The sequence below is a fragment of the Vreelandella zhuhanensis genome (assembly GCF_009793355.1).
Classification (GTDB): domain Bacteria; phylum Pseudomonadota; class Gammaproteobacteria; order Pseudomonadales; family Halomonadaceae; genus Vreelandella; species Vreelandella zhuhanensis.
This window is the reverse complement of sequence record NZ_WTKP01000010.1, coordinates 1-56216: the sequence shown is the minus strand read 5'-3', so window position 1 is coordinate 56216 and position 56216 is coordinate 1. Positions and strand designations below refer to the sequence as shown.

The 56216-nt window shown below is 54.0% G+C and carries 55 protein-coding genes and 1 other RNA gene (1 of these 56 running past the window's edge); 31 read left to right on the top strand and 25 right to left on the bottom strand.

Annotated features, from left to right (window positions below):
* A protein-coding gene (gene hemL / locus GPM19_RS13525; RefSeq protein ID WP_160419549.1) for a glutamate-1-semialdehyde 2,1-aminomutase crosses the window boundary here: on the top strand, positions 1–176 show its 3' end. The gene continues 1105 nt to the left of window position 1, outside the view; only the last 176 of its 1281 coding nucleotides appear in the window; its start codon lies beyond the left edge, outside the window; the stop codon is at positions 174–176.
* A 235-nt stretch (positions 177–411) separates the two neighbouring features.
* Positions 412–693, top strand: coding sequence for a hypothetical protein (locus GPM19_RS13520; protein WP_160419548.1), 282 nt, complete (start codon positions 412–414; stop codon positions 691–693).
* 96 nt (positions 694–789) lie between these two features.
* On the opposite strand, the gene GPM19_RS13515 is transcribed toward GPM19_RS13520, so the two are convergent.
* The 8 genes from GPM19_RS13515 to GPM19_RS13480 all read right to left on the bottom strand — a co-directional run bounded on the left by GPM19_RS13515 (position 790) and on the right by GPM19_RS13480 (position 6936).
* Positions 790–1569 carry a curlin subunit CsgB gene (locus GPM19_RS13515; RefSeq protein WP_160419547.1) on the bottom strand — a complete coding sequence of 260 codons (780 nt, stop codon included), beginning with the start codon at positions 1567–1569 and terminating at the stop codon, positions 790–792.
* Between the two features lie 79 nt (positions 1570–1648).
* On the bottom strand, positions 1649–2230 hold the full coding sequence (locus GPM19_RS13510) for a hypothetical protein (protein ID WP_160419546.1): 582 nt from the start codon (positions 2228–2230) through the stop codon (positions 1649–1651).
* Positions 2231–2622: 392 nt separating this feature from the next.
* Positions 2623–3417: a hypothetical protein gene (locus GPM19_RS13505; RefSeq protein ID WP_160419545.1), complete on the bottom strand. Its 795-nt coding sequence runs from the start codon at positions 3415–3417 to the stop codon at positions 2623–2625.
* Positions 3418–3477: 60 nt separating this feature from the next.
* Complete coding sequence (locus tag GPM19_RS15620) at positions 3478–4032, bottom strand: hypothetical protein (protein WP_160419544.1); 555 nt, start codon at positions 4030–4032, stop codon at positions 3478–3480.
* A 334-nt stretch (positions 4033–4366) separates the two neighbouring features.
* The gene (locus GPM19_RS13495) at positions 4367–5197 is read right to left on the bottom strand and encodes a CsgG/HfaB family protein (RefSeq protein WP_160419543.1); all 831 of its coding nucleotides are present in this window, start codon (positions 5195–5197) and stop codon (positions 4367–4369) included.
* Positions 5198–5255: 58 nt separating this feature from the next.
* Positions 5256–5684 (bottom strand): curli assembly protein CsgF, encoded by a 429-nt coding sequence (locus tag GPM19_RS13490; protein WP_227842440.1) that lies wholly within the window; start codon positions 5682–5684, stop codon positions 5256–5258.
* Positions 5684–6214 carry a CsgE family curli-type amyloid fiber assembly protein gene (locus tag GPM19_RS13485; RefSeq protein WP_160419542.1) on the bottom strand — a complete coding sequence of 177 codons (531 nt, stop codon included), beginning with the start codon at positions 6212–6214 and terminating at the stop codon, positions 5684–5686. Before GPM19_RS13485 ends, GPM19_RS13490 begins: the two co-directional genes overlap by 1 nt.
* 23 nt (positions 6215–6237) lie before the next feature.
* The gene (locus GPM19_RS13480; protein WP_160419541.1) at positions 6238–6936 is read right to left on the bottom strand and encodes a response regulator transcription factor; all 699 of its coding nucleotides are present in this window, start codon (positions 6934–6936) and stop codon (positions 6238–6240) included.
* A 289-nt stretch (positions 6937–7225) separates the two neighbouring features.
* On the opposite strand from GPM19_RS13480, the gene rdgB reads away from it, so the two are divergent.
* The 4 genes from rdgB (at position 7226) to GPM19_RS13460 (ending at position 10714) form a co-directional block, all read left to right on the top strand.
* Positions 7226–7834: an RdgB/HAM1 family non-canonical purine NTP pyrophosphatase gene (gene rdgB / locus GPM19_RS13475; RefSeq protein ID WP_160419540.1), complete on the top strand. Its 609-nt coding sequence runs from the start codon at positions 7226–7228 to the stop codon at positions 7832–7834.
* Positions 7827–8996, top strand: coding sequence for a radical SAM family heme chaperone HemW (gene hemW, locus GPM19_RS13470; RefSeq protein WP_160419539.1), 1170 nt, complete (start codon positions 7827–7829; stop codon positions 8994–8996). The genes rdgB and hemW overlap by 8 nt, the downstream gene beginning before the upstream one ends.
* 30 nt (positions 8997–9026) lie before the next feature.
* Positions 9027–9701, top strand: coding sequence for a YiaD family glycine zipper/OmpA-like lipoprotein (locus GPM19_RS13465; RefSeq protein WP_160419538.1), 675 nt, complete (start codon positions 9027–9029; stop codon positions 9699–9701).
* Between the two features lie 161 nt (positions 9702–9862).
* Entirely contained in the window at positions 9863–10714 is an 852-nt protein-coding gene (locus GPM19_RS13460; protein ID WP_160419537.1) for a 23S rRNA (adenine(2030)-N(6))-methyltransferase RlmJ, read from the top strand.
* Between the two features lie 18 nt (positions 10715–10732).
* On the opposite strand, the gene mnmE is transcribed toward GPM19_RS13460, so the two are convergent.
* From mnmE to rpmH, 4 genes are all read right to left on the bottom strand, one after another.
* Positions 10733–12103, bottom strand: a complete 1371-nt coding sequence (gene mnmE / locus GPM19_RS13455; RefSeq protein WP_160419536.1) for a tRNA uridine-5-carboxymethylaminomethyl(34) synthesis GTPase MnmE — start codon at positions 12101–12103, stop codon at positions 10733–10735.
* Between the two features lie 115 nt (positions 12104–12218).
* Positions 12219–13910 carry a membrane protein insertase YidC gene (gene yidC, locus GPM19_RS13450; RefSeq protein WP_160419535.1) on the bottom strand — a complete coding sequence of 564 codons (1692 nt, stop codon included), beginning with the start codon at positions 13908–13910 and terminating at the stop codon, positions 12219–12221.
* Between the two features lie 118 nt (positions 13911–14028).
* Complete coding sequence (gene rnpA, locus GPM19_RS13445) at positions 14029–14433, bottom strand: ribonuclease P protein component (RefSeq protein ID WP_160419534.1); 405 nt, start codon at positions 14431–14433, stop codon at positions 14029–14031.
* A 7-nt stretch (positions 14434–14440) separates the two neighbouring features.
* Positions 14441–14575 (bottom strand): 50S ribosomal protein L34, encoded by a 135-nt coding sequence (gene rpmH / locus GPM19_RS13440; RefSeq protein WP_088698236.1) that lies wholly within the window; start codon positions 14573–14575, stop codon positions 14441–14443.
* Between the two features lie 544 nt (positions 14576–15119).
* Between rpmH and dnaA the strand changes: the two genes are divergently transcribed.
* The 4 genes from dnaA to gyrB all read left to right on the top strand — a co-directional run bounded on the left by dnaA (position 15120) and on the right by gyrB (position 21477).
* Positions 15120–16592 carry a chromosomal replication initiator protein DnaA gene (gene dnaA, locus GPM19_RS13435; protein ID WP_160419533.1) on the top strand — a complete coding sequence of 491 codons (1473 nt, stop codon included), beginning with the start codon at positions 15120–15122 and terminating at the stop codon, positions 16590–16592.
* 71 nt (positions 16593–16663) lie between these two features.
* Positions 16664–17767: a DNA polymerase III subunit beta gene (dnaN, locus tag GPM19_RS13430; protein ID WP_160419532.1), complete on the top strand. Its 1104-nt coding sequence runs from the start codon at positions 16664–16666 to the stop codon at positions 17765–17767.
* Positions 17768–17914: 147 nt separating this feature from the next.
* Positions 17915–19018, top strand: a complete 1104-nt coding sequence (gene recF / locus GPM19_RS13425; protein ID WP_160419531.1) for a DNA replication/repair protein RecF — start codon at positions 17915–17917, stop codon at positions 19016–19018.
* A gap of 38 nt (positions 19019–19056) precedes the next feature.
* The gene (gene gyrB, locus GPM19_RS13420) at positions 19057–21477 is read left to right on the top strand and encodes a DNA topoisomerase (ATP-hydrolyzing) subunit B (RefSeq protein ID WP_160419530.1); all 2421 of its coding nucleotides are present in this window, start codon (positions 19057–19059) and stop codon (positions 21475–21477) included.
* Between the two features lie 74 nt (positions 21478–21551).
* Here the strand turns inward: gyrB and gmhB are convergent, their stop codons facing one another.
* The 3 genes from gmhB to glyQ form a co-directional block, all read right to left on the bottom strand.
* Complete coding sequence (gmhB, locus tag GPM19_RS13415) at positions 21552–22103, bottom strand: D-glycero-beta-D-manno-heptose 1,7-bisphosphate 7-phosphatase (protein WP_160419529.1); 552 nt, start codon at positions 22101–22103, stop codon at positions 21552–21554.
* A gap of 151 nt (positions 22104–22254) precedes the next feature.
* On the bottom strand, positions 22255–24321 hold the full coding sequence (glyS, locus tag GPM19_RS13410; RefSeq protein WP_160419528.1) for a glycine--tRNA ligase subunit beta: 2067 nt from the start codon (positions 24319–24321) through the stop codon (positions 22255–22257).
* Entirely contained in the window at positions 24322–25293 is a 972-nt protein-coding gene (gene glyQ, locus GPM19_RS13405) for a glycine--tRNA ligase subunit alpha (protein WP_160419527.1), read from the bottom strand.
* 109 nt (positions 25294–25402) lie between these two features.
* Here glyQ and rfaD point away from each other — a divergent pair, with 109 nt between their 5' ends.
* Both rfaD and waaF read left to right on the top strand, forming a co-directional pair.
* A complete protein-coding gene (gene rfaD / locus GPM19_RS13400; protein ID WP_160419526.1) occupies positions 25403–26362 on the top strand; it encodes an ADP-glyceromanno-heptose 6-epimerase in 960 nt (319 codons plus the stop codon).
* Positions 26352–27404: a lipopolysaccharide heptosyltransferase II gene (waaF, locus tag GPM19_RS13395; RefSeq protein WP_160419525.1), complete on the top strand. Its 1053-nt coding sequence runs from the start codon at positions 26352–26354 to the stop codon at positions 27402–27404. Before rfaD ends, waaF begins: the two co-directional genes overlap by 11 nt.
* Before the next feature lie 9 nt (positions 27405–27413).
* On the opposite strand, the gene GPM19_RS13390 is transcribed toward waaF, so the two are convergent.
* On the bottom strand, positions 27414–29057 hold the full coding sequence (locus tag GPM19_RS13390) for a sulfatase-like hydrolase/transferase (protein WP_160419524.1): 1644 nt from the start codon (positions 29055–29057) through the stop codon (positions 27414–27416).
* 144 nt (positions 29058–29201) lie between these two features.
* Between GPM19_RS13390 and GPM19_RS13385 the strand changes: the two genes are divergently transcribed.
* From GPM19_RS13385 to GPM19_RS13370, 4 genes are all read left to right on the top strand, one after another.
* On the top strand, positions 29202–29984 hold the full coding sequence (locus tag GPM19_RS13385) for a glycosyltransferase family 2 protein (RefSeq protein WP_160419523.1): 783 nt from the start codon (positions 29202–29204) through the stop codon (positions 29982–29984).
* A gap of 19 nt (positions 29985–30003) precedes the next feature.
* Positions 30004–31035, top strand: a complete 1032-nt coding sequence (locus tag GPM19_RS13380; protein ID WP_202114836.1) for a glycosyltransferase family 4 protein — start codon at positions 30004–30006, stop codon at positions 31033–31035.
* A gap of 75 nt (positions 31036–31110) precedes the next feature.
* Positions 31111–31692 (top strand): YrbL family protein, encoded by a 582-nt coding sequence (locus GPM19_RS13375; protein ID WP_160419522.1) that lies wholly within the window; start codon positions 31111–31113, stop codon positions 31690–31692.
* A 163-nt stretch (positions 31693–31855) separates the two neighbouring features.
* Positions 31856–32446, top strand: coding sequence for a YrbL family protein (locus GPM19_RS13370; RefSeq protein ID WP_160419521.1), 591 nt, complete (start codon positions 31856–31858; stop codon positions 32444–32446).
* A gap of 206 nt (positions 32447–32652) precedes the next feature.
* Here the strand turns inward: GPM19_RS13370 and GPM19_RS13365 are convergent, their stop codons facing one another.
* On the bottom strand, positions 32653–33369 hold the full coding sequence (locus tag GPM19_RS13365) for a 3-deoxy-D-manno-octulosonic acid kinase (protein WP_160419520.1): 717 nt from the start codon (positions 33367–33369) through the stop codon (positions 32653–32655).
* On the opposite strand from GPM19_RS13365, the gene GPM19_RS13360 reads away from it, so the two are divergent.
* The 3 genes from GPM19_RS13360 to waaA are packed head-to-tail and all read left to right on the top strand — an operon-like array spanning position 33368 to position 37219.
* Entirely contained in the window at positions 33368–34480 is a 1113-nt protein-coding gene (locus tag GPM19_RS13360) for a glycosyltransferase family 9 protein (protein ID WP_160419519.1), read from the top strand. The genes GPM19_RS13365 and GPM19_RS13360 overlap by 2 nt on opposite strands.
* Entirely contained in the window at positions 34470–35900 is a 1431-nt protein-coding gene (hldE, locus tag GPM19_RS13355) for a bifunctional D-glycero-beta-D-manno-heptose-7-phosphate kinase/D-glycero-beta-D-manno-heptose 1-phosphate adenylyltransferase HldE (protein ID WP_160419518.1), read from the top strand. The genes GPM19_RS13360 and hldE overlap by 11 nt, the downstream gene beginning before the upstream one ends.
* Positions 35900–37219 carry a lipid IV(A) 3-deoxy-D-manno-octulosonic acid transferase gene (gene waaA, locus GPM19_RS13350; RefSeq protein WP_160419517.1) on the top strand — a complete coding sequence of 440 codons (1320 nt, stop codon included), beginning with the start codon at positions 35900–35902 and terminating at the stop codon, positions 37217–37219. Before hldE ends, waaA begins: the two co-directional genes overlap by 1 nt.
* On the opposite strand, the gene rpiA is transcribed toward waaA, so the two are convergent.
* Positions 37216–37890 carry a ribose-5-phosphate isomerase RpiA gene (rpiA, locus tag GPM19_RS13345; protein ID WP_160419516.1) on the bottom strand — a complete coding sequence of 225 codons (675 nt, stop codon included), beginning with the start codon at positions 37888–37890 and terminating at the stop codon, positions 37216–37218. The two genes, waaA and rpiA, sit on opposite strands and share 4 nt — an antisense overlap.
* A 171-nt stretch (positions 37891–38061) precedes the next feature.
* Between rpiA and ilvA the strand changes: the two genes are divergently transcribed.
* The gene (gene ilvA, locus GPM19_RS13340; RefSeq protein ID WP_160419515.1) at positions 38062–39576 is read left to right on the top strand and encodes a threonine ammonia-lyase, biosynthetic; all 1515 of its coding nucleotides are present in this window, start codon (positions 38062–38064) and stop codon (positions 39574–39576) included.
* A 432-nt stretch (positions 39577–40008) separates the two neighbouring features.
* On the opposite strand, the gene GPM19_RS13335 is transcribed toward ilvA, so the two are convergent.
* The 3 genes from GPM19_RS13335 to GPM19_RS13325 all read right to left on the bottom strand — a co-directional run bounded on the left by GPM19_RS13335 (position 40009) and on the right by GPM19_RS13325 (position 41180).
* The gene (locus GPM19_RS13335) at positions 40009–40653 is read right to left on the bottom strand and encodes a 5-formyltetrahydrofolate cyclo-ligase (protein WP_160419514.1); all 645 of its coding nucleotides are present in this window, start codon (positions 40651–40653) and stop codon (positions 40009–40011) included.
* A 1-nt stretch (position 40654) separates the two neighbouring features.
* A non-coding RNA gene (gene ssrS, locus GPM19_RS13330) (6S RNA) lies at positions 40655–40838 on the bottom strand.
* Positions 40839–40880: 42 nt separating this feature from the next.
* Positions 40881–41180 (bottom strand): cell division protein ZapA, encoded by a 300-nt coding sequence (locus tag GPM19_RS13325; protein WP_160419513.1) that lies wholly within the window; start codon positions 41178–41180, stop codon positions 40881–40883.
* A gap of 147 nt (positions 41181–41327) precedes the next feature.
* Here GPM19_RS13325 and GPM19_RS13320 point away from each other — a divergent pair, with 147 nt between their 5' ends.
* The 4 genes from GPM19_RS13320 to GPM19_RS13305 are packed head-to-tail and all read left to right on the top strand — an operon-like array spanning position 41328 to position 45861.
* On the top strand, positions 41328–41903 hold the full coding sequence (locus GPM19_RS13320) for a UPF0149 family protein (protein ID WP_160419512.1): 576 nt from the start codon (positions 41328–41330) through the stop codon (positions 41901–41903).
* Between the two features lie 23 nt (positions 41904–41926).
* Positions 41927–43276 carry a Xaa-Pro aminopeptidase gene (gene pepP / locus GPM19_RS13315; protein ID WP_160419511.1) on the top strand — a complete coding sequence of 450 codons (1350 nt, stop codon included), beginning with the start codon at positions 41927–41929 and terminating at the stop codon, positions 43274–43276.
* A 57-nt stretch (positions 43277–43333) separates the two neighbouring features.
* Positions 43334–44554, top strand: coding sequence for a 2-octaprenyl-6-methoxyphenyl hydroxylase (ubiH, locus tag GPM19_RS13310; protein WP_160419510.1), 1221 nt, complete (start codon positions 43334–43336; stop codon positions 44552–44554).
* A 56-nt stretch (positions 44555–44610) separates the two neighbouring features.
* Positions 44611–45861: a UbiH/UbiF/VisC/COQ6 family ubiquinone biosynthesis hydroxylase gene (locus GPM19_RS13305; RefSeq protein ID WP_160419509.1), complete on the top strand. Its 1251-nt coding sequence runs from the start codon at positions 44611–44613 to the stop codon at positions 45859–45861.
* Positions 45862–45882: 21 nt separating this feature from the next.
* Here the strand turns inward: GPM19_RS13305 and GPM19_RS13300 are convergent, their stop codons facing one another.
* The 3 genes from GPM19_RS13300 to gpmI form a co-directional block, all read right to left on the bottom strand.
* Positions 45883–47178 carry a S41 family peptidase gene (locus tag GPM19_RS13300; RefSeq protein WP_160419508.1) on the bottom strand — a complete coding sequence of 432 codons (1296 nt, stop codon included), beginning with the start codon at positions 47176–47178 and terminating at the stop codon, positions 45883–45885.
* 130 nt (positions 47179–47308) lie between these two features.
* Positions 47309–48454 (bottom strand): murein hydrolase activator EnvC family protein, encoded by a 1146-nt coding sequence (locus GPM19_RS13295; protein WP_160419507.1) that lies wholly within the window; start codon positions 48452–48454, stop codon positions 47309–47311.
* A gap of 5 nt (positions 48455–48459) precedes the next feature.
* On the bottom strand, positions 48460–50025 hold the full coding sequence (gene gpmI, locus GPM19_RS13290; RefSeq protein ID WP_160419506.1) for a 2,3-bisphosphoglycerate-independent phosphoglycerate mutase: 1566 nt from the start codon (positions 50023–50025) through the stop codon (positions 48460–48462).
* A gap of 219 nt (positions 50026–50244) precedes the next feature.
* Between gpmI and GPM19_RS13285 the strand changes: the two genes are divergently transcribed.
* The 7 genes from GPM19_RS13285 to ruvX all read left to right on the top strand — a co-directional run bounded on the left by GPM19_RS13285 (position 50245) and on the right by ruvX (position 54953).
* Complete coding sequence (locus GPM19_RS13285) at positions 50245–50667, top strand: rhodanese-like domain-containing protein (RefSeq protein WP_160419505.1); 423 nt, start codon at positions 50245–50247, stop codon at positions 50665–50667.
* Positions 50668–50730: 63 nt separating this feature from the next.
* On the top strand, positions 50731–51234 hold the full coding sequence (secB, locus tag GPM19_RS13280) for a protein-export chaperone SecB (RefSeq protein ID WP_160419504.1): 504 nt from the start codon (positions 50731–50733) through the stop codon (positions 51232–51234).
* Positions 51235–51238: 4 nt separating this feature from the next.
* The gene (locus GPM19_RS13275) at positions 51239–51997 is read left to right on the top strand and encodes a 16S rRNA (uracil(1498)-N(3))-methyltransferase (RefSeq protein WP_227842438.1); all 759 of its coding nucleotides are present in this window, start codon (positions 51239–51241) and stop codon (positions 51995–51997) included.
* An 88-nt stretch (positions 51998–52085) separates the two neighbouring features.
* On the top strand, positions 52086–52781 hold the full coding sequence (locus GPM19_RS13270) for a CvfB family protein (protein ID WP_160419503.1): 696 nt from the start codon (positions 52086–52088) through the stop codon (positions 52779–52781).
* An 81-nt stretch (positions 52782–52862) separates the two neighbouring features.
* Positions 52863–53819, top strand: coding sequence for a glutathione synthase (gene gshB / locus GPM19_RS13265; RefSeq protein WP_160419502.1), 957 nt, complete (start codon positions 52863–52865; stop codon positions 53817–53819).
* Positions 53820–53940: 121 nt separating this feature from the next.
* A complete protein-coding gene (locus GPM19_RS13260) occupies positions 53941–54498 on the top strand; it encodes a YqgE/AlgH family protein (protein WP_160419501.1) in 558 nt (185 codons plus the stop codon).
* Entirely contained in the window at positions 54498–54953 is a 456-nt protein-coding gene (ruvX, locus tag GPM19_RS13255) for a Holliday junction resolvase RuvX (RefSeq protein ID WP_160419500.1), read from the top strand. The genes GPM19_RS13260 and ruvX overlap by 1 nt, the downstream gene beginning before the upstream one ends.
* Before the next feature lie 15 nt (positions 54954–54968).
* Here ruvX and GPM19_RS13250 read toward each other — a convergent pair whose 3' ends face one another.
* Positions 54969–55994 (bottom strand): aspartate carbamoyltransferase, encoded by a 1026-nt coding sequence (locus GPM19_RS13250; RefSeq protein ID WP_160419499.1) that lies wholly within the window; start codon positions 55992–55994, stop codon positions 54969–54971.
* Positions 55995–56216: the final 222 nt, after the last annotated feature.

Here is a 56216-nt window from a genome sequence, read left to right as displayed (position 1 = left end):
CTCAAGCGACGGCCTGCGACCCGGAAGCTTTCCGGCGTTTCTTCGGCGCCATGCTCGATCAAGGTGTTTACCTCGCGCCTTCGGCGTTCGAGGCCGGCTTCATGTCCAGCGCTCATACTGCCGAGGATATTCAGTTGACGCTGGACGCCGCTGAAAAGGCATTTTCATTAATGTAACTTAATGTAGTATCTGCGTTAAACGCTATACTCACAAAGGTCACACCGCTCGGGTGTGGCCTTTGTCGTATAGGTAGCAGGTGTGTCCATAACGGGCTATGCCGTACCTGAGTTGGCAACGACGAACCCGAGGAAATTCATCATGATGAATGTATACCGCAGCGCCCTGCTGGTTATCGGCTTGGGCAGCGGACTATTATCCATAAATGCCCACGCAGAACAGAAGGAGAACCCCGTGAGTGACGCAAATCGGATCCATATCAGCATCACCGGCTCGCCTGAAACGCGCTATTCGGCGCGCTGGCAGGTGACCCAGGACGGTGAGATTCAAGAATACCAGGAAGACAATGGCACGGTGCCCGCCGAATACACCTATGAAGGGGAAGCCCTGGAAGGCACGGTCTCGATGCTTAGCGAAGGGCGTCTGGAAGTCGATATCGCCAAAGGCGGTAATCGCTCGCGCTCGGCCACCCAAGGCAAAGGGGGCACGTTACAGATTAATGTTTCAGGTAATTGATTTTTATAGCGCGTAAAAAAGCGCCCTGCTGATAACAGGGCGCTTCGGTAATTTTATTCTAATGCTTGATATTGCTAAGTCAATAATCCGCCTGGATTAATGGCCTTGGCTTACGTTGTTAACGTTGTGGCTTCCAACGGTCTTGATTTGAGAGAAGTGCTGACCTGAAAAAGCTCCGCTCTGAGTGACAATCTGGGTGTTATGGTTTCCATCTGTATAGATGAAAGAATCGTGACCAGAACCTGTCTGATTAACGAAGTGCTGGTTACCATTGCCATAAGCGATAATATCGCTGTCCAACTCTTCGCCCGTCTGATTTACGTTCGCATAATTGGAATTACCGTCGAATTTGACATAACTGTCATTCAGGTCACCATCTTGAGTTACATAGGCCTTGTTGTGATTACCCCGCTGTTCGACCCAGGAATCATTTCTGTAGCCAATCTGGTCTACAGAAGCGGTATTTTTATTACCAATTTGCTTAATGATAGAGTCGTTTGCCTTGTCCAATTGATCGACAGTGGCAGTATTTTTGTTACCTTTCTGGTAGATATCTGAATAGTTATCTCCCGCTGCAATGGTGGGGGTACCCGTGACATCATCCTGAGTCACATTGGTAGTATTTTTATTACCGTCTTGCTTGATGCGGGAAATCTGAGTTCCCCACTGGGTTACAGTATTTGTATTATGGCTGCCCGTCTGGTTGATATAAGAATCGCTACCCGCGCCGCTACCGTCATAAAGCGATCCCTCCATGTCTTCAATCTTGTCACGTGAGCCATCGAACGTGGAGCCAGGCGCGGTTTGTGCCATTGCTGCTGAAGCGGATACGGCGAAAGCAACGGCGGCTGCGATAGTAGTCAATTGCATTTTCATGGTGATTCCCCTTGATTATTGAGGTCTTGCTGGAAATTGTGGTTTTCTGATATTCGCCTTTTTCTTGGAAAAGGACGTATCAGTTGGTTACGATTGTGGCTGTTGCACCCGCACCAGAAGGACTGAGTTGCTCTACGGTAAGGGTTCGGTAGCCACTGCCCGATTGTGAAACGTTTACTTTGCCTCCAAGCCCCGACTGCTGGACTTGAGATTCGAATTGGTTGCCATTCTGGGTAATGTTGGCCTCCAGGCGGTTACCTTGCTGGTTAACCAAGCCAATGTTGTTGGACCCTTCTTGCGTGATCGTGGCTTCATTGGCGTTACCGCGCTGATAAATGGAAGCCATGTTGGCTCGACCCACGCTATTTCGGTTCTGATTGATCACGTTGGTATTGCCATCACCTATTTGCTTGATTAGCGCAACATTGGCACGGCTATCGGAAAACCGGATTTCACTGGGCAGCGACACTTCGCTTTCAGTGATGAATGTCTGGGCTGTCTTGTCATCGACCCCCGAAGACATAAGCGTCTGTTTCTCCGCCGACGCAGAAAGAGAAAAAGCCATGACCACCCAGCCCAAGGTGCAAAGAGAAATGGCTTGGGTAACCTTGGAAGCGTTGGTGCGCTGTGAAGCGCCTGGGCAATGCTGTTTGTTGTACATGGTTACTCTCTCGTTTCTTTGTAAGTTACGTGTAATGTTTTGTTGAAATCAGTATGGATCGGATCGATAGCGTTTCCATGAGTATTTGAACTGAAATGTAATTTTAAAAGGCTCATTGTTTTAAAAATTGGAATGATGAGATTCTTAATACGCAGTACAGAGGTTATTAGTCATATCGAAAAGGCTAATTTAAACGGCAGGACAGTAAGTACAGCAGCGGCCAGCTGTTCTGGTTAGGGTCGCTTATTGAGTTATCAGGTTGAATGTAAGGGGTTCGAGATTGACGGGGGTAGAGTTGAGGAGGTTGCGTTAACTGTGGAAAATCTAGGTGCAGAAAGGATATAAAAAAAACCGCCCCGGAGGGCGGTTCTTAAAGAGTCTGTTGCTACGTACTACCATTGATTGGAAATCGCGGTATTATTCCCAGGCATTCCTGACTGGTTATGAACAGCATGCCCAGGCGTATTGCCGACTTGACGGATTACTGAGAGATTTGTTTGTCCAGTCTGCGTGACTTCAGCGTAGTGGCCAACGCTGAGGCTATTACTATCTTGATAGATATAGGAGGAGCTAAGGTCTGCCATGTTTTGGCTAACGACTGCAATGTTATTATCACCATACTGTCCAACGAAGCTCCAAGTTTCGTCAGTATTGTTAGTTTGATTGATAGTTGCTTCGTTATTTTCTCCACGCTGATGGATAATAGAGTCGCTTAGTTGAGTGTTGTTGATTTGGTTTACTGTAGCTGTATTGTTGTCACCTAGTTGATCTATGTAGGAGTCATTACGATACCCAATTTGCTTTACGGTTGCTGTATTACCGTCATTGTATGAATGCTGCTTGATTATAGATTCATTTTGCCCATTAAGGTTTCCACTTCGTTGCTCAACGGTCGCTTGATCGTCAGCACCGGACTGCTCGATCAATGAGTACTGAGGGCCGTCATATTGGTTAACGAGAGCATTGGCTCCTGCGCCACTTTGATCAATTTTAGAGTACTGTACAGTTGAATCACTGTGCTGACTATAACCATCCATGCCTGATCTGATACCTTCCTGTGCACCAAAAGTTGCCGCAGAGGGAGAGTAAGATGTAGTGTCATTAGTCCAGTCGCGTGGATCGGCACTGGCTGAGAAAGAGACAGCGAGAGCGACTGCTGCAGCGATAGCGGTTAGTTGCATTTTCATGGTATTTCCCCTTGGTTTCGATCGTCTTGCTTAGTGGTCACCGAGCCGGCGGAATGCCGCTCAGTGGGTCTCGACGGTGACCGGCAGTGCATTGCCCGAATACGCCTGGTGTTCGATGCTGATGCTGCGCTGGCCACTCCCCGATTGTGAAACATTGATGTCGCTTGCAATGCCGAACTGCTGGATGTCGGCACTTAATGAAAAACTATTGCCTTGCTGGCTGATCGCGGCGTTATGCCTGTTTCCCTCTTGCCAGATGGAAGCTGTGTTATCGCCGCCTTGCTGGGAAATCGTGCCATTATTCTGATTGCCGTCTTGATGAATCAAGGCGAAGTTTCCCGCTTGAAAACTGGCTGACTGAGACTGGGTGACACTGGCGTTATTTTCGCTTCCCATTTGTTTAATGATGCTGACATTGGCTTTATATCCATCACTGTTAACTTGGTTTTTTGTTTGTTCGATATGCTGGATGATTCTTGATTTTTGTATCAAGTCTTGGTCGTTATCATTGGCGCTGACAGACGTTGCGAACGCTAAAAAAGCGGCCGAGACAACAATAAAAGACACCCGTTTTCTAACCATGAATAACGATCGAGGAACGTGGATAGCGTTCACTGAAAGCTCCTTCAATAAATATTCTGTTTCTATTTTTTACGTTTATTGAGTCTGGCTTCTGGAACTTTTTCCGCTATAAGATGTTTTACGGTTTTTGATATTGGAAAAGCTGCTGCTTTTTATAAAGAGAAAGCGTAAAGGTGTTAGGCGTCGTGAATCAGTAATTCACCTAAACAAAAAAATCCGAAGAAAACTTAAAAATGTCACAAAGAGAAAAATCCATTTATGGTTCAAATAATTAATGGAATAGTAAAGTTTTGTTGCACAAAAAAAGGTCATGCATAAGCATGACCTTGGAATTTGAGGCCGCCCTTCCTGGGCGGTTTTGCCTGGTTTATAGCTGCGGAATGGGCGCGTTCAGGTAGTCCGCCAAGATGGTTTGATTGAAATCGGTACCGTTGGGCAGGTTCCACAAACGGCTTTCCACCCCCTGGGCAATCAAATGAATCACCGACGATTCGATAGCGGCCATTACCGCCATTTGTACCGGCTCGTTGGTGGTAAGACCGGCTTCCGCTTCGAGCAGCCGGCTGAAATCGATGAAGCGGTAGACACCGGCCCGCAACTCCTTGGAATAAATGGTCTTGGTGGTGGTCACGTTGGCCAGCACCTCACCGGTAGAAATTTCCACCGCCCTGAGATTGACGGTGACTTGATCCACCTGGTATTCCCCGGAGGCGCCGATACCGAAATACTCAACGCCTGCTCCGCCGGTACGCACATTGGATTCATAGGCGATAATACCGCCTTCCAGCATGACCGAGGCCGCCCGTAGGGAAGGCAAGGTATCGGGTTGGCCGAAGCGCTCGAATTCCGCCCGGATAATACGCCGTTCGGTAAGCAGGTTCTGTAACCCCACCCGTTCGAGGGGGATGAACCACCCCGAATCCGCAAGGGCGCCGGTCAGCATGGCGGACGCGCCCTGGGTCACGGCGGTGGAAAAGGTACTGGCCGGCGCCGGGCGATATTGCCCCGTCTGGTCGCGGAAATCATACACCGAGACAAAGATGCGCCCGGCAGGCGGTGGTAGCGAAACCAAATCTTGATAGGCCGCGCCTCTGGGCGTGAGTGTCGCGGGTGCCCCTTCCAGGTCTTCCGAGGTGGCGACGACGCCGGCACAGCCACTCAGCCAAAGTGCCAGCATTCCAACGATAATGATTCTCATGGGTGTCCCCTTGTCTTGTTGCGTTTGAATTTTTTTGGCGTGAGCGGATTGATACAGTTCACGGATTGAATAAACCGCCGACGCTAATGGTGGTAACATCGCCAGTGAGCTTGTCCACCACCTGAACGGAAAGCTGACCCCCGTCATCCTTGACCACGACTCCAAAGTCTTCACTATCGAAGCTGCCTTCACCGATATCGCCACTTCCCACATCGCTGATGAGCTGGGAAATCAGTCGGCTTTCCAGGCTTTGGATCAAACGTGCGGTGGGTGATAACGGCGTGGAGCGACGCGCATCAGGATCGGTGTTGGTATCCTGGGCCTGGGCCTTGCCCAGCAGATAACTTCCCACAAAAGGATCCCCGCCGAAGGAGGGGTTGATGGGTTGGTAAACCAGTTCTCCGGAAAAGGCCGGAAGCGATAGTGCGCTGAATAAGGCGGCCGTGGTCAGCATTTTCATGGCATGGGGTATACAAGTGGTTTTCATCAGTTCAACTCCTCACTTCCAAGGTCTGGATTAGATGACATGGCCGAAGCGAGCTGACGTTGCAGCAAGGCTTCTTCGACCGTTTGCACTGCTTCTCCTGCCATCCGGTCGGCTTCGTTGATTCGAGGAGAAAGTTGCGTGCGAAAATACATGCGTGACCCTTCCATCACCCATACCTGGCTACCCCAGCGTGCATCCGGACGCTCTTCAATGGTGAGCGTGGCCTGGCTGATAAACAGGCTATCCATGGCCCTTTGGCTGAAAGCCCGGTAAAAGGTCTTGCCGGCCATGGTGATGGTGCGGTCCACCAGCACCCCGGTTAACTCGCTGCTGCGGTTGGGTTGGCGCTGTAGCGCGGGGCCATCGAGACTTTCAATCTGATTGATGGCTTCTTGTTGTTGTGCTTCGGTTGACGCCTCGCTTGGCACCTCGGGTGAGGCGGCCCACAGAGAAGCGCTACATATAGCACCTAACAACAAAGCGTTACCGGCTATGCGGGTGTGGTGCCACAATGGTTTTATGAATTTCATCGGAAAATCCTCACGCCCTGGCGTTAACGATGGCTTTGACTTTTTCCATTTCGGCCATTGTCGATATTGGGCAAGATCGGCCCGATATTTTGATGAATCCAATTCAAGGCCTGGATACGGTTGTGCACATTGATCTTGCGGAAGATGTTGTAAAGGTGGGACTTGACGGTGTGCTCACTGACAAACAGCGTGTCAGCAATCTGCTGATTGGAGGCGCCGGAGCTGAGCAAGGAAATAATTTCCATCTCCCGATTGGTCAGGCCGCATGCTGGGCGAAACACATTGCTCTGATACTTGCGATAAAACAGAATCAGCTGCGCCATGAGATCGCGTGACATCCAAAGCTCACCCTCCATCAAGCTTTTGATGCCTTTACAGATCACCTCAAGGCTTTCGTTACGATAAAAAATCCCTTTGAGCTGAGCGCAAGCCAAGGCTTCCAGGGCATGATCCATGTCCCTGATATTGAAGGCAGCGATGGGTACCTGTTTCAGGGCTTCCGGAAGCTTTGCTTGCCATTCCGGTAAGGTATCCAGGCTGATGTGATCCATGTCGATCAATAACAACGCCTTTTCGGGTGGTTTGACCGAAAGCACGGAAGATGGCGGATAGACCGTTGCGTTACAGCCGGTGTGCTGAATCAAGTAATCAACAAATAATTGAGTTTGCGGACTTTTTTCAGTTATTACGTAAAGCTGATCGGATGATGTCGCCAAAGCCATTGGGTGACCCTCATGGAAAAAAATCATTAGTAAGCAGCCAATGAAGTGTTGACCAAGAAGTAACCTTCGTAAAGTTTTGTTATTAACTTTATTGATTGATTTTAGCTATATTTTTATGCTTTAAAAGAATATATGTTTAACTCTTTGTATTTATTAATTTAATTTTATTATTTTTTTATAAATTACTATTTTGCTAATTAAAATTTTCACAGGGTAAGCAGAAAATTAAATGAATTTTATGTAACTACTAAAGTATAACTAAGGAAAATCCTTGGAGGAGAATGTTGCTATGCAGACTGTGGCTACTATGGTGTTGGCCAGCGGAAATGCTGGTAAATTGAAAGAATTCAACGCATTGCTTTCCCCGCTGGGGTTTGATGTGCGTCCTCAGTCAACCTTTGGTGTCGGCGAAGTGGAAGAAACAGGCTTGACGTTTGTGGAAAATGCACTTCTCAAGGCGCGCGAGGCTAGTCGGATCAGTGGATTGCCTGCTTTGGCGGATGATTCCGGCCTTGAAGTGGATGCGCTGAAGGGCGCACCGGGAATTTATTCCGCCCGTTTTGCCGGTGAACCTAAAAGCGACGTGCGTAACAATCAGAAATTGTTACAGGCATTGAGTGAGTGCCCGGAAGGGCAACGCAGTGGCCGCTACTGGTGTGTGCTGGTGTATCTACGCCACGCCGAAGACCCGGTGCCGGTCATAGTGCAACGTAGCTGGGAGGGAGAAATTCTGGCGCATCCACGTGGAGACGGCGGCTTTGGTTATGACCCCTTGTTCTGGGTCCCGGAGCAGGCAATGAGTGCCGCCGAGCTACCCGCAGAAGAAAAGAATCGCTTGAGCCACCGTGGCCGAGCATTGCAGGGATTGGTAGATATGTTGCAGGTGGTGCATGGTTGATTGCCTGCCTCCCTTGTCGTTGTATATTCATACTCCCTGGTGCGTGCGCAAATGCCCTTATTGCGACTTCAATTCTCATGAATCGGGGCGTGAAGCATTGCCGGAACAGGCTTATTTAGCGGCCCTATTGGCTGATCTCGATCATGACCTGGCATCGTTGCCGCCACGTAAGCTGCAGAGTATCTTTATCGGCGGAGGGACACCCAGTCTGTTGTCCGCTGACTTCTATGCTCAGCTTTTCAAGGCCATTCGTGAGCGGCTCCTATTTGCCGATGACATCGAAATCACCTTGGAAGCCAACCCCGGTACCTTGGAGCAAGGGCGCTTTGCGGGTTATCGCGCGGCAGGCATCAATCGTCTTTCCTTGGGCGTGCAAAGCTTTCATGATGTGCAGTTGACGGCACTGGGTAGAATTCACACCGGCCAGGATGCCTTGATGGCGGTGGCTCAGGCGCGTGAAGCCGGGTTCGATAACTTCAACCTGGACTTGATGCATGGGCTGCCTGGGCAAACCCAAGAGCTAGCGCTCGCTGACCTGGAACAGGCATTGGCGCTTGAGCCTGAGCATATCTCCTGGTATCAGTTGACGCTTGAACCCAATACCGCCTTTCATTCCCACCCCCCGGTATTGCCCGAAGAGGAAACCCTCTGGGATATTCAGGATGCAGGGCATGACCTGCTTGAACGAGCCGGGTTGCAGCGCTATGAGATTTCCGCCTATGCCAGGCCGAGCCGTGAAAGTCGCCACAATCTCAATTATTGGCAGTTCGGCGATTATTTGGGCATAGGGGCGGGCGCTCATGGAAAGCTCAGCCATATCGATAAAAATGGCCAATGGCGTATCGAGCGACGCTGGAAGACCCGCCAGCCCGAGGCCTACTTGCGTCGTGTGAATGACCCGCGTGGCTTTATCGCCGGCAAGCAGGAGATACCTGAAAATGCATTGGTGCTTGAATTTGCCATGAATGCATTACGCCTGACCGACGGTGTGCCTGTCGAGACCTGGACCGCGCATACGGGGCAACCGCTCGGTACCTTGCTTGAACGTTTATCGGAAGCGGACAAAAAAGGACTTTTGAAGGAAATCCCTTTTCGATTACAAACGTCGCCCCAAGGTCTACTATTCTTGAATGAGTTGCTGGCGTTGATCAGTGACGAATAATGAGCCACCTCTGAACGTAAGGAACTTTATATGCGCGCTTTTTATAAACTGTTGACGCCGCTGGCAGCGGTGATCTTAGTGGCAGGTTGTGCCACAGATCCCTATAGCGGCCAGACACAGCGTTCCACGACTGGGACGGGTGCCGGTATCGGTGCCGTAGTAGGGGCGGCAGCGGGTGCGCTTTCCGGTGATGGCAGTACCAGTCGTCGTGATCGCGCCTTGATCGGTGCCGCCGTGGGTGCCGCTGCCGGTGCCGGTATCGGAGCGTACATGGATCGCCAGGAAGAACAGCTGCGTGAAAATCTGCAAGGCTCACGTATTGAAATTGATCGCCGCGGCGATGACATCGTACTCAACATGCCCAGTAGCGTGACCTTTGGTTTCGATTCCGCACAACTGACACCCCAGGCGAGAGATGCATTAAATGAAGTCTCTCAGGTGGTACGTGAATACGGCGATACCCGAGTGAATATTGCCGGGCATACCGATAGCACCGGTGATGCCGCCTACAATCAGCGCCTTTCCGAGCAACGCGCTCAGGCAGTGGGCAGTTACCTGAACCAGACCGGTGTTTCCTCAGCCCGTATCAACACTAGCGGCTACGGAGAAACTCAGCCGGTGGCAAGTAACGAGACTGAACAAGGCCGCGCACAAAATCGACGGGTAGAAATTACTCTAACACCAACCGGCGAAGGCCAGCGGTAACCTTTGGGTTATTCGAGCATTAGCGATTATTGACTTTCGTCAGTATAGAAAAACATCAATACAGAAAAACAAAAGGCCCGCTGCTAAGCAGCGGGCCTTTTCCATAAAAAGTTACTTCTTCACCATGCGATTGATATCGCTTGCTAACTCAAAGGGCCACCATGCTCTCCTATCAACATGCCTACCATGCCGGCAATTTTGCCGATGTTCACAAGCATTTGACGGTTTTTGCCGTCATTGAGCATTTATTACGTAAAGAATCAGCCATTACATATATAGACACGCATGCTGGACGAGGCCTTTATCAACTAGCCGCAGAGGAAAGTACTCGACTACAGGAGCACCTGGGTGGCATTGAGCCACTGTGGCAAGCGCGCAGCCAGTTTCGCAACCCTCTTTTGACGGCATGGCTGTCCGCTTTGGAGGGGCTTCAAGCATCCAATGCCAAGGCACCCTTGAGCCTGTACCCCGGTTCGCCTTGGTGGTTGGGGCAACGCTTGCGTGAGCAGGATCGATTGCATCTATTCGAACTGCATCCAGGTGAGCATGAATATCTGTCAGCGCAAATTCTTCCCGCCAATACACGGCGTCATTACGCGGATGGTCTGGCTGGGCTGACCCGCCTACTCCCGGTGGTGACACCACGGTTATGCGTGCTGCTCGACCCCAGCTACGAGCGCAAGTCGGAATATCAGGAGGTGGCCCAGGCGGTCACGCAGCTCATGCATAAGGCACGTCATGCCGTCGTGTTGATATGGTATCCATTGCTGCCTGCAGGGCATTTTCAGGGATTGTTGGAGGCTCTGCGTGCCAGCCAGGTACGCAAGATATGGCGTAGCGAACTACGTCTGCGTGACCCTTCACAGGAAACTCATGGCATGTACGGCAGTGGCATGCTGGTCATCAACCCGCCCTGGGGGATGCAAGAGCGCCTTGAAGGTGCCATGGCAGAGCTGGCGCCCTTGCTGGGCGAACAATGTCGCCATGCCGCAGATTGGTGGGTGCAAGAGTAGTTCTGCAGATTTCCCTATTTATTTCCCGATGCAGAAACTACCGAAAATCTCACCCAAGAGATCGTCGGCACTGAACTCGCCGGTGATTTCTCCCAGTGCCTGTTGAGCATCGCGCAAGTCTTCCGCCAGCAGTTCACCGGCGCCAAAGCCTGCAAGCTGGCCAGCACCATTCTCCAGGGCGGTGGCGGCACGATCCAAGGCAACCAGATGTCTGCGTCTGGCGGAAAATCGTCCTTCGGTAGTCGCCGAGAAACCCATTACATCTTTGAGGTGAGTTTTCAAGTTATCCACACCCGCTCCCGTTTTAGCGGAAAGACGCACAATGGGATGACTTGTGGATAAATCCATTCCGGGAGTTTCTTCGCTGGTATCGATCTTGTTGCGCACCAGCGTCAGGCGGGTTTTATCGGGAAGTCGCTCGATGAATTCAGGCCAGATGGTTAGGGGGTCGGTGGAGGTGGTAGTACCGGCATCCACCAGTAACAGCACCCGGTCGGCTTGCTCGATTTCCGCCCAGGCGCGGGCTACCCCGATCTTTTCCACCGCATCGGGCGTATCACGCAAACCGGCGGTGTCAATGATGTGCAGCGGCATGCCATCCAGGTGGATATGTTCGCGCAGCACATCTCTTGTGGTGCCGGCAATGGCGGTAACGATGGCCGTGTCCTGTTGGGTCAGGGCATTGAGTAGGCTGGATTTTCCCGCGTTGGGGCGCCCGGCGATCACGACGCTCATGCCTTCGCGCATCAAGGCGCCTTGCCCGGCGGTGGCGCGAATGGTGGCCAGTTCTTGCTGTACCAGGCCAAGCATCGCCGATACTTTACCGTCGGCGAGGAAATCGATTTCCTCTTCAGGAAAATCGATCGCCGCCTCGACGTAGATACGCAATTCGACCAGGCGTTGCACCAAGGCTTCGATACGCCGGGAGAACTCGCCTTGCAGCGAGCGCAGGGCGTTTTCCGCAGCTGATTTGGAGCTGGCATCGATCAAGTCGGCAATGGCTTCGGCTTGTGCAAGGTCCAGTTTGTCATTGAGAAAGGCGCGTTCGGAAAATTCGCCGGGCCTCGCCAGGCGCGCCCCCAGCTCGACACAGCGTTCCAGCAGAAGGTCCATGATCACCGGCCCACCGTGGCCCTGGAGTTCAAGCACATCTTCGCCGGTGAAGGAGTGAGGCCCTTCGAAGAACAGCGCAATGCCTTCATCGATCAGCCCGGCATGGCCCCGAAACGGGCCGTAATGGGCGCGACGCGGGGCAGGGCACTGTCCAAGCATGCTTTCGGCGATCGGCCGACAGGCAGGCCCGGAGACGCGAATGATGCCCACACCACCGCGCCCTGGAGGAGTCGCCAGGGCGGTAATGCTATCTTCGATATAAAGGCGGTCAGCCATGTGCTATATCCTCCTGAGAAGAGGCGGTATTGTCGGGTTGTATGGCGTAAAACGCCCGACCCCCGCAACTGAAGACAGCGGCGGGGGTCGGGTGAGGGTCAGGCTCGGAAAGAACTTACTTGGTTCTCATGCCCTTGCCGATACTCGGATCGTTTTCGATCTTGCGTGTAATCAGATATTGCTGAGCTACCGAGATGATGTTGTTGACCACCCAGTAGATGACCAGCCCGGCCGGGAACCACAGGAAGAAGAACGTGAAGATGATAGGCAGCATCTTCATGATCTTGGCCTGCATCGGATCGGGAGGCGTCGGATTGAGCATCTGTTGCACGAACATCGAAGCGCCCATCAGGATCGGCAGAACGAAGTAAGGGTCCTTCACCGACAGATCCTGAATCCAGAAGATGAACGGTGCGTGACGCAATTCAACCGATTCCAGCAGCATCCAGTAAAGCGCGATGAATACCGGCATCTGTACCAGGATGGGCAGACACCCCCCTAACGGATTGATCTTTTCCTTCTTGTAGAACTTCATCATCTCCTGAGACATCTTTTGGCGATCATCGCCATAGAGCTCCTTGAGACGCGTCATTTCCGGGCCAAGTTTGCGCATCCGTGCCATGGACTTGTAGGCCTTGGCGGACAGGGGGAACAGCACTACCTTGACCAGGACGGTCAACAGAACGATGGACCAGCCCCAATTGCCTACCACGTTCTGGATATGATCAAGCAGCCAGAACAACGGGTTGGCGATGAACCATAGCCAGCCGAAGTCGACGGTCAGCTCGAGATGCGGAGCCACTTCTTCCAGACGTTCCTGAACCTTGGGTCCCACGTAAAGCGTGGCGCCCAGCGTGGCTTCTTCATTAGCGGCGATGGTATTGGTCGGGCCGGCGATGGCGGCGACATTGCGCCCCCGGGAATCAGTGGTGGCGTAATACAGGTTCTGCTGATCCTGGGGGGGCGCCCAGGCAGACACGAAGTAGTGCTGAATTATCGCTACCCAGCCGCCCTGAGCATCGCGGTTTTCAAACGCACCTTCCTGGATATCCTCGAAATCGACCTTTAGATAACGGTCTTCCGGTGTCGAGAAGGCGGCCCCCAGGTACGAGCTCATCCCCATCGAAACACCGCTTGAGGGGTCCGGAGAGTTATCCCGTGCCAGCTGCCCGATAAAGCGCGCGCTGACCGGAGACTCGGTATTGTTTTGTACGTAATAGCTGACATCCACGGCGTAGCTATCGCGCGTGAATGTAAAGCGCTTGAGTACATCAACCCCGTTGATTTCAGCGTTCAGGTCGACCACGACATTATCTACGTTCGCGGTCAGCCGGTATTCGGTACCTTCCGGTGTGAAGGCGATACGGCTCGCTTCACCTTCCAGCTGAAGGCCGGAACGTGCCACATAGCTGCGGTTCTGGCTATCAGACAGCAGTATGTAGTTTCTTTCCGAGGCCAGCGTCTGTTTATGCTGTGGCAAGGCGGCATAGACGATATCACCCCCGTGCGGATCGATGCGTACATCCAGCACATCGGTGGTCACGGCGATGAAGTCACGGCTCGTCGAGGCGTCTTCCTCCACCGCGGGCATGCCCTCCCCTCCAGCTTGACGCTCGGGTGCGGTGGGAACGGCAAGCCCGTTACCGTCAGGGGATTCTTCACTAACGCCATTGGCGGACTGAGAAATTCCCGGTGCCTGGGCAACAGGTTCAGGAACTGGCTGCCCGTAATCCTGATTCCACTGGATTACCAGAAGGTAAGCCAGAATAGCTAAAGGAATCAGCAGAATAAGTCGTTTTACGTCCATAAGGGTTCTGCCCGATGGGTGGTGAACATGCTAATGGCGCAATGTCATTTGCTCGACCCTTGACACACGAAAGCCTGCCATGTGGCAGGCCGAGGTCGAGCGGCGAAAGGTATGCCGGTCAAGAACCACTGGTCTGACGGGACGAAACCGTATGCTTGTCAGCTTGTGCTTCACGTGAGAGCCGTTTCCACATCCCGTGAAGCTGGCGATGCAGAGTGTCGTTGTCCAGCTCATGAACGCCGCGTCTGGCGAGTACCACGATATCCACAGCGGGAAGGTGGTGTTGCCTGAGACGAAAGGAATCACGAACAAGCCGCTTGAAGCGATTACGGGCAACGGCGTGCCTCACATTTTTCTTGCTGACTATCAAGCCAAGGCGGGGATATCCCAGGGCATTGAAACGCACAAGCGCCATCATGCCTTTGCCATGAACCTTGATATCTGCATGCTCGAAAACGTGACTGTAATCCCCGGCGTTAAGCAAGCGTAAGCGTCGGGGAAAGTCTTGAGCGGATGCACGCAATCCGAGATCAGGCGCTCAGACGCTTACGGCCCTTGGCACGACGACGCGCCAGAATGGCACGGCCGTTTTTGGTAGCCATGCGAGCACGGAAACCATGCGCGCGCTTGCGCTTGAGAACGCTGGGTTGAAAAGTGCGTTTCATAACTCGTTATTCCCACGTGGTTTAGAACGGAAGATGAATTCCAGGGAGCCCCGGATAGAGAGGCTCTGACCGGGGGAGATTCAATTCAAGACCGGAAATTGTAGAGGCTTCGTGAGCCCGGTGCAATTCTTCCGTGCACAAAAGCCTTCAGGCAACGTGCACAAAGGGTCTTGAATGGACTGGTGCAGGCTGAATGTAAAAAACTACTTCGTTATAATTACTAACTTAATAGGGTTTTTAATACTGTTATTAATAGTGGGGATAGTAATTGTGGATAAGTTTGAAATTTAAATGTATTTCAATGCTATATAGTTATAAAAAATCTGTGCATAAGCTTGGGTAAAAAGGTTGAGAGAGTGTTAGAAAGCTGTGAATGAAACTGGCTGTTGATATTGGCTGACAAGCTAACCTCCGATTGTTGGGGTATTTTTCCAAAGCCCTCCTTTTAAGTTATCCACAGTCGAAAAGACAACCAAAGGACGTGTGGATAACCTGCGCCTGGGGCGCTACAATGTGCGGCCGTTTCCAACCGATGGTGAGATGTGTGTCGCTCGCGCTCTGGCAGCAGTGCCTGGATTACCTGCAGGACGAACTGAATTCCCAGCAGTTCAATACCTGGATTCGCCCATTGCAGGCGGAAGAAGGGGAGTCCAATGAACTGTGTTTGCTGGCACCCAATCGCTTTGTACGCGATTGGGTGAGCGACAAGTACGCCAAGCGTATCAGTGAGCTGATGCGCGAGCTGGCACCGGCCAAACCGCCCAAGGTGAGCCTGACGGTGGGCAGTCGTCGTCCCGCTACGTCGGCACCTCAACTTCGGGAGTTAGGTCATCCTGTCTCTGCTGCACCGCACAGATCAGTGGCGCCCACGCCGCATACGCAGCGCCGGGGTGATATTGGCGATGAGCGTGAAATCGATCAATTGCGTGAGGAAAATGCCGCTCATCGTCGACGCGGTAACGCTCGCCAGGTTCAGGTGGAAGGTAGTCTCAAGCATGGTAGTGGACTGAATCCGAATTTCACCTTCGATACCTTTGTGGAAGGCAAATCCAACCAGTTGGCGCGTGCGGCGTCACGTCAGGTATCGGAAAACCCCGGTGGGGCTTACAACCCTTTGTTTCTCTACGGTGGGGTAGGCTTGGGTAAAACCCATTTGATGCATGCCGTGGGCAATGCGTTAGCCACGCGGCGGGAAAACGCCCGTGTGGTGTATCTGCATTCCGAGCGCTTTGTCGCGGATATGGTAAAAGCGCTACAGCTCAATGCGATCAACGATTTCAAACGTTTCTATCGCAGTGTCGATGCGCTACTGATTGATGACATTCAGTTTTTTGCCGGCAAAGAGCGCTCTCAGGAAGAATTCTTTCACACATTCAATGCTCTTCTGGAAGGTGGTCAGCAAATGATTCTGACCTCCGATCGTTATCCCAAGGAGATCAGTGGGGTGGAGGAGCGCTTGAAGTCGCGGTTTGGCTGGGGTTTGACCGTTGCAATCGAACCGCCCGAGCTTGAAACCCGGGTGGCGATTCTGATGAAGAAGGCCGACCAGGCCAAGGTCGATTTGCCGCATGATGCCGCCTTCTTTATTGCTCAGAAAATTCGTTCCAACGTGCGGGAGCTGGAAGGTGCCTTGAAGAAGGTGATTGCGGACTCCCATTTCATGGGCAAGACGATCACTCAGGATTTTATCCGCGAATCCCTTAAAGACCTGCTGGCTTTGCAGGACAAGCAGGTGGGTGTGGATAATATCCAGCGTACGGTGGCTGAATACTACAAGATCAAATTAGCGGATTTGCTTTCCAAGCGGCGTTCACGCTCGGTAGCCAGGCCTCGGCAGGTAGCCATGGCGTTGGCCAAGGAGTTGACCAACCACAGCTTGCCGGAGATTGGCGATGCCTTTGGCGGGCGGGACCATACCACTGTGTTGCATGCCTGTCGCAAGGTGAAGGCGCTACAGGAAGAAAATGCGGATATCCGTGAGGATTACAAGAACCTACTGCGTCTTCTGACCAGCTGATACACTGAGTCGGCCGCAAGTTGTCTGGCCAAATCGTCTGGCCAAGTTTCCAGAATAAGCCCGGAGTGTTGATGAAATTTACTATTTCCCGTGAGGCATTGCTGCGCCCGCTGACACTGGTGGCTGGCGTGGTAGAACGACGCCAGACGCTGCCTGTGTTATCCAACGTGCTGATACAGGTAGAAGGCGATCAGGTCGCGTTGACCGGTACCGATCTGGAAGTCGAGCTGATTGGGCGTACCGTGGCAAGCCATGTGGAAACGTCCGGCAGTGCCACGGTGCCAGCGCGTAAACTGATGGATATCTGCAAGTCATTGCCGGATCAAGCGGAGATCCAGCTGGGCATGGAAGATGGACGTGCCGTACTGCGTAGCGGGCGCTCACGCTTTACACTTTCCACCCTACCTGTGGCGGAATTTCCCAATATTGAAGACACCGAGGGTAGTCAGGAACTGAGCCTGCCACGCGGCACCTTGAAGCATTTGATTGAAGCCACTTCCTTTGCCATGGCACAACAGGATGTTCGCTATTACCTGAATGGAATGTTGCTGGAGATTAAAAGCAATCTTGTACGTACCGTGGCCACCGACGGCCATCGTCTGGCGATGTGTTCTCGTCCGATCGACGTGGCGCTTGAACAGTCTTACAAGATCATCGTGCCTCGCAAGGGCATCCTGGAATTATCACGGTTGCTGGATGACAGTGACGAGCCTGTGAGCCTGACATTGGGCGCGGCCCATGTGCGGGCGCATACGGGAGATTTCACGTTCACCTCAAAATTGATCGACGGTAAATTCCCTGATTATGAGCGTGTTGTACCGCGAGGCGGCGACAAGGTACTGATTGCCGAGCGTGCCCAGCTGCGCCAGGTGCTCTCACGTACCGCTATTCTATCCAACGAAAAATATCGTGGCGTTCGGCTGCACCTGGAAGAAGGCAATCTCAAGGTGATGGCCAACAATCCCGAGCAGGAAGAGGCGGAGGAAAACGTCAGCGTGGAATATAGTGGTCCGGCCATGGAGATGGGCTTCAATGTCGGTTACCTGGTGGATGTACTGGCGACACTCAATGAAGACCGTGTCCAGATGACGTTGGCAGACCCCAATAGCAGTGCCTTGCTCGAAGAGCCCGGCGGTGGAGATGCCTTGTACGTGGTGATGCCGATGCGTCTGTAAGGTGCTGGACGGTTAAAGGACTGGACGGCGCGGCTGATGATTCAGTAGCGCCGTCTCCGCTTGTACATCAGTGCTTTGCTTGCTTAGTACTTTGTCTTGCCATTCTTTTCCGCTGCTTTGTCACAGCCTTTCCTATCGAGAATCGTAATGAGCCTGGATCAATTGGTATTTCAAGGCCTGCGAAATCTTCAGTCTCTGAAGATGGCTCCGTCTGAGCGTATCAATGTAATCCACGGCGATAACGGCAGTGGTAAAACCAGTCTGTTGGAAGGTATTCATATCTTGGGCATGGGCCGCTCCTTTCGTACCCGTCACCTCAAGCACGTCATTGCCCATACGGCTCCTTCGCTCACTCTTTACGGGAGTATAGTGGCTGACCCTCCAGTCAGCCTAGGAGTACGCCGCACCCGGGCCACCAGTGAGCTGGAAATGCGGCTCAAGGGGCAAAAGGTGTCGCGTCTCTCCCAGTTAGTAGAGGCATTACCTATCCAGCTGATAAATCCCGACGCTTTTCGGTTATTGGAAGGTTCTCCGAGTGGACGGCGGGAATTTCTCGATTGGGGTGTGTTTCACGTGAAACATGAATTTTTGACTATCTGGAAGCGAGTCAGGAGGGCGTTGAAACATCGGAATGCCCTACTTAGACATGGTAGAATAGAGCCGGATCTGTTATCGGCTTGGGAAAGAGAATTGGCCGTTTGGGGTGACCAGATAGATAGGTTACGCCAAACTTGGTTCAAGGAGTTTCTGCCGGTGTTCGAAGAAACTCTCCAGGCGCTGCTCCCCCTTACCGGGTTAACGTTGAGTTATTCGCGTGGCTGGGATAAGTCCCGCTCCTTGGCGGAAGTGCTGGTTCAGGCCAGAGGGAGCGATGGACAGATGGGATTCACGCAACAGGGGCCACAGCGTGCCGATCTCAAGATACGCCTCAACAAACAGCCCGCTGTCGAGGTGCTTTCCAGAGGCCAGCAAAAGTTGGTAGTCAGTGCACTGAAGTTAGCTCAGGGCCGGCTTCTGGAAAGCATCACAGCAAGGCATTGTGTGTACCTTATCGATGATTTGCCGGCAGAGCTTGATGTCCAGCATCGGCAACGTTTCTGTCAGCTGCTCGAGCAAATGCAGTGCCAGGCATTTATCACCAGTGTTGAACCGAGCGCCTTGAATAACGTATGGCATGCTGCCACCCCGGTACGCACGTTTCACGTGAAACATAAGAGCAATGGCGAAAGCCAGCTGCTCTTGGAAGAATAGGCGATGTTGGAACGACAGACTTCACGACGGAGTGGTCAATGAGCGAACAAGCTTACGACTCATCAAGCATTAAGGTTCTCAAGGGCCTGGATGCGGTACGCAAGCGTCCCGGTATGTATATCGGCGACACGGACGACGGGACGGGCTTGCACCATATGGTGTTCGAGCTGGTGGATAATTCCATTGATGAAGCGTTGGCTGGTCATTGCAGTGAGATCCGCGTCATCATCCATCCCGATGAATGCGTCACGGTAAGTGATAACGGACGTGGTGTTCCTACGGAACTGCATGAGGGCGAAGGCGTTTCCGCTGCAGAAGTCATCATGACCGTGTTGCATGCAGGGGGAAAGTTTGACGACAACTCCTATAAGGTTTCCGGTGGGTTGCACGGCGTCGGTGTTTCCGTGGTCAATGCGCTGTCTGAAGAGCTTCGGCTAACCATCTGGCGCCAAGGCGAAGTATTTGAGCAAATTTACCATCATGGGGTGCCTCAGGCGCCTCTAGCGGTGGTGGGCAAGACGGAAAAAAGTGGCACCCGCGTGCATTTCCGTCCCTCTACCGATACCTTCGCCAATATTGAATTTCATTTCGATATTCTCGCCAAGCGTTTGCGTGAGCTCTCCTTTCTTAATTCCGGCGTAGCCATCCGCTTGACGGATGAGCGTAGTGGTAAGGAAGAACGCTTCCATTATGAAGGTGGGTTGAAAGCCTTCGTCAACCACTTGAACACTAACAAGACCGTGTTGAACCCGGTGTTTCATTTCAATGCCGTGCGTGAGGATGGGGTTGAGGTGGAAGTGGCCATGCAATGGAATGACACCTTCACAGAAAATATCTTCTGCTACACCAATAATATCCCCCAGCGCGATGGCGGTGCCCACCTTGCGGGCTTTCGTGCCTCTTTGACGCGCACCCTGAATCATTATATTGAAGCTGAAGGGTTGCTGAAAAAATCCAAAGTCAGCACTACGGGTGACGATGCACGAGAAGGGCTAACGGCGATTATTTCGGTCAAGGTTCCAGACCCGAAATTCTCCTCGCAAACCAAGGACAAATTGGTTTCGAGTGAGGTGAAAACCGCTGTTGAGCAGGAAATGGGCCGGTTGTTTTCCGAGTATCTTGTTGAAAAGCCCTCGGAAGCCAAAGCCATCGTCAATAAGATGCTAGATGCCGCTCGGGCTCGGGAAGCGGCGCGTAAGGCACGCGATATGACCCGGCGCAAGGGCGCTCTGGATATCGCGGGCCTGCCGGGTAAACTTGCAGACTGTCAGGAAAAAGATCCTAGCCGGTCGGAGCTCTACCTGGTCGAGGGTGATTCAGCAGGGGGCAGCGCCAAGCAGGGGCGTGACCGGCGTACCCAGGCTATTTTGCCACTCAAGGGCAAGATACTGAACGTCGAGAAGGCGCGTTTTGACAAGATGCTTTCTTCTGCTGAAGTGGGTACCTTGATTACCGCCTTGGGGTGCGGTATTGGCCGTGAAGAATTCAACCCGGATAAGCTGCGTTACCATTCGATCATTATCATGACCGATGCCGACGTTGATGGCTCGCACATCCGTACGCTTTTATTGACCTTCTTCTTTCGCCAGATGGCGGAGCTGATCGAACGTGGTCATGTATTTATTGCCCAGCCTCCGCTATATAAGATCAAGCGTGGCAAGCAAGAGCTCTATCTGAAAGACGAGCAAGCCATGGTGGATTATCTCACCACCACCGCTTTGGACGGTGCGCGCCTGTACGTCAATGCGGATGCACCGGGTATCTCCGGTTCCCAGCTTGAAGCATTGGTTGTCCAGTATCGTGACGTGATGAAGCGGATTGATCGTCTATCACGGGTCTATCCCAAGGAAGCTCTGCGCAAAGTGGTGCATGCGGCGCGCTTGAATGGCGAGCAGAGCCTGAAAGATCGCATTACCATGCAGCACTGGATCGACTATCTGCAACAACAAATGGACGCGATGGTGGCTTATGAGGGCGGACCACGTTATTACTTCCGCCTGGAAGAGGACACTGAGCGCGGCCTGTTTTTACCCGCGGTTTCGTTGGTCGCACATGGTGTGACGACGGACTATCAATGGGAACTCGATTTCTTCGAGAGCATTGACTACCGTGCGATGGCAAGCCTAGGTGAAACGCTGGATAGTTTGTTGGAAGAGGGTGCTTACATTGCGCGTGGTGAACGGCAGAAGCCTATCCATACCTTTAGTGAGGTGTTGGAATGGCTGATGCACGAAGGGCAACGTGGTCTTTCCGTGCAGCGCTATAAGGGATTGGGCGAAATGAACCCGGACCAACTATGGGATACCACCATGGACCCTGATAGTCGCCGTATGCTGCGTGTGACGATTGAAGATGCTGTTGCTGCGGACATGATGTTCAATACATTGATGGGAGACGAAGTTGAGCCACGGCGTGACTTCATTGAAACCAATGCGCTGGCTGCCAACCTGGATGTTTGAGTATAGATGTTTCACGTGAAACATAAGAACGCCGCCTTGAGCGGCGTTTTTTATGCATCAGCAAATGAGGTGATTTACTTTGAGAGCAGCCAATCAGTAAACGCTTGGAGATTCTCAAACACACGAACATTTTCCAATCCCTTGCCCTGAGCCTCAGTCAACCTCCCTTTGCCGGTTCTTACCAGAATAGGCTGGCATCCCCGCGATTCGCCTGCTTCCAGGTCGCGCAGGCTGTCGCCCACCATCCAGCTACCTTCAAGCGTCTCTAGCTGTAATGCATGACGAATTTCATCTAGAAGCCCCGGCTTGGGTTTACGACATTCACAGTTATCATCTGGCCCATGAGGACAGACTGCGACATACGCAATCTTTCCTCCCGCCTGACTGACCAACTGATGCAGACGACTATGCATGGCTTCCAGGGTGGCAATAGCATAGTAGCCACGGCTGATTCCGGATTGGTTGGTGGCTACGGCTACTGTAAAGCCTGCCTTCGAAAGTCGAGCTATAGCATGTATTGACGAGGTATAAGGAATCCATTCATCCAATGATTTTACATAGGCGTCGGAGTCCTGATTGATCACGCCATCTCGGTCAAGAATAACCAGCTTCTGTGCAGAGGGCATAAATGGGGCCTAGTGAATTATGAGGTTTTTAATGTTTCACGTGAAACATGCCAATTGAAAATGCGAGAATCAAGGTGTTTCACGTGAAACAAAAAACCCGACATAAGCCGCCGGGTTAGGAAATAGCAGATAAAAAATGCTGCTGGCAAGGTTACTGCTGCAATTGCGCGATATCCGCCACTTCCAGAAATAGAGCTTGCAGGCTGGCGAGCAGCGCCATTCGATTACGCCGGATGGCATCGTCTTCGGCCATCACCATTACCTGGTCAAAAAAAGCATCGACCGGTTCACGCAATGTGGCTAACGCATCAAGCGCTTCCATGTAATGCGCCGCGGCAAAAAGCGGCATGACGCTATCGCGACGTGTCGACAAGGCCTTGAACAGCGACTGTTCAGCAGGTTCTTGGAGAAGCTCGCCCTGTACTTGAGTACTGCCGTCATGGCCTTGTTTGCTCAAGATATTGGAAACACGCTTGTTGGCTGCCGCTAGGGCCGCAGCCTCTTCACGGTGAGTGAAGTTCTTGACCGCGCGAAGCCGGCGAGCAAAGTCGAGCGGCTTGGACACCGGGCGCGAACGTACTGCCAGGTAGACTTCGACGGAAATGCCTTCTTCCTGCCCCCAGGCACGGAAGCGATCCAGTAGATAGGTGAGCACCTCTTCTACCAGTCCTTCAGTCTTGGGCAGATTGCTGTATTGCGCCACGGCCAATTCGAGAAGCTCGCGCAAGTCGAGATCCAGCTCACCCTTGACCAGGATGTTGAGTACGCCGATAGCGGCACGGCGTAGCGCAAAGGGATCTTTCGCGCCGGTGGGGCGCTGTCCGATGCCAAAGATACCGACCAGGGTATCCAGGCGATCCGCCAATGCCAAGGCCTTGCCGGTGGAGGTGTGCGGAATGATATCGCTGGCAAAGCGTGGCAGGTATTGCTCTTCAATGGCCTCGGCGACTTCCTTGGGCTCACCATCCTGGGCAGCATAGTAGTGCCCCATGATGCCTTGGAGTTCGGGAAATTCCAGTACCATTTCGGTAACCAAGTCACACTTGGCAAGCTCGGCAGCGCGTTCGGCGTAGCTCACGTTTGAATGAGTACGCTCGGCAATAGCGCCAGCGACTGCACCAATACGTCGTGTCTTGTCGGCCAGGGTGCCCAGTTGCTGCTGGAATACCACGTTTTCCAGGTCAGACAGGCGAGCGGCTAAGGGTTGCTTTCGATCCGCTTCATAAAAGAAAACGGCATCGGCCAGACGCGGGCGAATGACCTTTTCATTGCCGGCAATCACCTGCTGAGGATCATGGCTGTCGATATTGGAAATCGTGATGAACAGCGGCTTGAGCTTGCCGTCGGCATCGAGAAGATGGAAGTATTTCTGGTTGGCCTTCATCGAAGAGATCAGGCATTCCGCCGGCACTTCCAGAAAGCGTTCATCGAAACTTCCTGTCAAGGCGACGGGCCATTCCACCAAGCCGCTGACTTCGGTGAGCAGTGCTTCGTCAATCACCGCTTCGGCGTACTGAACTTCCGCTTCGGCAAGCACCTGCTCACGAATGCGTTCGCGTCGCCGCTGACGGTCCACCAGTACATAGGCGTCTTCCAACACGCCGACATAATTTTCGGCGTGAGAAAGCTCGATTGCCTCGGGTGCATGAAAGCGATGCCCGCGCGTGGTACGTCCAGCGTCCAACCCCAAGGCTTGGGTCGGCACCACCTCGTTGCCGTAAAGTACCACTAGCCAATGAACGGGGCGGGAAAATTCCACCCGGGAGGCGCCCCAACGCATATTCTTGGGAACCGGCAGGGCGGCGATCGCTTGGCGAATGATCTCAGGGAGTAGGGTCTGAATGGTCTCGCCTTGTTGCTGCTCGCGATAGCCCAGCCAGGTGCCCTTGTCGGTTTCCAGATGAATCAGTTCATCCACACCGACGCCGCAGGAGCGGGCGAAACCTTGCGCTGCCTTGGTGGGCACGCCTTCCTTGAACGCCGCCGCCAGGGCAGGACCACGGCGTTCTACATTACGGTCAGGCTGCTTGTCGGCCAGTTCCTTGACCTGAACGGCCAGCCGCCTTGGGGTGGCATAGGCGGTTATTGAAGAAAAATCGACCTCGGCTTGCTTGAGGCCGTTATGAATGCCTGTGGCCAGTGCATCAGAGAGAGCGTCGAGGGCTGTAGGTGGCAGTTCTTCGGTGCCTAGTTCCAGCAATAAGGTGGTCGCAGCCATTTATGCATCTCCCTGTTCGGCGAGTAGTTCACGGCGCAATGCTTCCGGTGCCATGGGGAAGCCGGCGGCCTTGCGTGATTCCAGATAGGCGTGAGCCACATCGCGTGCCAAGGCGCGAACACGCAGGATAAAGCGCTGACGTTCGGTCACGGAGATCGCGTGGCGGGCATCCAGAAGATTAAAGGTGTGCGAGGCCTTGAGCACTTGCTCATAAGCGGGTAATGGCAACCTGGCTTCCAGCAACTTTCCGCACTCGCGTTCCTGATGGTCAAAGGCGGCGAACAAGTGCTCCACATCCGCGTGTTCGAAGTTATACGCTGATTGCTCACGCTCATTCTGTAGATAGACGTCGCCATAGGTAACGCGGCTACCATCCGGGGCGATTGCCCATACCAGATCGTAGACACTGTCCACGTCCTGAAGGTACATGGCAATGCGTTCCAGGCCATAGGTCAGCTCACCAGTCACCGGGTAGCATTCAATGCCTCCGGCTTGCTGGAAATAAGTGAACTGCGTCACTTCCATGCCGTTGAGCCAGATTTCCCAGCCCAGCCCCCAGGCTCCCAGGGTGGGTGACTCCCAGTTATCTTCGACAAAGCGAATGTCATGAACCAAGGGGTCGAGGCCGAGGTGTTTGAGTGACCCTAGGTAGAGCTCCTGGATCTCGCTGGGTGAAGGCTTCATCACTACCTGAAACTGATAGTAATGTTGCAGGCGGTTGGGGTTTTCCCCGTAACGGCCATCGGTAGGGCGGCGCGAAGGCTGTACATAGGCCGCATTCCAGGTCTCAGGGCCGATAGCGCGAAGAAAGGTCGCGGGATGAAAGGTCCCTGCACCCACTTCCATGTCCAGTGGCTGGAGGATCACACAGCCTTTTTCTGCCCAATATTGTTGCAAGGCGAGAATCAAGCCTTGAAAGGTCGACACGTCTGGTGTCGGCCCGGTTGTCGAGCTGTTTGTCGAGACAGTCATCGCGGAAAGCACCGTTGGCCATGAATTCAGAAGAGGTCAAGTATACAATCCCAGGGACAGGGGTTATAGGCACGCAGGCCAAGACTCTTAACATGAGGGAGAAAGCAGCATGATAGTAGTCACAGGCGGTGCCGGATTTATCGGATCAAATCTGGTCAAGGCACTCAACGACCGTGGACGCAGCGATATTCTGGTGGTGGATGATCTGCGCGACGGTACCAAGTTCCTCAATCTAGCGGATGCAACGCTGGGCGACTATCTGGATAAGGATGATTTCCTGGCACGCATAAAGGCGGCTTTGCACGGTGAAAAAAGTGACTTGCCTGAAATCGAAGCCATCTTTCATGAGGGCGCCTGCTCGGATACCACCGAATGGGATGGGCATTTCATGCTGGAGAACAACTTTGAATACTCCAAGGTATTGTTGAATTTCTGCCAGCAGCGCGGCATTCCCTTTCTGTATGCTTCTTCTGCCGCCACCTATGGGGGCAGCGAGGTGTTTCGAGAAACCCCGGAATGCGAGAAGCCGCTGAATGTCTACGGCTACTCCAAGCTGTTGTTCGATCAATACGTGCGTTCACGCTGGAGCGAGCTGACCACCCAAGTGGTGGGGTTTCGTTATTTCAATGTGTATGGGCCTCGTGAACAGCACAAGGGTAAGATGGCCAGCGTGGCTTATCATCATCATATCCAGGTACGCAACGGGGAAACCCTCAAGTTGTTCGGTGCCTGGGATGGTTACGACGCAGGCATGCAAAGTCGCGATTTCATCTATGTCGGCGATGTGGTGGATGTGAATTTATGGTTTCTCGATCATCCGGAAAAATCCGGCATTTTCAACCTGGGCACCGGTCGAGCCGAACCGTTCAAGGCCATTGGTGAAGCGGTAATTGACTATTATCAGCAAGGAAAAATCGACTATATTCCTTTTCCCGAAGAGCTCAAGGGGCGTTATCAAAGTTACACTCGGGCGGATATCAGTCGCTTGCGCGAAGCGGGTTGCGACATTGACTTCAAGACCGTCGCTCAAGGTGTGCAAGCCTATATGGAGCGCTTGAATGGTGGATAACGCACCTCGCATTCTGGTGGTGGGTCCTTCCTGGGTCGGTGACATGGTCATGACCCAGAGTCTTTTTATCACCTTGAAAAGACGCTATCCGGGAAGTTACCTAGGGGTGGTCGCTCCGGCCTGGTCACAGCCGATTCTTGGTCGTATGCCCGAAGTCGACGAGGTGATACCGCTGACGGTGGGACATGGCGAATTCGGCTTTTCAGCACGCCGTGAATTGGCCAAACGCCTGGAAGGGCGCTTTGACCAGGCGATTGTGCTGCCGCGTTCTTGGAAAGCGGCCTTGGTGCCGTTTATGGCACGCATTCCCCGGCGTATCGGATTCTTGGGTGAGCAGCGTTACGGCCTGCTCAATGAACGATGCAAGCTGGATAAAAGCATGCTCAACCAAACCGTCAAACGCTTTGTCTCGCTCGGCCTTTCGCAGGAGCAAGCCATCTCGGGAACGTTTGCTATGCCTGCGCCGCGCCTGGAAATCGACTGCGATAATTTGGTCAATCTGCGCCTGGCGCATGGGCTTTCCTCACGTCCGGCGATCGGCATGATGCCGGGGGCGGAATACGGTCCAGCCAAGCAGTGGCCATTGGCCCATTTTCACGCCCTGGCCAAACAGCTGGTTGAGGATGGTTTCGAGATTCGCGTGCTAGGCGGCCCCAAGGATGTCGCTGCCGGCGATAGCATTGTCGAGGGGTTGGTGCATGCGCATAACCTGTGTGGCAAGACGCAGCTGGCCGATGCAGTTGACTTGCTGGCGGATTGCCAGCAAGTGGTCACCAATGACTCGGGACTGATGCATGTGGCAGCGGCCGTGGGCACCCGGGTGCAAGCCATTTATGGCTCGTCATCACCCCTCTATACACCACCGTTGACCGATAATGCCATCATTCATAGCCTTGAGCTTTCCTGCTCGCCTTGTTTCAAGCGCACTTGCCCGCTGGGCCATACCAACTGTTTGAACCAGTTGGAAGTGTCGCGGCTTTATCAAGCAGTTGTCCGTGATGCAAAGGCGCCAGCCAATCTGATACCTACCAGGCTGGATTGAGAAGAGCGCTTAATGCGTAATAATGATTTGATCGGCTTGGTCAGCCGGTGTTTCCAGCATCTGATCGAAAGGGAATTCCTCGGAAGAGCGACTCTTGGGTGCCAGGCCTTCCCACAAGCGTTGTTGCAGGGCGGTTTCTTCTTGCAGACGTTCGTTGACGACCTCCAGCCCATGCTTCTCCACCAATGTAGCGGGGGAGTCACCCAGCAGAGATACGCCTAACCCGGCGCGCCCTTCCTCGAGAGTAAATCCCAGGGCATCGAGTAACGTAGGAAAGACATCCAGCATGGAAGATTCACGCTGTATGCGCGCCGGCTCAAGGTCATCACTGAGCATGATGAGGGTATTGTCGCGCTCCATCGTGACCAATTCATCCCATACGGATACTCGCATGGTGAGATGGTCACTCATAAGCACTACCAAGGTGTTATCGAGCAATCCCTCTGTCTGGAGCCGTTCAATGAGATTGCGCGCCAGCCAAGAGGAACATTCCACGGAATAAAGAATATCCTGACCATCGAACTCCCCTTGACGTTCACGACAGGCGCGTGTTGGATAACCGCTTGGTGCGTGACCGGTGATGCTCAGGTTGACCAGCCCCCAAGGGCCATCTTTTGCTGCCAGCTGTCGAATTTCTTTGACGGTGAAGTCATAGAGGGAATCGTCATAGATGCCCCAGCTATTGGTGTACTCCGGGTCATCAAGTTGGGGTTCGAGCGCTTCCCGACCCTGTACCCTATTAAAACCGTGGCCACGATAGAATAGACCTTTGCCGGCAAATTGCGTGCTGGCACCCCCCAGATAACTCAATTGATAACCACGTTCGGCAAGGAGATCGCCGAGACAATCCACACCCGGCACCACTTTGGATAGCGGTTCAAATTGGCTATCGTGCAATAGTCCTGCCGGCATCAAGGGGACGCCGCATTGGCTGGCGATCATGCCCGCCATGGTCCAGCCGGTATTGTCCATCTGGCGTATTCCCTCGAATACTACGCCTGTCTCGCCCAATTTATTGAGACTGGTATAGGCCTCACCGAATCGCTCATCGGCATAGGTGCGCTCGATGCTTTCCAGATACATCAGCAAGAGGTTGGGGGGATTTTCTTGTTCCGAGAGTACGGGAGGCGTGTAACGGCGTTCCAGCCAAGCACCGTCATCGGTAACGATGGATGCACTGCGTTGGCCGAGACCATAAAGCAGGGGGTTGGCGGCTAGCAGCACCAGAGCGAGAAATCTTTCCGCCCGCCGCCAGCGCTGGTCGCGGCGTACCAGCCAAGTGACCGAAAATAACAAGGCCACCATGCTGAGGGTATAGAGCACAGCTGCCACTGTTCGACCCGAGCCACCATGCTCGCTCATCCCCGCCTGAAGATGAAAGAACACAGCGCCCAAATCAACGTTACCGAAACTGGCAGCAAGGTAGACGTAGAGCCCGCCCAGAACGAGGGGTACCAATGACCAAGGCCATACCTTGCGGTAACGTAGCTGAGAAGCAGGGTCGGCCCATTTCCACTTGAGGCCGGCCGCTACCCACAACGCTGCGATGGGCAGCAGCGACCAGAGAGGCAAACGCGTCAATACAGCAACGGTGTAGCCAAGGCATAGACCGATGATGGATAGGGCCCAGTGATGTGTTTTGATGGATGACATGGGAAAAAATATTCTCAACATGATAAAATTTTCTGTTAGATTCGAATTTAATGAAGCCGTAAATTATACTAATCGATGCCTCATAGAGTGAAATTCTTTTTTACGGATTTTTAATTACAAGCCTGATAAAACTAGGTTTTTAAAATGATTAGTGCCAATATTATAACATTGAATGAAGAGTCAAACATTGGAGAATGTATAGATTCTGTGCTTCAGGTATGCGATGAAGTTGTCGTGGTGGATTCTGGAAGTATTGATAAAACAGTGGAAATAGCTAAATCAAAGGGTGCGAAAGTAGTTTTTCAGAACTATTTAGGCGATGGTTTTCAAAAGAATATTGCTAATGAATATGTAAAAAATAAGTGGATCTTAAGCATTGATGCCGATGAAAGATTAATGCCTGAGGCGGTGAAAAGAATAAACGAAATAGATTTTGAAAATGCTTCTTTCAATGCTTATGCTTTTCGCCGTCGAAACATGATTGGTTCCAGGTGGATTCGTCAATGTGGGTGGTATCCAGATTTTTGTGTGCGTCTTTATAACAAAGATATATGTCAGTTTAAGAAAGTAGAACAGCACTCTAGCATTGAGACAGATAATGTAAAATTTATTGACGCGGACTTAGTTCATTATTCATTCTCAAATATAGGTGAGTTGTTTGCTAAGCCCGGAAGGAATTTTAGTGGGCGAGCGGCAAAAATTTTGTATAAAAAAGGAAAAAAGGTAAATGCTTTTTCGCCGTTTATTCATGGAAGTAGTGCTTTTTTAAAGAAATATTTTTTCCAGCGGGGGTTTTTGGAGGGAGTCGATGGAATGACAGTTTCCATGAGCGCAGCGATTAATAGTTATTTAAAATATGCTAAGCTTCTTGAGTATCGTCGTGACCCTTTTGTGCGTGAAAAAGAAAATTTTAATAAAATCTGGTAGTTATTGAAAGGAGAAAATCTTGAAACTGGTCCATGTAAACTTGGCAAAAGGCTTTGGAGGTGGCGAACGGCAAACAGCTTTATTGATTAAGGCTCTCTCTAGTTACAATGATTTGCAGCAAATTTTGGTATGTCGAAAAGATTCACCTTTGCGTAAGCTTCTATCAGAGGTAGTTGGGCTAAAATTTATCAAGGCAAACCATCAGTTAGCAGGTCACTCCTTGATAAAAGATGCTGACATTGTACATGCCCATGATGCAAAAGGTGTACATTGGGCTTGTTGGCACTATCTTACCAAACGAACGCCCTATATTATAACCCGGCGGGTGAACTCACCGGTGCGCAAAAAGGCAAGCAATCAATGGTGTTATCGTCACGCTGCGCGACGAATTGCTATTTCCTATTCCATTAAGAAAGGGCTTAGTGCTCGGGGGTGGGGGGAAGTAGATTTAATTGCTGATGCTTATTCAGGTTTCAGTTTTTCAAAAAAAATTAGCGAGTCTTTTAGAAATGAGTTTCCTGGTAAATTCTTGGTTGGTCATGCTGGAGCGTTAGTGGATAGGACAAAAGGACAGCGAGTATTATTGGAAGCAGCTCGATTAGTAGAAACAGAGTATCCGAATATTCATTTTGTTTTTTTTGGTGAAGGAAAAGATGCTGCCATTCTTCAACAAGAGTCTGCTGATCAGGGAAATGTTACATGGATGGGATTCAAAGAAAATATCGGCGATTACTTGGCTGGACTGGATGTGTTTGCCTTTCCTTCTCGTAATGAAGGGCTTGGGTCTGTTTTGCTCGATGTTATGGATGCAGGAGTCCCCATCATTGCATCGAATGTAGGAGGAATCCCAGACATAGTGAAACATGGAGAAACGGGACTTCTCTTTGGTAAAGAAGATGTTAGTTCTCTAGTTAATGAATTGAAAAAATTGTACTTTTCCTTATCTATGCGAAATAATTTAAAAAAAGAAGCTAGAGTTATTTTAAAGAACTACAGTGCTGAAGTTTACGCTAAAAAGTATTATGATATTTACTTGTCAGTGTTAATTTAAAAATGGCAATCAAGTTATAATATTTTGAATATGTGGTATTCAAAATAGATTTTTATTTTATGAGGTTTTTAGCTTGTGGAATATTTTTATCTCGAAGAAAGGGCGCTGCTAGCGGAAGGTAATAAAAGGTTTTGTTTTCAGCATCCTGATGATTCTGGAAAGTGCATAAAAGTTAAAAAGAGAAAAGATGGCTGGGAAGAAAACTTGATAGAATGGTTTTATTTAAAATCACTGAGTTTTAAAAAAAAAGAAGTGCCTTGTTTGGTTAAGTGTTATGGGTGGGTTTCAACAAATATGGGCTATGGCGTTGTCTTTGATAAGGTGGTTGACGAAGATGGTTCAGATTCTTTAGTTTTAAAAAGTTTTATAAAAGAAGAATATGAGGAATTGTCTTGTGAAACTGTATTGGAAATGGCTGAAGAGCTCAAGAAATACTGTTTAAAATATAGTGTTGCAGTAACTGAGCCGAATGAAAAAAATATTATGGTAAGAAAAGATGCGTCAGGTTGTAAGTTGGTTCTTATTGATGGAGTTGGGGGAAGAGAAGGGTTAAGTATAAAAAATATTTTATATATTCTTTTTCCATTCTATGCGCGCAGAAAAACTAAGAAACAATTTTTGCGATTTGAAAAAAAAATAAAGATATGGTTTAATTAATGATTAATTTAATGAATAAAATAAATAATATTATGTGTTTAATACCAGTTTAGGCAAGGGAAATGTTTAGAAATGTTAGCAACTATGCAAATAGGTTTTATTGTAGAGCGTGAAGAGACCGTTTTATATTTGATTAAGAAATTCTTGGTTGTTTAATATAAATATGAATGATTTTTATCTTAAAAGTAAGTTGGAATTAAATGAAGATGCTTTGTTTTCGTCAGGATCGGAAAGGGACTGTTATTTATATAAGGATAAAGGTAAGTTTTTTTGTGTTAAAGTTTCGCATGGAAGAGATAGAAATAAAAAACAAAATGAAAAAGAGGCAGGCTATTATAGTTATTTAGCTCTAAATAGAAAGAGTTTTTTTCATATACCTAAATGCTATGGGTGGGTCGAGACGGACAAAGGCGCAGGTTTGGTTTTTGATTTTATTATGGACTCAAATGGTAAGCCAGCTAAAAATTTAGAAGATTATATATTGAATAAAGGAGTTGATGAGAGTTTATGGAGTGGGTTGTTAACGCTTAAGGATTACTTGATTAAGAATAATATTATTGTTTGTGACCTCAAAGAAAAAAATGTTTTATACCAATGCAGGGGTGATGATGAAGTGTTTCTTTGGATTGTCGATGGAATAGGAGATAGGGGGTTTTTGAAGTTATCCTCAGTTATTAGGATAATAGGTAGGAAAAAAATAAAACGTCACTGGAAAAGATTTTTGATGCGTTTAGAAAGACTAAGGAAATTCTGATTAACTCTTTGGATTTTCGATAATGACCGTATAGTAAGCCATTTCTGTATACTGTCATGCAAAACCAAGATTATTTATCGTGACTACCCCGAGGAAGCCAAGCGAATCATTCGTCACGCCAACGCTTATGTAGCGCAATTCATGGATGAGAAGCGTGAGAGGCTGATAGGGCTACTGGTTATGCGCAAATATTTTGAAAAATCGGGTCAGTTACCTCCATTATTGTAATAACCCTGATAAATCATCTGCATGAGCGGGGAGTCGGTAAATTTCTTCACAGATCTCTCAAGCCTGCCGAGGTTAGACTGCTGCCATTTACCCGGCTGGCGCAGCCGGCAGCGATCCAGGTCAATCAGCCATACCTGATCCTGGTCGTCCACGAGCAGGTTGCGTGCATTAAGATCGACATGGTCCAGGCCTGCCTCGTGAAAACGGCGAACTGTTTCTCCCACCCGTCTGAGTAAGGCGCTATCGGCGTTGCCCTCCAGCAAACGGTCCGCCAGGGCGCGGGCGTCGTGGATACGCACGGTGATCAGCGCGGCTTCATAGGTGAGGCCATGGCGTGTCACGCTAGCGGCAACTGGCCTGGGTACTGGCAGGCCGCGCTCGAAAAGCTCAGCGGTGAGGCGTAGTTCGCGAAAGGCCCGCGTGTTTTCAAGCCCTGTCCAGAGGTAGCGAGCATCACTTAGCCTGGCGACCAAGCCGCCACGGCGGTAGGGTCTGAGCACCCACTGAGCATTGCCTGCATCCAGAAAAAGACTCGAGCCTCGGCCCGGTGCTTCTCCTATCACCTTACCTTGGCGACGCCAATGATCAGGCTCGAACCATGCGCTACCGATTTGGTGGGAAAGGCCGGCGTCCCATAAACTGTCCACCTCATGTAAAATGAGACTCTTTCCCTGCTGGAGTGTCGCCAAGCGCATGAAGTCCCCTTTGCCTGTTAATCCCGAACATATCGCCATTCTTCGCCTTTCCGCGTTGGGCGATGTGTGCAATCTGGTGCCGACGGTGCGTGCCTTGCAGCGCCAATGGCCGAAGGCACGCATCACCTGGATCATCGGCAAGGGAGAATACAGTTTACTGGCCGGGCTTTCCGGGGTCGAGTTCATCGTTTACGACAAGGCGACAGGGCTTGCCGGCATGCGCACGCTGTGGCGGGAGCTTTCCGCGACTCGTTTCGATGTGTTGCTCCACATGCAGCAAGCCATTCGCGCAAGCATCTTGTCGCTGGGTCTGAAAGCCGAGGTGCGTGTCGGTTACGACAAGGCGCGCGCCAAGGATGCCCAGCATTGGTTCACTCAGTACCAGCTGGCTCCGCATCCCCGTGCCCATGTACTGGAATCGTTCATGGATTTCGCCCGGCTGTTGGGAGTGGAAGATGACTCCTTGGAGTGGAACATGCCGGTGCCCGGCATTGCCTATGAAGAGGCCTTATCACTGAGTGGCGAAACTCCTTATCTGGTGATCAATCCCTGCAGCAGTGCGCGAATTGGCAATAAACGTAATTGGTCTGTGGAAGGATACGCTAGCGTGGTGGAACACGCCTGGATACATCACGGCCTCAAAAGTGTGTTGACCGGAGGTGGAAGCCCTCGAGAGCGTGAGATGGGCGATCAAATTGAAGCCCTGTGTCAACCAGGTAGTGTGATTAATGCGATCGGCGGCACGTCGCTGAAAGGCGCATTAGCACTCATTGACCAAGCGCGCGCTGTCATTGCACCTGATACAGGCCCAGTGCATATGGCGAATGCAATGAGGACTCCCACCCTAGGGTTATACGCTTCAAATGACCCGAACCGCACCGGCCCTTATTTATGGCGTGACTTTGCCGTCAATGCCTACCCAGATGCAGTGCGTACCTACTTGCACAAGAGTGTGGAAGAAGTGAGTTGGGGGCAACGTGTACGCCACCCCGATGCCATGGAGCTCATTAGCGCCGAGCATGTAATCGCCAAGCTGGATAGTCTTTTGGCCGATACCGTGGCGCATACACCCGATTATTCATCCGAGACAGGAAGCGCCCATGAAAGTTGATCTCACCGCCTTCGAGCAAGCTCGGGTACTGGTCGTCGGTGACGTCATGCTGGACCGCTATTGGCATGGCGGTACCTCGCGTATTTCCCCCGAGGCGCCGGTACCGGTGGTGCGAGTGGAAAATGCTGAAGATCGCCCCGGCGGCGCCGCCAACGTGGCATTGAACGTAGCGGCATTGGGTGGGCATGCCGCCTTGGCCGGTGTGGTCGGCTGCGATGAAAATGCCCGCCTGTTGGAAGAACGGCTAGTATCCGCCGAAGTAAATACTTACTTTCAGCACAGCAACGAGGTGCCGACCATTACCAAGCTGCGGGTGATGAGTCGCAACCAGCAGTTACTGCGCCTGGATTTCGAAGACCCCCTTGAAGCGGTGAATACCGATGAGCTGCTGGTATCGGTGGAACGAGCCTTGCCCGCCTGTGACGTGGTGGTGCTTTCCGATTATGGCAAGGGAACCCTTGATCAGATCGAGCGTTTGATCGACTTGGCACGTGCCCATGGCAAGCGTGTCTTGGTCGACCCTAAAGGCCGGGATTTTTCACGTTACCGAGGCGCCAGTGTGATAACGCCTAACCTGGCGGAATTCGAAGCCATTGCCGGGCCTTGCCGTACGGATGCCGAGCTTGCCCAGCGTGGTGAAGCCCTGCGTGCGGAACTCGCATTGGAAGCGTTGCTGATCACTCGCAGTGAAAAGGGCATGACCTTGATTCGCGAAGGGCACGCCCCCTTGCATCTGCCCACCCGTGCTCAGGAAGTCTTCGATGTCACCGGTGCCGGCGATACGGTAATCGGGGTGCTGGGGCTGGCATTGGCGGCGGGGCATGGCCTGCCTGAAGCGATGATGCTGGCCAACCTGGCAGCGGGCTTGGTCGTGGCCAAGCCGGGCACCGCCACGCTCTCGGTTGCTGAGCTGTATACCGCCTTGCACGGTGACAAACTGGCTGAATTCGGCGTGATAGATCCAACGCTGCTGGTGGAAGCGGTACGCGCTGCACAAGCGCGTGGTGAACGCGTGGTAATGACCAATGGCTGCTTCGACATTCTGCACGCCGGACACGTGGCCTATCTCGAGCAGGCCAAGCGATTAGGCGAGCGGCTGATCGTGGCGGTCAACGACGATGCCTCGATCGCACGCCTTAAAGGGCCTCAGCGACCGATCAATCCACTGGCCAGACGCATGCAGGTGTTGGCAGGGTTGGGCGCAGTCGACTGGGTGGTCCCGTTTGCCGAGGACACGCCGCAAGCGCTGATCGAGGCGGTATTGCCTGACGTCCTGGTAAAGGGCGGTGACTATCATCCCGATGACATCGCCGGCGGTACCGCCGTGCGGGCCAATGGCGGCGAAGTCAAGGTGCTGGGGTTCGAAGACGGCGTTTCCACCACGGCCATGATCGCAACCATCATTGATCGTGAGCGCTGATGGGCCTCTCGAAAAAGCTTCCACGCTATCTTTACAGTGCCGCACTCTATGCACTTTCCCCCCTTATCTGGTGGCGAATCTATCGAGAGCAAGTACCCACTAACTCGCGCTGGGAACGATTGGGCTTCTCTCCTGACTTACCTGCCGATGCACCTGTGATCTGGCTGCATTGTGCCTCGGTGGGTGAAGTCCGTGCGGCTAGGCCGTTGCTTGAGGCGCTCTTGGCGCGCTATCCCGCCCACAGAGTGCTACTCACCACCATGACGGCGACCGGCGCCCAGCAAGCCCAGGCTCTCATAGCGGGAAAAGGTAGTTCGCGCCTTGCTCACGGGTTCTTGCCCCTGGACTTTCCCGGTGCCGCCCGGCGATTTGTACGCCGCGTTCGCCCGGTGCTGGCGCTGATGTTCGAAACGGAACTCTGGCCTAACCTTCTTGATGCCTGTCATCGCCGCAAGGTGCCAGTGGCCGTGGTGAATGGGCGGTTATCGCCCGGTGCCTTTAGCCGCTATCAGCGCATTCGTCCGTTATTGAGCACTGCTTTGCAGCAAGTCACCTGGTTGGCGGCCAAGTCCGAGGCGGATGCCGAGCGTTTTCGGGCACTGGGCATGGTCCAGGATAAAACCACGGTGATAGGGTCGCTGAAATTCGATATGCCCTCTCAGGATAAGGCGCTAAAAGAAGGTGAGCACTTACGTCACGGTTTCGGAAAACGGCCTGTGTGGGTGGCCGGTTCCACCCGTGACGGCGAAGAAAAATTGCTGCTGGTAGCCCATCGGCAATTACGCCAAAAGCTGCCCGAGGCATTACTGATCCTCGTGCCGCGCCATCCCCAACGCTTCGAGGAAGTCGCCAGGTTATGTGAAAGCTTTGGGCTATCCACGGTGAGGCGCAGTCGGAATCAAGCCGTGCAGCCGCATACGGCGGTGTATCTCGGCGATACGTTGGGCGAGCTTGCCATGCTTTACGCGGCGGGCGACATGGCGTTTGTCGGCGGTAGCCTGGTGCCGTTGGGCGGGCATAATGTGCTGGAACCGGCAGCCTTGGGCCTACCAGTGATTAGCGGGCCGTCATGGGAGAATTTCGAGGATGTCGCCCCGCTGCTGTATCAGGCCGGCGCCTTGACCCGCGTCGAGAACAGCCAATCGCTCAGCGAGGCGCTTTATCAATTGGCTTGTCAGCCAGCGCTACGTCAACAGCAGGGTGACACTGCACAAAACGTGGTGAAAGCCCATCAAGGGGCGCTGCAGCGCACGCTCGATGGGCTTGAGAGGTTATTGCCAGCGACGGTTTCACAACTTGGCTCAAGTGAGCCGACTTAGCGTAGCGCTGTACGCTCCACACCGTCCTCCTTGCCCAGCAGCAGCACATCGGCGCCCCGAGCGGCAAACAAGCCGTTGGTTACCACTCCCACGATATTGTTGAGCTGGGTTTCCATGGCGAGAGGGTCTTCGATCATGAAATCGAAACAATCGATGATCTGGTTACCGTTATCGGTGATCACACCTTCGCGATAAACCGGATCAGCGCCTAGCTTGACCAATTCGCGGGCCACATAGGAGCGCGCCATGGGAATCACTTCAATGGGCAGCGGAAAGGCGCCCAATTGAGCGACGTACTTGGAGCCGTCGGCGATGCAGATGAAGCGTTCGGCGCAGGCGGCTACAACCTTTTCTTGAGTGAGGGCGGCACCGCCACCCTTGATCATATGCAAGCGAGCGGTTACTTCGTCGGCACCGTCGATGTAAAAAGGCACGGTGCCCACGCTATTGAGCGGAAACACTTCGATGCCATGACGTTCCAGGCGTTCGGCACTGGCTTTTGAGCTGGCCACGGCGCCCTTGAAGTAGCCACTGTGTTTTGCCAGTCGGTCGATAAACAGGTTGGCCGTGGATCCTGTGCCGATCCCTAACACCGTGTCTTTATCCAGCCAGGGTTCGATTTCACGGAGAGCGGCGTCAGCGACGGCGGATTTGAGTTCGTCTTGGGTCATGAGGGACTGCCTTTGCAAGGTCGGGAAAGATAGCGGCAATGCTAAGTCATTATATCGCCCAAATGTGGGCCTGCCGAGGATGAGTGCTGGACGTCACGGCTAGCGATCTGCTACGAATAAGGGCTTTATTCGCGCCGACATGGCGCTTTGCCAAGTTTTTGGGATAACAGAATGCTCGAAGCTACCGTCAAGAAAATTCTCCAGTCACGGGTGTATGAAGCCGCTTGGGAAACCCCGATGTCACCCGCCCCCTTTTTGTCGCGTCGCTTCGATAACCAGATTCTGATTAAACGCGAAGATCTGCAACCAGTGTACTCGTTCAAGATTCGCGGTGCCTACAACAAGATGGCGCAGCTCAGCGAGGAGCAAAAGGCCAAGGGCGTGATCGCGGCATCCGCCGGAAATCATGCCCAAGGTCTGGCCATGGCGGCCAAGTTGATGGGGGTAAAAGCAGTCATTGTGATGCCGCGTATCACCCCGGATATCAAGGTGGCTGCGGTACGTGCCCGGGGAGCGAAAGTGATTCTCAAGGGCGATGCCTTTGCCGAAGCGTCGGAGCATGCCCAGCAGCTGATCAAGGAACATGGTTACACCTACATTCCCCCCTTTGACGATATTGATGTAGTCGCCGGCCAAGGCACCGTGGCCATGGAAATCTTGCGTCAGCATAGTGGCCCCTTGGATGCGATCTTCGTCCCGGTGGGGGGTGGTGGTCTCATTGCCGGGGTGGCGGCGTACGTGAAGTACCTGCGCCCGGACATCAAGGTGATCGGTGTGGAAGCCGAAGACAGCGCTTGTCTCAAGGCGGCAATGGAGGCTGGCGAGCGGGTGGTGCTGGACCAGGTCGGCGTCTTCGCTGAAGGGGTCGCGGTGGCCCAGATCGGGGAAATCCCATTTTCGATCATGCGTGACCTGATTGATGGCGTGATCACCGTCACTACCGATGAAATCTGTGCCGCGGTCAAGGATATCTTCGAGGACACCCGGGCGGTTTCGGAAACTTCCGGCGCCTTGTCCTTGGCGGGTCTCAAGAAATACGTTCAGCAAACCGGGGTAAAAGGACAAACGCTGGTATGTATTAATTCGGGTGCCAATACCAATTTCGATCGTTTGCAGCATATTGCTGAACGTACCGAGCTTGGCGAGCAGCGCGAAGCCATTCTGGCAGTGACCATTGCCGAAAAGCCGGGCAGTTTCAAGAAGTTCTGCCGTACGCTGGGCAAACGCATGGTGACTGAATTCAGCTACCGATACGCGGACACTGACGACGCGCATATTTTTGTGGGTATTCAGGTAAAACCTGGCGGTGAGGATCGCCAGGCGGTGTTGACCAAGCTGCGAGAAGCTGACTATGACGTGGAAGACCTGACCGACAATGAGCTGGCCAAGCTGCATATCCGTCATCTCGCTGGCGGGCGCCCTTGCGAGGAATTTACCGAAGAGCTTTATCGCTTTGAGTTTCCCGAACGTCCCGGTGCCTTGATGAACTTCCTGACCCGGCTTCCGCATAACTGGAATATTTCCCTGTTCCATTATCGTAATCATGGAGCAGCCTACGGCCGTGTGCTGGTAGGAATGCAGGTGCCCAACGGCGACCGGGTGCATGTGGAAGACTACCTGGATACCATTGGTTATCGTTATTGGAAGGAAAGTGACAACCCTGCCTACCGGCTGTTCATGGCGTAAAAAAAGCAAGTAATCATTCATCCCTGGGGTTAGGAGTGGAAGGGGTTCTCTGAATGATTCAATTGGGTGGTCAAATAACGTTGACAACAGTTGTCATAGGGCCGCTTGTGGCCCTATAGTCACGCCACTATCGGCAAGGCCGCGCTAATGCCTTTGAGCCCCCATTTTTGATGGCGCCGAAAACCGGCGCCGTTATCATCGCAAACCGTTGGAGAAGATACATGCGGCGTAGAAAGCCTGACCTGGTAATGGCTTTGATGATGGTGTTCGCCTTGGGCGTGTTGGTTACTGGATATGCCCAGGCGCTGTCGGGTGGTTGATCCGGCAAACGATCTATCGCAAAGAACATTCCATTCGCAAAGATTATTATTACCAGTCAGAAAATATGGGTCAGCTCTACCGAGCTGACCCATATTTTTATTCACATCATGCTTAAGGCCGCACGACTTCCTGGTCACTGACAATGGCCTGCAGAGAAATGTCCCAAGGCTCGGGCGGCAAATGGGGCACCTGCTGACAGCTGTGCGCCACGCCGATCAGCCAAGGACGCGGCCGACGCCGCCGAGTGAAGGCCAGGGTACGATCATAGAATCCGCCTCCCATCCCCATGCGGTTGCCTTGCGCATCAAACCCGACTAGCGGAACGATCATCACATCCAGCCCCCAGGCAGGCAGGCGGTTGCGGCGCTGGGCACTGTAACGTGGTGCAGGCTCAAAAATGCCGAAGCGATTTTTTATCATCGGCGTATTGGGCCGGTATTCGACCAGCCATAAGTGATTCTCGGCAAACGGCCGCAAAACTGGCAGATAGACGCGTACATTGCGGCGACGTAGCCAGCCGATAAGTGGCGTAGGATCGATTTCTCCACCGACCGGCAAATACAGGCTGATGCGTCGGGCACGGCGTATTTCCGGCAACTGCTTTAGTCGCTGGCAGAGGCGTCGTGAGGCGTCACGTTGTTGACGAGGCGTGAGCCCACGCCGGCGTCGGCGTAATTCGCGACGTAGCGAAGGTTTATCGATCGGGTGGGAAGCTGACAAAGAAGCAGGGTAGGCGATGTCGGCGTAAGGTGGCATGGTGTTCCCCAGAGTGCCGCTGTCATTCTGGCCCTGAACCCATTGGTTCAAGGTGGGTGGCCGCAGCCAAGCCGTCAGGCTTTCCGTAGCACGGACATGCACACGGGCTTGGCTAGCATTTGGCCCCCTGGGTATTGCGCATAGGCTCAAGGACGATAAATGACTGGCAAACACCCCAGGGAACCTCTTTATTCTAACAGAGGCTGGCGTAATGCCAAAGACCCGTATCAATTACCTCTTGAATCGGGCAATGCTTTCTCGAGACGCTCATTCAAACGGGTGATGGTTACTTCCCCGGCACGCCGCTCATCTAAGGTTTCAAGCAGTTCATGGGTGATATTGAGGGCGGCCATCACGGCAATGCGCTCGTTGCCGAGAACATTGCCTTGGCCATGAATGCCGTGCATGGCGCGGTCCAGATAGCGAGCGGCACGTTCGAGCTTGGCTTCTTCGCCGGGGTCGCAGGCAATCTTGTAATGGCGCCCGAGTAGGGTGATTTCGGCTGTCGGCCGCTTGGCGTCGCTCATGAAAGGCTCCGGCGCGGGCCAGTTGGTGGCCCGATGCGTTAACATCACATCAGGTGATGGATGTATCAGCGCTCACTATAAGAGAGCCGCTTGCGGGCGGTCAACGCGATACGCCGGTTCGACCCGCTAATTCAACGGAGTTTTGTTATGTCCCTACTCGATGAACGACAGGATTTTTCTGATATCGCCGATGTCTTCTTGTTGCACGGCAGCATGCAGTCACCAGCATTTCTTGATGGACGTCTATGCGCGCTGCTGGCACTGCATGAGGTCACTCCCCAGGCCTGGTTGGAAGAAGTCTGCCAGGGGCTGGGTGTTGAACAGCCGCGTGATCCGGCCAGCGCCGAGCGGCTGCTGGGTTGGCGGCGGCAAACGTTGGAGGCGTTGGCCGCCAGCGAAATGAATTACGAGCCAATTCTGCCGGATGAACTGTATTCCCTGGCTGAACAAGCCACCGGACTCAAGGAGTGGGCACAGGGCTTTCTGGAACTGGTGGATGAAGCCGACGAGACCCAACGCAAGCAGTGGTCGGATACCCTTAAAGAGGTGTTGGCCGACCTGCATGGCCTGGAGCAGATTGAAACCGACATCGACGATAGCCCGGAAAATGAAAACGATCTTTTTGCCTTGACGGAACATGCGCGTATGGCCGCGATGTTGCTTTATACCGAACAGCATCCCGGCAAGCCGCAGGTCGAACAGGTCGATGCTCCCGTCCATTGATTCCCCAATTCGCAGGAGTACCCATGCTTCCCGAGATTTTGCCGCGCCCGGCCCCCATTTCCTCCGCGGAATATCGCAGCCGCCGCGAAACACTGATGGCACGCTTGCCTCCTAAGGCAGCCGTGTTGGTGCCTGGCGCCTGCTTGGCAACACGTTCTCGCGATAGTGATTATCCGTTTCGTCAGAACAGTGATTTTTACTACTTAACCGGCTGCGTAGAGCCAGAGGCGTTGTTGGTGTTGTTGCCAGGACGCACTGAAGGCGAAAGCGTAGTGTTCTGCCAGGACCGGGACCCGGCGATGGAGGCCTGGAATGGCATTCGCCTGGGTGCGGAAGGGGCGGTGGCAACCCATGGGGTCGATCAAGCCTTCGAGAATGCCGAGCGTGACGACTGTTTGCAGACGCTTCTCGAGGGGCGGGAATTACTTTACTTGCCTCTGGACGATGCCTCCGCACTGGAATTGGCCGAGGAGACCTTTCAGCAAGCGCTAGCCCGCCAACGGCGGGGAGGGTTGGGGGTACAAGGCTTTATCGATGTAGCGCCTTTTATCCATGAGCAGCGTCTGATCAAGAGCGACGCCGAGCTTGCCCTGATGCGGCATGCCGCCGCCATTTCCGCGCGCGCCCATCAACGGGCCATGCGGGGCGCGCGACCGGGGCTTTTTGAATACCACCTTCAGGCAGAATTGGAGCACGAATTTGTCTGGCAAGGTGGTAGCGGCCCAGCTTACAGCACGATTGTGGGCGGTGGCGCCAATGCTTGTGTGCTGCACTATATTGAAAATAGCGCCCCCCTCAATGACGGCGACCTGGTGCTGATCGATGCCGGTGCCGAATTCGATCTATATGCCGGTGACATTACTCGCACCTTTCCCATAAACGGTCGTTTCAGCGATGCCCAGCGTGCGCTGTATCAGGTGGTGCTCAGGGCACAGGAAAATGCGGTGGCGGCGGTACGCCCCGGCACCACCCTGGTGGATATTCATGCGGGGGTGGTACGTGACCTGACGGAAGGATTGGTCGCCTTGGGGCTGTTGCAAGGCGATATCCAGGCATGTATCGATGAGCAACGCTATCGGCGTTTTTACCTGCATTCCACCTCGCATTGGCTGGGACTGGATGTGCATGACGTGGGAACGCCTCGTCTGGATCCTGAAACGCCCCGCCCTCTGGCTCCCGGTATGGTACTGACCGTCGAGCCAGGGCTTTATATTCCGGCTGACGACGACATTCCGCTGGCGTTGCGTGGCATAGGTATCCGTATCGAAGACGATGTGCTGGTAACGGCTGAAAGCCATGAGGTATTGACCGCCGGCGTGCCCAAACAGCTTGCTGATATCGAAGCGCTAATGGCTAAAAAACAACCAGTTTAATGATGGTCTTTTTCGTCATTATGTAATGTACGTTACGAAATGAGGTGCTCGGTAGCCATGAACAACCCTGTAAAGGCGTCTTCAGCCTCTGTGGATATTGCAATTATTGGCGGCGGCCTGGTGGGCGCCAGCCTGGGCTGTGCACTGGCACCGCTGGTCGATCGCCATGGCTGGCGAGTGGCGGTCATCGAAGCCACCGCCTTGCCGAAAGCCTCGGAGATGAGCTGGCAGCCGAGTTTCGATGCGCGCGCCAGTGCGATTGCCGAGGGGTCGGCGCAGCGTTTTCGTCAGCTGGGAGTGTGGCCTGCCATGGCCGAGCAAGCGGCCACGATTGCACGCATCCATATCAGTGAGCGTGGCCGCATGGGGACGACGCGTTTGAGCGCCGATGAGCTGGGCGTAAAAGCGCTGGGGCATGTGATTCCCAATGCCTGGATGGGACAGGTATTACATCGGCGGTTGGCGGAACTGCCTCTGGAATGGCATTGCCCGGCTCGCGTGGAAACGATTACCCCCGAGGCGGGAGGGCATCGGTTACGTCTGTCAGATGGCAGCGAATTAACCCCTGCCTTGACCGTGCTGGCTGACGGCGGGCGCTCCGGGCTGAAAGAGCAATTGGGAATCAGCAGCGAGAAGGTGCCCTATGACCAGACGGCGCTGATAACCAATGTGGCGGTAAGCAAGCCCCATCAAGGAATAGCCTACGAGCGTTTCACCCAGGACGGGCCGATTGCCTTGTTGCCGCTCCCGGGGCAGGCTATGGAGCTGGTGTGGACCCATCAGCATGGGAGTGAAAAAAGCCGTATGGCGCTTTCCGACGGTGCTTTCCTGCAACAGTTACAGCAGGCTTTCGGTGATCGTGCCGGGCGTTTTACCCGTGTGGGCAGCCGCCATGCCTACCCCCTCTCGTTGGTGACGGCCCAGGAGACGGTACGTCCGGGATTGGCGGTGCTGGGCAATGCCGCTCATGCGCTGCATCCGGTGGCAGGGCAAGGCTTCAATCTGGCCTTGCGGGGGGTCATGGATCTGGTCGAGGCGCTGGAGACAGGAAAACAGCACGGCCATCGGCTTGGGTCGATGGAGACACTGCTGGATTTCGAGCAGCGTCGTGCCCGCGATCGCCACAACGTGATACGTTTCAGCGATGGGCTGGTGCGCCTGTTCGGTGTCAATCATCCATTGCTGTCTCACGCCCGGGCTGCCGGGCTGGTCGGGCTGAACCTACTCGGTCCCTTGCGCAAAAGCCTGGCACGGCGCGCTATGGGGCTGGAGCGTTAAGCGCATGAATACCCAGTTCGGTTTTGAGATGAACGTCATCAAACAAAGGAGTGGTTATGACCGAAGAAGCTAACGCCGAGGCCGCGTACTTTGATGTCATCGTGGTGGGTGGTGGCATGGTAGGCGCAGCGCTGACCACTCTGTTGGCGGAAGCCGGTATGCAGGTGGCCATGGTGGAGGCCCGGCCGGCCCCCTTGGGGCTTGAAAACGTGGGCACTGGGTTGCCTGCTCCGCGGGTAAGTGCCTTGACCCCGGTATCGCAGCGCTTGTTGACCCATCTAGGCGCATGGCCGTTGATGCAGGCCAAGCGCGTGACGCCCTATCGCTATATGCAGGTATGGGATGCGGAGGGTAGCGGGGAAGTGAAATTTTCCGCCGAGCAAGCCGGAGTGACGGTGCTAGGGCATATTGTCGAGAATGATGTCACCCAGGCGGCCCTGGAAACCCGGCTTGCGCGGCACTCCCAGGCCCACCTGTATTACGCTGCCAAAGTGAGCGCATTACATTCTTCTTCCACCGGCGCGCGCCGGCTGGTGCTGGACGATGGTCGTGAGCTGGAGGCGCCCTTGATAGTGGCGGCGGATGGCGCGCATTCCTCTCTACGCCGCATGGCAGGCATCAGTGTGAGTCGGGAAGATACCGGCCAGTATGCCGTGGTGACCACCATACGCTGTGCGAAGCCGCATGGGGGTAACGCACGTCAAGCATTCCTGGCCGGTTCGCCATTGGCTTTCTTGCCCTTGACGGTCGACGGTGATGAGCATTATTGCTCCATCGTATGGTCGACCTCAGCCGAGCATGCCGAAGCGTTATGTGCGATGTCGCGTGCGGAGCTCGGCGATGCCTTGAGCGCGGCATTCGGTGAGCATTCAGGTGAGGTTCAGGTATGTGATGACGCCCGCTGTTTTCCACTGATACAGCGACATGCCCATCATTACGTCCTGAACGGCCTGGCCCTGGTCGGCGATGCCGCCCACAGTATCCATCCGCTGGCAGGACAAGGAGTGAACCTGGGATTTATGGATGCCGCCGTATTGGCGGAAGAAGTGGTCACTGCCTGGCGGCGGGGCGCCCCTTGGGGAGACGCCCGTATTCTTGCGCGTTACGAGCGCCGTCGGCGTTGGGATAACACCAGCATGCTGGCGCTGATGATGGGGTTCAGGCAGTTATTCGGTGCGCGCCACCCGGTGGTTACCCTAGTGCGAAATCTGGGCTTGAACAGTGTTGATCGGGTTTCTCTGATCAAACGGTTGTTGATGCGTCAGGCAACTGGCGAACGCGGGCGGTTGCCGGCCAGCTGTCGCTGAACCGGCTTGCCGGTAAAAGCCCTAGCGTCGACGTCGGTCGACGACATTGAGCGCCTTGAGCAGGTTCAAGGCTTCTCCAAGTTGGTAATCGTCGCGTAGCCGCTGAGCGACCTCCTGGCGATCGCGCGGCGCCTCGAGCGAACGCAAGTGGCCTTCGAGGTCGGCCTCGCGAATTTCACGGCGAGATTCGGCGACTTCCAGGCGGCCACGCACCACTTCCACATCGGGTTCGATGCCCTGGGCCTGAATTGAACGCCCGTTGGGCGTGAAATACAGCGCGGTGGTCAGTTTCAGGCCTTCCCCGTTACCCAAGGGCATGACTTGTTGCACCGAGCCCTTGCCGAAGCTGTCGGTACCCATCACCACGCCACGGCGCTGATCCTGCAAGGCGCCAGCGACGATTTCCGCTGCCGAGGCGCTACCGCTGTTGATCAATATCACCAGCGGCACGTCGGCGGCAGGGGTGGAGGGGGTGGCGGAAAATTCCATCTGGTTATCGGAGAGCCGCCCTTCGGTGTAGACGATCAAGCCTTCCTCAAGAAAGATGTCAGCCACATCCACCGCGGCCTGAAGCACGCCGCCGGGATTGTTGCGCAGATCCAGCACCAGCCCTTCGAGGGGTTGGTCGCGTGACATTCTTTCCAGCGCTTCCTGGGTCTGTTGCGCGGTGCGCGCCTGGAACTGGCTAATGCGCAAGTAACCATAGCCCGGCTCCAGCAAGTCGTGTTTGACACTCTCGGTGCGCACGATTTCGCGGGTCAGGGTCACTTCGCGAGGTGCATCGTCACCACTGCGCAAAAGCATCAGCTGGATATCGGTGCCGGGCTCGCCGCGCATCAGGTTGACGGCTTCCTGAAGTGACATGCCTTCGGTCGGGGTGCCTTCGATACTGATGATAAGGTCGCGTGGTTGGAGCCCCGCACGTGACGCCGGGGTGTCATCGATCGGTGTGACGACCGTTAATTGGCCGTTCTCCATGCCCACTTCGATACCGATGCCCCCAAACTCGCCTTGGGTCGACTCACGCAGGCTCTGATATTCCTCGCTATCGAGATAGGCGGAATGCGGATCGAGCTCGCTAAGCATGCCGCGCATGGCGTTGCGCAATAAGGTGCGGTCATCGACTTCTTCCACGTAGGCACGCTTGATACGTTCGAACACTTCGGCAAAGGTTTGAATGTCTTCCAGCGGAAGCTCATCGGTAGCCGGACTTTGCTGGGCGATACCGGGCAGCGGCGCCGCCAGCAGCACAACCGGAAGCAAGCTCAGCAAAAAGCGCTTGGCGGGAACCGGAAGGTGATTAACAGTTAGCGTCATGCAAACTCCGCAAGGCAGGGGCAGTACACTGCGCTTTATATGGTCAGGATTTTTGTGGTCAAGGTTTTATAGTCAGGATGGCTGTCAGCTTATCCCTTCCGTGGCGTGAGAGGAAAGCGTAGCTCCACGCTTAACGGTTAGCGATCCAGCGTTGGGGGTTGATCGGCTCCCCCCCTTGGCGAACTTCAAAATACAGCGCCGCCTCGGGCCTGCCGCCGCTGTCACCCACGCGGCCCAATTCATCGCCACGTGCAATCTTCTGACCCGGTCGAACACTGAAATGTTGCAGATGGGCATGCAGGGTCATGATCTGGTCGCCGTGATCAACGATCAGTAAATTACCAAAGCCACGCATCCAGTCGGCAAACACCACGCGGCCGGTGTGTACGGCGGTCACCGTTGTGCCGGCACTGGCCTGTATCACGATACCGTTATGATGCACGCCCTCGCTATTTTGAAAGCGCGAGGTGATCGTGCCTTGCACCGGCCAGGGCAAGTCGCCTTGGGTGCGCGCCATCTGGGTGCTGGGCGTGGGTTGTGCCAGGCGTGCAAGCTCCGCCTGTATTTCGCGCAGGGTACGTTCAGCTTGGTCGCGATTCTGATTGAGGCTTTCCAGGCGGGCTTCTTCCGTGGCGTAGCGGGCGTCCAGGCCACTAAGCAACTGGCGCCGTTCGGCCGTTTGTTGGGCTAACTGGGCACTTTGGGTCTCTAGCTGCTCTGAGAGCTTGTGCAGGCGTTCACTGCGGGTGGCCAGTTCGCGCTGAGTGTCTAAAAGGGCAGCGTCGAGTCGGGCGATAGTGGTCAGGCGCTGCGCGCGAGCCTCGGTCAGATGGTTGAGGTAGGCTTGCATGCGGTCCAGCTCCGCCGGGTCGTCCTGGTTGAGCAAGAGTTTCAGCTGAGGGGTGGCGCCAAGACGATAAAGGGCGTCAAGCTGCGCGCCCAGTGCCTGCTGTTGGGTGTCACGCTCGTTTTCCAGGGTTTCACGGTGGGCGTTGAGTTGCTCGGTTTCGGCATTCAACTGGCGACGCTGCGCCTGAAGGTGGTCTAGGCGTTGGTGGGTGTCGGCCAGTTGGGTTTCCACGGCACGCAATTCGCTCCCGGCCTTGTCGCGGGCTTCGCGGGTGTCGCCCAGGCGCCGGGAAAGCGCCTGAATCTGTTCGCCGACCGCATCGAGCTGTTGGCGGGCCGCCTCTTCACCCATGCTAGCGTGGCCGGCGGAGGTTATTCCCAGCGCCAGAAGCAACACCGCCAAGAACTCGAGGTGGCGTTTGCGCATGGGGCTCACTCGAGACGAATCAATGGTTTTCCCGTCATGGCAGTGGGAACAGGCTGGTTCATCAGGGTCAGCAAGGTGGGAGCAAGGTCGCATAGGCGTCCATCTTCGAGGTGTGCCGGACGCTTGCCGACATAAATAAGCGGCACTTCAAAGGTGGTGTGAGACGTCTGAGTAACGCCGGTTTCCGGGTTGACCATTTGTTCGGCATTGCCGTGATCGGCAGTGATCAGGCAGGCGCCGCCGACACGTTCAATGGCTTCCACCACACGGGCAACGCATTGATCCACTGTTTCAATCGCTTTGACCGCTGCATCGAAGTCGCCGCTGTGACCCACCATGTCGCCGTTGGCGTAGTTGCACACGATCAGGTCGAAGGCTTGGCCATCAATCGCTTCGACCAGCTTGTCGGTGACTTCGACGGCGCTCATTTCGGGTTTTTCGTCGTAGGTTTTAACGTCCTGGGGGGAAGGCACCAGGATGCGCGTTTCTCCATCAAACTCCGTCTCACGACCACCGGAGAAGAAAAACGTCACATGGGCGTACTTCTCGGTTTCGGCGATACGCAGCTGGGTTAAGCCGCGATTTTCCATGACTTCACCCAACGTATCGGCCAGATCCGCAGGAGGAAAGGCGGCTGGCGCAGGGATATCGGCGGCGTATTGGGTCAGCATCACCAAGCCGTCAGCAGCCAGGACGGGGTGAGCACGCCGTGGAAAACCGTTGAAGTCGGGGTCGACAAAGGCGCGAGTCAATTCGCGGGCACGGTCGGCTCGGAAGTTCATGAAAATCGCTGCATCGCCGTCTTCAATAGCGACGGTCTGGCCATTAGGGCGAATGCTGGTGGCGTGAACGAATTCATCGGTTTCATTGCGAGCATAGGCGGCATGCAGGGCACTTTCAGCGCTACTTGCCTGATACTCGCTTTCACCTTCGGTCAGCAAGCGGTAGGCCTGCTCCACCCGCTCCCAGCGATTGTCACGATCCAGGGCGTAAAAACGCCCGATAATGGAAGCGACAAAGCCATTTTCCGCACCGACCAGTTCGGCCAGGCGTTGATTGGCACGCTCAAGCGAAGGCAGAGCGCTCTGGGGAGGCATGTCACGGCCATCGAGAAAGGCGTGAAAATAAATGCGTTGTGCCCCACGGCGTGTGGCAAGCTCGGCCATGGCAAGAAAGTGGTCTTCATGGCTGTGAACCCCACCGGGCGAAAGCAGACCTAACAGGTGAACGGCGCCCCCCTGGGCTACCGCGGCATCAATGGGCGCAGTCAGGGTGGTGTTGGCATCCAGCTCACCGTCTTCAACCGCCTTGGTGATCCGGGTGAAGTCCTGGTAGACGATACGCCCGGCCCCCAGGTTCATGTGGCCCACCTCGGAGTTACCCATTTGGCCATCCGGCAAACCAACATGGCGCCCGTCGGTATGCACCAGCGCATGGGGACATTGCGACCACAGCTGATCCATGGTCGGCGTATGGGCCGCTGCCACCGCATTATGAGCGGTGTCCGGATTGTGGCCGTAGCCATCAAGAATAATCAACGCCACCGGGCGCGGAGTTGCTGAAATGTCCATGAAAACCTCGTTGTTCTGGCACGTCGGGGTTGGCAAGCGATACGCGCTATTGAGCGGATCAAGGTCGCGACGGGCGTCGGCTTGGGGCATCATAGCGCAGGCAACCCTTGGGCGTCATGGCAGATGCCTGCGCACTAAAGGGTGTGGCGTGTATACTTGTCGCGTTTCATCCACGGCTCGGCCGTTTTTTTCCGCATAGACCAAGAGATTGTGTACGCGATGATCGATCAGCTGTTCGAATTCGTGCAAAACCATCCCCTGCTTGTCGGGGCTTTCCTGCTGGTATTGATCACCTGGCTTGTCTACGAGGCACGTAGCGCTGCGACCAATGCAGTGACGTCGCCTCAAGCGACCCAGCTTATCAACCGCGAAGACGCGGTAGTGGTGGATATCCGCGAGGAAAAGGACTTCAAGGCCGGCCATATCGCCGGTGCACGCCATCTTCCGCAGAGTAAGCTGGAAAGCCGGATGTCAGAGCTGGAGAAGCTCAAGAGCCAGCCGATCATTCTGGTTTGCAAGCATGGCCAGAGTGCCGGTGCAGCGCAGGCTAAGCTCACCAAGGCAGGATTTGAGCATGTTCATAAGCTCAAGGGTGGCATGGCGCAATGGCAAGCCGATGGCCTGCCGGTGGTTAGAAAGTAAGCTCGGTTGACCAAGCTGACGCTTTCTACTTTATTTTTACTGTTATATGACAAGGAGTTTCCCATGGCGGAAGACAATAACCAGAGTGCCGGCGCGCAGGCAGCCGCCGAAGGCGAAAAACCGCAGCTGAAATTTTCGCTGCAGCGCATTTACGTCAAGGATATTTCCTTTGAGTCGCCCAATTCGCCGGGGGTGTTTCAGCAGGCTTTCAAACCCAAGGTCAGCCTTGACTTGAATACCAGCAGCCAGAAAGTGGATGACAACCTCTATGAAGTGGTGATCAAGGTCACCGCTCAGGTCAAAGATAACGAAACTGAAATGACCTCCTTTCTGGCGGAGATCGAACAGGCCGGCCTGTTCCGCATTTCCGGGATTGAAGGTGCACAGCTGGATCAAACCCTGGGCGCGTTCTGCCCCAACCTTCTGTTCCCGTACGCACGTGAATGTGTGGACAACCTGGTAAACCGCGGTGGTTTCCCGCCGTTGATGTTGGCGCCGGTCAATTTCGAAGCGATGTACGCCCAGAAGAAACAGCGTGAAGCCCAGCAGGCTGAGCAGACACAGTAAGTAAATGCTGACGTCTTCTGATTGGTATGCCCAGCACGGCAAGATGCCGCGTCTGTACGTACCCGTGGCGTTTGCGCCAGGGGCTCAGGTGGTGTTGCCGGAAGGTTCGGCACGCCACCTGACGCGGGTGCTGCGTATGGGTGTGGGCGCAACGCTGGTAATGTTCGATGGCCAAGGGCGTGAAGCCGGCGCTCGGTTGAGCGAGGTGAATCGCAAGCAAACCGTAGTTGAGATAGAGGCTTGCTGGCCGGGACAGGCGGAATCCCCGCTTGCCGTGCATCTGGGCCAAGCGATTTCCAAGGGGGATCGCATGGACTACGCTATCCAGAAAGCGGTGGAGCTGGGCGTTGCCGCCATTACCCCCCTTTATACCGAGCACGGTGATGTGCGCTTGAAAGGCGAGCGAGAGGCGAAAAAGCTCGCGCATTGGCAAGCGGTGGCGGTGAGCGCTTGTGAGCAATGTGGCCGCGCCACGGTGCCGCCGGTGCATCCACCCCTTGCCTTGGCCGACTGGCTTGCCAAGCGTGATGAAAGCTTATGTCTGGTTCTGCATCCTGCCACTCAAGGGGCGCTCGAACAGGCGGTTTCCCCCGAGAAGGTGGCGCTGTTGATCGGCCCTGAAGGTGGGCTATCCTCCCAGGAGGTCGAGGCAGCACTGGCCGCCGGGTTTTCTTCGCTGACGCTGGGTCCGCGTATCCTGCGCACCGAAACCGCGCCGGTGGTGGCTCTTTCTCTCCTTCAGGATCGTTTTGGGGATCTTTGAGTTTATTTTTCCCCAGCTATTTTTTTTGCATCAGTTTTTGTCTGCACCACCATTTTTTCTTCGGCATTCTTTTTCCAGGAAGACACCAATGGCTCATGAACCCCAAGTGCCTGCTCCCGGGCTGCTCGTTTCAGGTAAGGCTCAACTCGGGGATGTGGCCTATTTGAAGGTAGTCACGGTGAATGATACCGGGGCTTTTCTCGACTGGGGCCAGCCCAAGGATCTGTTGCTACCCTACAGCGAACAGCGCTTTCGTCCTGATCCGGGCAAGCGCGTGCTGGTGAAGGTATATGAAGACGAACGCGGCAGACCGGTTGCGACGATGCGTCTGGATCGCTTCCTGACCGACGACGCCTGGGTTCTGGAAGAAGGCGAAGCGGTGGACTTGGTCGTTGCGGATGCCACCGATCTGGGGATGAAAGTGGTGGTCAATCATCGCTACTGGGGATTGATCTTTCAGGATGACATTACCCAGCCGCTGAGGCGCGGCCAAGCACTCACTGGCTATGTCAAACAGCGCCGTGACGATGGGCGGTTGGATATTTCCTTGTTACCGCCGGGCGCCGCTCGTCTGGATGTGGTGGGTGACAAGATTCTGGAGGCTCTGCGTTTGAGCGGAGGCTATTTACCTTTGGGCGACAAGAGTGCCGCCAATGAAATCAAGGCGCGCCTGGGTGTCAGTAAAAGTGCCTATAAGCAGGCCATTGGCCGGCTTTACAAACAACGCCTGATCTCTCTTGAACCGAATGCTATTCGCCTGCTTCCGGGAGCTTTGGATGAATGAGTGCATTATCCAGGACGGTTGGACGGGAGCCAGCCGTGCGGCATACTGCCAGTCTATTGTTCTTGCCGGAATGTTGCCTAGATGAGCCAAAATAGCTTCAAGCTCGGCGTGGTAATGGATACCATTGCCGACCTCGCCTACAAGAAAGATTCGACCCTGGCCATGTTATGGGCCGCTCAGGATCGCGGTCACTCACTGCATTATATGGAACAGCAGGATCTGTTTCTGAATGCAGGCCAGGCTTATGCCCGCATCCGCCCCTTAACGGTACATCGTGACCCGGTTCGCTGGTTCACATTGGGTGAAGCAGAGGCACGGCCGCTGGCTGAGCTGGATGCGATCCTTATGCGTAAGGATCCCCCGGTGGATCTCGAGTTTACCAACGCCATTCACCTCTTGGGCTTTGCCGAACGTGAGGGCGTATTGGTGGTCAATCCCACCAGGGCGTTGCTTGAATGTAATGAAAAGCTATTTGCCCAGCAATTTCCCCAGTGTTGCCCGCCGTCGCTGGTGGCCAGCAATGTCGATGTGTTGCGTGCCTTCCATGCCGAGCATGGGGATGTGATCTTCAAGCCGCTGGATGGCATGGGCGGCACGGGTATCTTCCACATTACCCCTGAGGGTCGCAATCTGGGCGCGGTGCTCGAACAACTGACGCTACAAGGCCATCGGCAGATCATGGCGCAGCGCTATTTGCCGGCAATCAAGGAGGGGGATACCCGAATTCTGCTGGTTGATGGTGAACCCGTGCCCTATGGCTTGGCACGCATACCCTCCGCTGGGGAGACTCGCGGTAACCTGGCGGCAGGAGGACAGGGTGTCACCCGCGAATTGACCGAACGCGATCACTGGCTGATTCAACAGATACAGCCCATGATTCGTGAAAAGAACCTGATATTCGTAGGGCTGGATGTGATTGGTGATTATATTACTGAAATCAACGTCACCAGCCCCACTTGTGTGCGTGAAATCGACGACCAGCGGGGCACCGATATCGCTGGCCTGTTGCTGGATGCCATCGAGCGTCGTCTAGCGTAATGCGTCCGCTTTTTTATTGTTTAGCCGGCCGGGATAGGGTGCCTGTGGCGCTGTGGTTTACGTTCCGGTCAGGCATCGATCAGATGGAGCGTCGGCACTTGCCTGAACGCCCGGGAGCCTCATGCAAAGTTTGAAACATCATTTCCTTCTTGCCATGCCGCATCAGGAAGACCCCAACTTTTCCGGTAGTCTGGTCTATCTCTGTGACCATGATGAAAACGGCAGCATGGGAGTGATCGTCAACCATCCTTTGGATGTTACCTTGGATGCTCTCTTCGATCAGCTGGAGTTGGGAGGCGAGGAAAGTCCGCATCGTGAGACGCCGGTATATTTCGGAGGACCGATGCACAAGGACCGTGGCTTTATTCTGCATCGCGGTGACAGCGACGATTGGGACTCCAGTATCCAAGTCGAAGACGGAATCGCGCTGACCACCTCCATGGATATTTTGCAGGCCCTGGCGGTCGGCCGAGGCCCTGAGCATTTTCTGGTGTGCCTTGGCTGCGCAGGCTGGGACGCCGGGCATATGGAAGAGGAGCTCAAGGATAATGCCTGGCTGACGGTGGAAGGGCAGAGCAATATCCTGTTTAGCATGCCTCCCGCCGAGCGCCTGTCGGCAGCGGCGGGGGTGCTGGGTATTGATCTCAATCTGATGACGCGAGACGCGGGGCACGCCTGATGGCCGAGGTAGGACAGCGTCTGGTGTTGGCATTCGATTATGGTACGCGCCGCATCGGGGTAGCCGTCGGCAATGAAATGCTGCATAGCGCGCGGGAGCTTTCTGCGCTACCGGCCCGCGATGGCATTCCCGATTGGAATGTCGTCGCCCGGCTCATCGACGAATGGCAACCGGATGTTTTCGTGGTGGGGCTGCCGATCAACATGGATGGCAGTGAATCTGCAATGAGTACGCGCGCGCGTAAATTCGGCAACCGACTCCATGGGCGTTACGGCAAGCCTTGCGAAATGATCGATGAACGCGGCTCCACTCGTGAAGCCAAATCGATTGCTCGCGAAGCCGGCCATCGTGGCAACTATCGCGAGCACAGCGTGGACGGTATCGCTGCGGTATTGATTCTTGAAGGTTGGTTCGCCCACAGAGAAGGGTTGCCAGGTGGGCGAAGCGCGCTTTAATGAAGTAACCTCGGTTTAGCGATCCAGGACGCCAATCTGCTTGGGTACGAACCAGCGTACCGGGCGCATATTCTCTTCGATCAAATCCTCCACCTTTAACAAGGTAGCGAAAATCGCCATACGCATGGGGATGCCGTTATCAGTCTGGCGAAAGATCGCCAGGCGTGGGTCACCGTTCAAATCCACATTGAGATCGTTAGCACCGGACCGGCTGTCGCGAGGCAACGGATGCATCACAATGGTGGTCGGTGAACAGTGCTGGTCAAGAAAAGCGCGGTCAACGATGAAGTCCTGGGAGACACCACTAAAACTCTCATTCATTTCCGTGGTGAAACGTTCTTTCTGGATACGCGTGGTATACACCACATCCAAGTCAGAAAAATCGCACGACAAGGTGTCGCGCTGTTCAATCTGATGCCCGCGAGATGCTACGAGATCGATCAGATATCCCGGCATTTCCAATCCCGGTGGGGAAACCAGGGTGATGCGCAAAGGGTCGTAAAGCGATAACAGCTTAATCAAGGAATGCACTGTCCGGCCATACTTCAGGTCACCAGTGAGCAGAATGTGAGCTCCAGCCAGTTTTTTGCCTAGCCGAGCAAATTCCTTGTCGATGGTATAAAGATCCAGCAATGCCTGGCTGGGGTGTTCGCCGGGGCCATCCCCCCCATTGATGACAGGCACATTCGTTGCAGCGGCAAATTCCGCCACTGAGCCTTGTTCAGGATGACGCATCACTATGGCGTCTACATAGCCGCTCATTACGCGACTGGTATCATAAAGCGATTCCCCTTTCGCCATTGAAGAAAACGTGAACCCGGTGGTGTCGCATACGCTGCCCCCTAGCCGGCAGAAGGCGGCATTGAAACTCACACGGGTTCGGGTGCTGGCCTCAAAGAATAAATTGCCCAGAACAGCACCCTCAAGCACGCGAGTAATCCGGCGGCGTTGAGCGATCGGTTCCATGCGTGCTGCAACGCGCAGTAGGTGATCAACGTTTTCGCGCTCTAGGGAGTCGACGGAAAGCAGGTGGGAACTCATCTCGAACCTCGGCGATTAGGGAAGTAGCCTCTAGTGTAACCGTGTGGGCTGGCTACCCCGAAGGGCTTTTATAGGAGGTTTCCGGTCTTTTTGGGGTTTTTTATCTCCAGGGCTTGCCAGTGTCCCGGCCAGGAGGTAGAGTACGCATCCGCTGCCGGGAACGCCAGGCGTTTCCAGCGGTGGAGCTTGCTGAAAAGCAAGCAGTGTCAATGAGTTAGCGCT

Coding starts and splice junctions, on each gene's coding strand:
- GPM19_RS13515 (WP_160419547.1), bottom strand. CDS start 1,569: ATGAAAATGCAATTGACTACTATCGCAGCCGCCGTTGCTTTCGCCGTA.
- GPM19_RS13325 (WP_160419513.1), bottom strand. CDS start 41,180: ATGAGCGACGCCAAGCGGCCGACAGCCGAAATCACCCTACTCGGGCGC.
- pepP (WP_160419511.1), top strand. CDS start 41,927: ATGCTTCCCGAGATTTTGCCGCGCCCGGCCCCCATTTCCTCCGCGGAA.
- GPM19_RS13465 (WP_160419538.1), top strand. CDS start 9,027: ATGCGCGCTTTTTATAAACTGTTGACGCCGCTGGCAGCGGTGATCTTA.
- GPM19_RS13305 (WP_160419509.1), top strand. CDS start 44,611: ATGACCGAAGAAGCTAACGCCGAGGCCGCGTACTTTGATGTCATCGTG.
- GPM19_RS13505 (WP_160419545.1), bottom strand. CDS start 3,417: ATGAAAATGCAACTAACCGCTATCGCTGCAGCAGTCGCTCTCGCTGTC.
- GPM19_RS13365 (WP_160419520.1), bottom strand. CDS start 33,369: ATGCGCTTGGCGACACTCCAGCAGGGAAAGAGTCTCATTTTACATGAG.
- GPM19_RS13335 (WP_160419514.1), bottom strand. CDS start 40,653: ATGCCACCTTACGCCGACATCGCCTACCCTGCTTCTTTGTCAGCTTCC.
- glyQ (WP_160419527.1), bottom strand. CDS start 25,293: ATGACTGTCTCGACAAACAGCTCGACAACCGGGCCGACACCAGACGTG.
- GPM19_RS13260 (WP_160419501.1), top strand. CDS start 53,941: ATGCAAAGTTTGAAACATCATTTCCTTCTTGCCATGCCGCATCAGGAA.
- GPM19_RS13390 (WP_160419524.1), bottom strand. CDS start 29,057: ATGTCATCCATCAAAACACATCACTGGGCCCTATCCATCATCGGTCTA.
- ilvA (WP_160419515.1), top strand. CDS start 38,062: ATGCTCGAAGCTACCGTCAAGAAAATTCTCCAGTCACGGGTGTATGAA.
- GPM19_RS13370 (WP_160419521.1), top strand. CDS start 31,856: ATGAATGATTTTTATCTTAAAAGTAAGTTGGAATTAAATGAAGATGCT.
- GPM19_RS13480 (WP_160419541.1), bottom strand. CDS start 6,936: ATGGCTTTGGCGACATCATCCGATCAGCTTTACGTAATAACTGAAAAA.
- gpmI (WP_160419506.1), bottom strand. CDS start 50,025: ATGGACATTTCAGCAACTCCGCGCCCGGTGGCGTTGATTATTCTTGAT.
- GPM19_RS13360 (WP_160419519.1), top strand. CDS start 33,368: ATGAAGTCCCCTTTGCCTGTTAATCCCGAACATATCGCCATTCTTCGC.
- GPM19_RS13385 (WP_160419523.1), top strand. CDS start 29,202: ATGATTAGTGCCAATATTATAACATTGAATGAAGAGTCAAACATTGGA.
- GPM19_RS13495 (WP_160419543.1), bottom strand. CDS start 5,197: ATGAGAATCATTATCGTTGGAATGCTGGCACTTTGGCTGAGTGGCTGT.
- gshB (WP_160419502.1), top strand. CDS start 52,863: ATGAGCCAAAATAGCTTCAAGCTCGGCGTGGTAATGGATACCATTGCC.
- rpmH (WP_088698236.1), bottom strand. CDS start 14,575: ATGAAACGCACTTTTCAACCCAGCGTTCTCAAGCGCAAGCGCGCGCAT.
- GPM19_RS13490 (WP_227842440.1), bottom strand. CDS start 5,684: ATGAAAACCACTTGTATACCCCATGCCATGAAAATGCTGACCACGGCC.
- GPM19_RS13485 (WP_160419542.1), bottom strand. CDS start 6,214: ATGAAATTCATAAAACCATTGTGGCACCACACCCGCATAGCCGGTAAC.
- GPM19_RS13320 (WP_160419512.1), top strand. CDS start 41,328: ATGTCCCTACTCGATGAACGACAGGATTTTTCTGATATCGCCGATGTC.
- yidC (WP_160419535.1), bottom strand. CDS start 13,910: ATGGACGTAAAACGACTTATTCTGCTGATTCCTTTAGCTATTCTGGCT.
- rfaD (WP_160419526.1), top strand. CDS start 25,403: ATGATAGTAGTCACAGGCGGTGCCGGATTTATCGGATCAAATCTGGTC.
- GPM19_RS13460 (WP_160419537.1), top strand. CDS start 9,863: ATGCTCTCCTATCAACATGCCTACCATGCCGGCAATTTTGCCGATGTT.
- GPM19_RS13285 (WP_160419505.1), top strand. CDS start 50,245: ATGATCGATCAGCTGTTCGAATTCGTGCAAAACCATCCCCTGCTTGTC.
- rpiA (WP_160419516.1), bottom strand. CDS start 37,890: ATGACCCAAGACGAACTCAAATCCGCCGTCGCTGACGCCGCTCTCCGT.
- glyS (WP_160419528.1), bottom strand. CDS start 24,321: ATGGCTGCGACCACCTTATTGCTGGAACTAGGCACCGAAGAACTGCCA.
- GPM19_RS13270 (WP_160419503.1), top strand. CDS start 52,086: ATGGCTCATGAACCCCAAGTGCCTGCTCCCGGGCTGCTCGTTTCAGGT.
- hemW (WP_160419539.1), top strand. CDS start 7,827: ATGGTTGATTGCCTGCCTCCCTTGTCGTTGTATATTCATACTCCCTGG.
- hldE (WP_160419518.1), top strand. CDS start 34,470: ATGAAAGTTGATCTCACCGCCTTCGAGCAAGCTCGGGTACTGGTCGTC.
- GPM19_RS13300 (WP_160419508.1), bottom strand. CDS start 47,178: ATGACGCTAACTGTTAATCACCTTCCGGTTCCCGCCAAGCGCTTTTTG.
- rdgB (WP_160419540.1), top strand. CDS start 7,226: ATGCAGACTGTGGCTACTATGGTGTTGGCCAGCGGAAATGCTGGTAAA.
- GPM19_RS13250 (WP_160419499.1), bottom strand. CDS start 55,994: ATGAGTTCCCACCTGCTTTCCGTCGACTCCCTAGAGCGCGAAAACGTT.
- GPM19_RS13275 (WP_227842438.1), top strand. CDS start 51,239: ATGCTGACGTCTTCTGATTGGTATGCCCAGCACGGCAAGATGCCGCGT.
- ruvX (WP_160419500.1), top strand. CDS start 54,498: ATGGCCGAGGTAGGACAGCGTCTGGTGTTGGCATTCGATTATGGTACG.
- gmhB (WP_160419529.1), bottom strand. CDS start 22,103: ATGCCCTCTGCACAGAAGCTGGTTATTCTTGACCGAGATGGCGTGATC.
- GPM19_RS13295 (WP_160419507.1), bottom strand. CDS start 48,454: ATGCGCAAACGCCACCTCGAGTTCTTGGCGGTGTTGCTTCTGGCGCTG.
- GPM19_RS13510 (WP_160419546.1), bottom strand. CDS start 2,230: ATGTACAACAAACAGCATTGCCCAGGCGCTTCACAGCGCACCAACGCT.
- recF (WP_160419531.1), top strand. CDS start 17,915: ATGAGCCTGGATCAATTGGTATTTCAAGGCCTGCGAAATCTTCAGTCT.
- mnmE (WP_160419536.1), bottom strand. CDS start 12,103: ATGGCTGACCGCCTTTATATCGAAGATAGCATTACCGCCCTGGCGACT.
- waaF (WP_160419525.1), top strand. CDS start 26,352: ATGGTGGATAACGCACCTCGCATTCTGGTGGTGGGTCCTTCCTGGGTC.
- gyrB (WP_160419530.1), top strand. CDS start 19,057: ATGAGCGAACAAGCTTACGACTCATCAAGCATTAAGGTTCTCAAGGGC.
- ubiH (WP_160419510.1), top strand. CDS start 43,334: ATGAACAACCCTGTAAAGGCGTCTTCAGCCTCTGTGGATATTGCAATT.
- secB (WP_160419504.1), top strand. CDS start 50,731: ATGGCGGAAGACAATAACCAGAGTGCCGGCGCGCAGGCAGCCGCCGAA.
- dnaN (WP_160419532.1), top strand. CDS start 16,664: ATGAAATTTACTATTTCCCGTGAGGCATTGCTGCGCCCGCTGACACTG.
- waaA (WP_160419517.1), top strand. CDS start 35,900: ATGGGCCTCTCGAAAAAGCTTCCACGCTATCTTTACAGTGCCGCACTC.